Origin of the sequence: Bradyrhizobium sp. CCBAU 11386 (assembly GCF_028128955.1) — a bacterium.
Lineage (GTDB): Bacteria > Pseudomonadota > Alphaproteobacteria > Rhizobiales > Xanthobacteraceae > Bradyrhizobium.
The window spans coordinates 111542-167598 of the sequence record NZ_LBKA01000261.1 but is presented as its reverse complement, the minus strand read 5'-3'; the positions used below and the strand labels follow the sequence as shown (position 1 = coordinate 167598).

Here is a 56057-nt window from a genome sequence, read left to right as displayed (position 1 = left end):
GTCGCACTGGTCGGCCCGTCCGGATGCGGCAAATCGACCATCTTACGCCTCGTCAGCGGGCTGGTGCAGCCGACCAGCGGCGTCGTCATCGTCGGCGGCCGCGAGGTGGCTGCGCGTGCGACGCGGGTGGGCATGGCGTTCCAGAACCCGACCATGCTGCCGTGGATGACGATCGAGCGGAACATCATGCTGCCGCTGAAGATCGTCGAGCCGTTCCGCTCGAACTTCCGCAGGCTGCGCAAGACCGAATTCCGCGACAAGGCCAACGCGCTGCTGGAGCATGTGGGGCTCAGGGGATTTGGCAGCCGCTATCCCTGGCAGCTCTCCGGCGGCATGCTTCAGCGCGCCAATCTCTGCCGCGCGCTGATCCACGAGCCGCGCATGCTGCTGCTCGACGAGCCCTTCGGCGCGCTCGACCAGTTCACCCGCGAGGAGCTGTGGGCGATCCTGCAAAATCTCTGGATGACGCATAAGCCGACCGTGCTGCTGGTGACGCATGACCTGCGCGAGGCCGGCTTCCTCGCCAGCCGCATCTGCGTGATGAGCGCGCGCCCCGGCCGCATCCTCGACGACAGCCGCGTCGAATTCGCCCGGCCGCGTACCGTTGCCATGACCTTCGAGCCGGATTTCGTCGCGCTGAACCAGAAGCTGCGCGCCTTCATCGAGGATGCCCGCACCGCGGCTGAGCAGGGGACAGGCTGACGTTCGGAATCGATATCAGGCAGAAGGCGTGGTCGGCGGGGCTGATCGTGCTGTTCTTCGTCGCCTGGGAGCTGTTCTGCCTGATGACGGGCATGTCGGATTTGGTGCTGCCGCGGCCGTCGCAGGTGTTCGTGACCTTGTTCCAGCGCTTTCCGGTGCTGTGGCCGCATATCGTGCAGACGCTTGCGACGACGATGTTCGGCTTCGTGCTCGGTGTTGCGCTCGGCGTCGCCCTTGGCGCGATCATCGGCGTTTCCAAAACGGCTTATGACACCTGCTACCCGCTGCTGATCGGCTTCTCCTCGATCCCGAAGGTCGCGGTGGTGCCGATCTTCGTGCTGTGGTTCGGCTCGGGCACCGTGCCGGCGGTGCTGACTGCGCTGTCGATCTGTTTCTTCCCGATCGTGGTCAACATCGCCACGGGGCTTGCGACAACCGAGCCCGAGCTCGAGGACGTGCTGAAGGCGCTCGGCGCCAGCAAGTTCGACATCCTCTGGAACGTCGGGCTGCCCAGGACCATGCCGTTCTTCTTTGCCTCGCTGAAGGTCGCGATCTCCTACGCATTCGTCGGCGCGGTGCTGTCGGAAACCGTCGCCTCCAATCGCGGCATCGGCAACGTCATGATGACCGCGTCCTCGAATTTCAACGTGCCGCTGGTGTTCGCCGGCCTGTTCGTGCTCGCCGGTCTCGGCGTCGCGCTCTACGTCGTGTTCTCGCTGATCGAAGGGCAGGTCACCGGCTGGGCCACGCGCAAGAACGACGTGATCGCCACCTGATTTTTCAAACCGTCACGCAATGAAGCTTGAGGAGATCTCGATGTTGAGAAAAGTAACTGTCGCGCTGCTGGGATTGGCCTTGTCCACGGGCATCGCCACGGCCGAGGACACCACGATCAAGTTCACGCTGGGCTGGAAGACGCAAGGTAGCGACGCCGCGTTCTTCTACGCCAAGGACAACGGCTTCTTCAAGGAAGAGGGCCTCAACGTGGTGATCGACCAGGGCGAGGGCTCCGGCGCCACCGTCACGCGCGTCATGTCCGGTGCCTATGATGCCGGTTTCGGCGACGTCAACGCGATCATCCAGAACGCGTCGACCAAGCCGCAGGACGCGCCCGTCATGGTCTACATGATGTGGAACCAGCCGCCTTTCGCGATCGTCGCCAAGAAGACCAGCGGCATCAACACCATCAAGGATTTCGAGGGCCATACACTCGGCGGCGCGCAGGGCACGCCGACGACGCGCCTGCTGCCGGTGTTCACGCGCAAGAACGGGCTCGACGGTGAGAAGATCAAGATCTCCAATATGGCGCCGAACCTCCAGGAGCCGATGCTGATCAAGGGCGATATCGACGCCGCGCTCGTCTTCAACATCACCAGCTACTTCAACCTCGTGCTCAACCGCCAGGACCCCGACAAGGATTTTAAGTGGTTCTCGTTCGGTGAATACGGCCTCGATCTCTATTCCAACGGCGTGATGGTCTCGAAGAAGTTGCTCGCCTCCAACCCGAAGGCGGTCGCCGGCCTCGTCCGCGCCATCAACAAGGGCGCGATCGCGGTTGCCAAGGATCAGAATGCGGGCATGAAAGCCGCGCTGAACTATGACAATCTGATCGACGCCGCCGTCGAGAAGCGCCGGCTGCAATATTCCTTTGAGAAGCTGATCGTCTCGCCCGAGATGAAGGAGATCGGCATCGGCGACATCAAGGACGACCGAATGACGCGCGCCATCGGCATCGTGGTCGAGGGCTATCAGCTCGCCCGCGCACCGACGCCGGCGGAGGTTTTCTCGCGCGAATTCCTGCCGCCGCGCGCGGAGCGGGAGCTGGTGTATACTGCCAACTGATTATGGAGCGACGGTCATGGCCACGGAGGTTTCGGCAGCCAGCCTGTTCCGTGGCCCTGACCGCGGCGTCAGCGACAACGTCGTGCTGCGGCACGACGGCGGGGTCGTCACCGGCATCTCTGAAGGGGCGGAGCCCGGTCCTCGCTCCTTCGTCATTCCAGCCTTCGTCAACGCCCACGATCATGCCCGCGCCACCGCCTCGTCCTTCGGCGCGGTCGGCATGCCCCTGGAAAGCTGGATCCTGCGGACCGCGCTCGGCACGCCGGTCGATCCCTATCTGACCGCGGCTTCTGCATTGGCCCGATCGGCCAAAGCGGGCTGCGCCGCAATGATGGTGCATTACACCCGCCCGAGTGGGACGATGCCTTTGCTCGATGAAGCCAAGGCTATTGCCAGGGCTGCATCCGACGTCGGCATCCGCATCGCTTTTGCGATGGCCGTGCGCGACCGGAATCCGATCGTTTATGGCGATGCTGAACCGGTGCTTTCCGGTCTTTCGCGCGACGACCGCAAGACCATCGAGGAGCTGTTCGTCCGCGCGCCGATGTCGCCGAAGGCCTATATCGATCTGACCGATGCCATTGCAGCCGCCATCGCCGGCCCGATGGTCGATGTGCAGCTCGGCCCTGCGGGCGTGCAATGGTGCTCGAAGCCACTGCTGGAGGCGGTGGCCGAGAATTCGGCGCTGACCGGCCGCCGCATTCACATGCATCTGCTGGAGACCGTGTATCAGCGTGCCTGGGCCGACCAGAACTTTCCGGACATGGTGCGCTGGCTCCACGACATCGGCTTTCTCTCGGAGCGGCTGACGCTGGCGCACTGCATCCACGCCCGTCCCGATGAGCTGGAGATGGTCGCGGCCTCCGGCGCGCGCATCGTCACCAATTTCAGCTCGAACATGCATCTGCGCTCGGGGCTCGCGCCGATCGCCGCCGCGCACGCATGCGGCTGCGCCATCGCGGTCGGCGTCGACGGGCTGGCGCTGGACGAGGACGACGACATCCTGCGCGAGATGCGCCTGGTGCAGATGGCCCATGGCGGCCTAGGCTTCAGAGCGACATGGACGCCGGCCGAGATGTTCGCGCTCACCATCCGCAACGGGCGCCGGGCGACCGGCGCGCCGGGGAGCGGCGAACTCGTTGCGGGCAACCCCGCCGACTATGTCGTGATCGATCTCGACCGGCTCGATCGCGACCGGATCATGCCCGTCGATCCCATGGCGCTACTGTTCGCGCGCGGCAACGCATCGTTGATCAAAGAGGTCGTCGTTGCGGGCAGGACGATCGTCAGGGACGGGGTCTGCGCCGGCGTTGATCTGCCGGCCATCGAACAGGAGTTGCGGGCGATGTACCGCGCCAATGTCGGCAAGCTCGCCGGCTTCCAGCGGACCTGGCCGCCCCTGTCGGAGCGACTGGGCGGCTGGTTCGAACAGCAGCTGACCTGCCAGTAGCGCGCCCGACGCTCCCTTCGACCCGGTTGTATATAAAAGCGCGATAGCTGGTAGACGCTGCCTCTTCTGGCGGCTGACGGATGTCTGGGCTATTAGCTCCGCGATAGCGTCTCGACACGAGTCGATGACCCCCTTTTAGGAGCCCCCGATGCGTCTTCCCACCGTTCTCCTGGCCGTCACATGTCTTGCGGGCGCAGCTTCAGCCGAAGACCTGTCGGGCACGCTCCAGAAGGTCAAGGAGACCAAGAAGATCACGCTCGGCTATCAGGAGGCCTCGGTCCCGTTCAGCTATCTTGACGGAAACCAGAAGCCGGTCGGCTTTGCGATGGACATCTGCCTCAAGATCGTGGACGCCGTGAAGAAGCAGCTCAACATGCCCGACATCGCCGTCGACACTCTCGCGGTGACGTCGTCGAACCGCATCCCGCTGATGGTCAACGGCACGCTCGACCTGCATTGCTCGGCGACCACCAACAATGCCGACCGCCAGAAGCAGGTCGCCTTCACCAATACACACTTCCTCAGCGCAACGCGGTTTGCCGCCAAGAAGGCCGCAAAGATCAACACCATCGACGATCTCAAGGGCAAGGCGGTCACGGCGGTGGCCGGATCGGTCAACCTGACCCAGCTCGCCAAGGTCAACACCGAACGCAACCTCGGCATCAATGTGATGCCGGCGAAGGACCAGGCCGAGGCCTTCCTGCTGCTGGAGACAGACCGCGCCCAGGCCTACGCGCTCGATGACGTCCAGCTCGCGGTCGCGATCGCACGGTCCAAGGAGCCGGCGCTGTTCATGATCTCCGAAGAAACGTTCTCGAAGCCGGAGCCCTACGGGATCATGCTGCGGCGGGAGGACGCGCCGTTCAAGGCACTCGCCGATCGCGCCACGGCAGAGCTCTATGCGAGCCCTGAGATCGAGGTCCTCTACAAGAGGTGGCTGGAATCGCCAACGCCGCCGAACGGCCTCAACTACAACGTCCCGATGTCGGCGGCCCTGCGCAACGCCTTCAAGAAGCCGAGCTCGAGCTTCGACCCAGATGTCTATGTGGTGAACTGAGGCGAGGGCACTGATTGGATCGAGCGCGGATCTCACAACGGGGATTGAAGCGATCACGCGGCGCATGATTGCGCCCTCGCCCCTTGTGGGAGAGGGCAGCTCCGCTGGTTGATGCACATTCACTTGGGTGAGGGTCTGTCTCCGCGGAGAGAGACCCCTCATCCGGCGCCGTAGCCGAAGCTTCGCTTCGGCGTCCCCTTAAGGACGGCCGCCGAAGGCGGCCTATGCCACCTTCTCCCACATTCGCCTTCGCCAAGGCTTCGGCGGACATGAGGGGAGAAGGGAAGAGCGCACTCCACTAGCAGAAGGCAAGTGTCTCAAGCGTTCGAATATTTCTTCAGCTCGAACCGTGCGATCTGGTTTCTGTGCACCTCGTCCGGACCGTCGGCAAGACGCAGCAGACGCGCAGTGGCATAGGCTTGCGTCAAACCAAAGTCGTTCGAGGTGCCGCCGCCGCCATGGGCCTGGATCGCCCAGTCGATGATCTGGCAGGCCATGTTGGGCACGGCGACCTTGATCATCGCGATCTCGCTCTTCGCGACCTTGTTGCCGACCGTGTCCATTGCGTAGGCGGCGTTCAGCGTCAGCAGCCTTGCCTGTTCGATCATGATGCGGGCTTCCGCGATGCGCTCCTGCGTCACCGTCTGCTCGGAGACTGGCTTGCCGAAGGCGACGCGGCTGCGGACGCGGCGGCACATCTTTTCCAGCGTGCGTTCGGACAGGCCAATCAGGCGCATGCAGTGATGGATGCGGCCGGGGCCGAGGCGACCCTGCGCGATCTCGAAGCCGCGGCCTTCGCCGAGCAGCATGTTCTCCTTCGGGACCCGCACATTGGTGAAGACGACCTCGGAGGCGCGGTCGGGCACGCCGTAGAAGCCGAACACGGGGAGGGGACGCTTCACCTCGATGCCTGATGTGTCCATCGGCACCAGGATCATGGATTGTTGCTTGTGGCGGTCCGGATTGTCGGGGTCGGTCTTGCCCATGAAGATGCAGATCTTGCAGCGCGGATCGGTCGCGTTGGTGGTGTACCATTTGCGCCCGTTGATGACGTAATGGTCGCCGTCGCGTACAATCGAGCTCTCGATGTTGGTGGCGTCGGACGAGGCGACTGCAGGCTCGGTCATGGCGAAGCAGGAGCGGATTTCACCGGCGAGCAGCGGCTTCAGCCAGCGCTCCTTGTCCTCTTTCGTGCCGTAACGCTCCAGCACCTCCATGTTGCCGGTGTCGGGCGCCGAGCAGTTGAACACTTCGGGCGCAAGATGCGAACGGCCCATCACTTCGCAGAGCGGGGCATATTCGAGATTGGTGAGGCCCGCGCCGTGACCGGACTGCGGCAGGAACAGGTTCCAGAGGCCTTCCGCGCGGGCGAGCGGCTTCAATTCTTCGACGACGGGATAGACCTTCCAGGGCCCGAGCTCTTCGGCCTCGCGATAGAACCGCTCCTCATTAGGATAGATGTGCCGGTCCATGAAACTTTCGAGCTTGCGCTTGAGCTCGACGACTTTGGGCGACATCGGGTACAGCATCTTTGGTCCCCTTGAGCGATGGACGGCGCGGACGTCAGCGTGATCACGTGCCGCTTCAAGCGACGCGGTAGTCCCTGAACTTCTCGCGCAGCGCGGATTTGAGCACCTTTCCGGTGCCGGTCATCGGGAATTCGTCCAGGAACTCGACGGCGTCAGGCATCCACCAGTTCGCGAGCTTCGGGCGCATGTGGTCGAGCAGGGTCTTGCCGTCGACGGTCGCGCCCTTCTTGCGAACCACGAGGAGCAGGGGACGCTCCTGCCACTTCTCATGCGCAATCGCGACCACGGCAGCTTGCAGCACCTCGGGATGAGACAAGGCGATGTCCTCGAGCTGGATCGAGGAGATCCACTCGCCGCCGGACTTGATCACGTCCTTGGAGCGGTCGGTGAGCGTGACGTGGCCCTGCGGGTCGATCACAGCCATGTCGCCGGTGATCAGCCAGCCGTCGCGGTCGAGGCCTTCGTCGAGCTTCATATAGCCCGAGGCGACCCAGGGACCACGCGCGCGCAGGTGACCGACGGTCTTGCCGTCACGCGGCAGCTCGTTGCCGCCGTCGTCGACGATGCGCAAGGTGGTGCCGAAACAGGCGCGTCCCGAGACCTGGCGCCGATCGAATTTCTCCTTGTCGCTGAGGTGCTCGGAGCCCGGCCGCAAGCCGGGCATCGAGCAGCCGAGGGCCTCGGTCATGCCCCAGGCCTGGATGTAGTCGATGTTGTACTCGCGCTTCAGCTTCTCGACCATGGCGCGCGGCGGGGCCGAGCCTGACGACAGCGTTGCACGCAACGTGGAGAATTTGTTGCCGGTGCGGCCCAGCCAGTCGAGCAGGATCAGCCAGAAGCTCGGCACCCCCGCCGACAGCGTCACCTTCTCGCCTTCGAGCAATTCATAGAGCTTGTCGGGCTCATAGTTGCGGCCGGGCAGCACCAGCTTCGAGCCGGTATAGGGTGCGGTGAACGGCATGTTCCAGCCATTGCCGTGGAACAGCGGCGCCATCGGCATCATCACCTCGCGCACGCCTTCGATGTGTCCTGGGAGGAAGTCGAAATTGCAGCAGGTCATGGTCTGCAGGATCGCGGCGCGGTGCGAATAGATCACGCCCTTGGGATTTCCCGTCGTACCCGAGGTGTAGCAGATGGTGGAGGCGGATTTTTCGTCGAACTCCGGCCAGGTGAAACCGGCGTCGTTCTCTCGTCCCAGAAGCTCCTCGTAGCAATGGACGTTCGCAAGCTTCGTCTCCGGCATCCGCTCGCGCGAGGACATCACGACGTAAGCCTCGATCGTCTTCAATTGCGGCGCGATCGCCTCGACGATCGGCAGCGTGGCGCGGTCGATGAACAGCAGGCGATCTTCGGCGTGGTTGATGATGTAGACGAGCTGCTCGGGAAACAGCCGCGGATTGACGGTGTGCAGCACATAGCCCATGCCCGGCGCGGCGTAGAACATCTCGAAATGGCGGTGGGTATTCCAGGCCAGCGTGCCGATACGGTCGCCAGGATTCATGCCGAGACGCTTCAAGGCCAGCGCCATACGCTTGATGCGCGGATGAGCATCCGCATAGGTGTAGCGATGGATGTCGCCCTCGATCTCGCGCGCGACGATTTCCGCCTCGCCATGATAGTCGGCGGCGTACTGGATCAGGCCGCTGATCAGCAGCGGCATGTCCATCATCAATCCCTGCATCGTTTCCTCCGGATGGCCATGTCGTTGCATGGTGCTTGTGAGTTGCGCGCGAGGTTACCGGAACGTCACGCGCCGTTCACGCAAAAAACGGCAGACGCGATTGCATGCGTCACTTTTTCAGGGCTAACGTGAGGTGAGCTGCCGGCGAAGCAGCATCTGCCGTGGAGGAAATGGATGTCAGCGGAAAGACGCAAGACCGGCGCAGCTGGCACACCTACGGTCGATGTTTCCGCACTCCGCGCGCGTTATCGCGACGAGCGCGATCGCCGTCTGCGTGCCGAGGGCAAGGCGCAATATGTCGAGGTATCAGGCGATTTCGGCCGCTATCTCGACGATCCCTGGGCTGATCCCGGATTTTCGCGCGCAGCTGTCAGCGAACAGACCGAAGTGCTCATCGTCGGCGGCGGCTTTGGCGGTCTTCTCTGCGGCGCGCGTCTGCGCAAAGCCGGCGTCGACGATTTCCGCATCGTGGAAAAGGCTGCCGACTTCGGTGGCACCTGGTACTGGAATCGCTACCCCGGCGCGGCCTGCGATACCGAGAGCTACATCTATCTGCCGCTACTGGAGGAGACCGGCTACATGCCGGTGCGCAAATATGCGCGGGCGCCGGAGATCTACGAACATTCCCGCCGTATCGGCCGTCACTTCGGTCTCTACGAGCGCGCGCTGTTTCAGACCGTCATCTCGCGGATGGAATGGCAGGAGCAGGAGGCGTGCTGGCTGGTCGAGACCGATCGCGGCGATCGCATCCGCGCGCGCTTCGTCATTCTGGCCGGCGGCCCGCTGAGCCGGCCGAAGCTGCCGGGCATCCCCGGCATCGAAAGTTTTGCCGGACACAGCTTTCACACCAGCCGCTGGGACTACGCCTACACCGGCGGTACGGCTGAAGGTGGTCTCGCCGGGCTTGCCGACAAGCGCGTCGGCATCATCGGCACCGGCGCCACCGCCGTGCAATGCGTGCCGCATCTCGGCCGCTCGGCAAAGGAGCTCTATGTCTTCCAGCGCACGCCGTCCGCGATCGGCGTGCGCGACGACCGGCCGACGGATCAGAGCTGGGCGCAGAGCCTCAAGCCCGGCTGGCAACGCGAGCGCATGGACAATTTCACGGCCGTGATCTCGGGCGAGCCGTTCGAGCAGGATCTCGTCCAGGACGGCTGGACCGGCCTGCTTGGCGAGATCCTGCTGGCGCCGCGCCGCCAGCCGCAGCCGGTGACCTCGCTGGAGGAGGCGCTCAAGGTCATCGAGCAGGCCGACTACCGCAAGATGGAGGAGATCCGCGCGCGCGTCGATGCCGTGGTGAAGGACGAGGCGGCCGCGGCAGCGCTCAAACCCTGGTACAAGGCGTTCTGCAAGCGGCCATGCTTCCACGACGAATATCTCGACACTTTTAATCGATCCAACGTGCATCTCGTCGACACCAAAGGGCAGGGCGTCGAGCGCATCACGGAGAATGCCGTGATCGTCGATGGCAAGGCCTATGAACTCGACTGCCTGATCTATGCCAGCGGCTTCGAGGTCGGCACCGATTACGCCCGCCGCATGGGATTCGAGGTCTATGGCCGCGACGGCATGAGCCTGTCCGAGCGCTGGCGCGACGGCGTCAAGACGATGCACGGCTTCTATAGCCGCGGCTTCCCGAACTGCTTCCTGATCGTCACGGTGCAGGCCGGCCAGAGCGCCAACTTCCCGCACATCATCGACGAGCAGTCGCAGCACATCGCCTATGTGATCGATCAGGCGCGCAAGCGCGGCGCCAGAACGCTGGAGCCGACGGTCGCTGCCGAGAGCGCCTGGGTCGAGGAGGTCGTCAAGGCCGCGCTCGGCCGCCAGACCTATCTCGCCGAATGCACGCCCGGCTACTACAACAATGAAGGCGTGTTCGACCCGATTGCGGCAAGAAACAGCCAGTACTGGCGCGGGCCGGTGGGGTTCCTGCGGCTGCTCGACAAATGGCGTAAGGAGGGCAGCCTGGATGGATTGGAACTGACCTACGGCACGGCCGCGGCAGCGGGCGGCGCCCCGGCTCCGGTTTGAGCAGCATGATCCCGGCACCAACAGGCGCCACGCGGCTCCACCTCATCGTCGGCGATCCCATCGCGCAGGTGCGCTCGCCCGCCGGCGTGTCAGCCGCCTTCGCCGAACGGGGACACGACGGCATTCTCGTGCCCGTTCAGGTCGCCCCGGGGGATTTGCCCGACTTCCTCTCGGTGGCAACGCGGCTGAAAAACCTCGACGGCATCGTCGTGACCGTCCCGCACAAATTTGCCTGCTACCAGGCCTGCACGAGCGCGACCGATCGGGCGCACTTCCTGCGCACCGTGAACCTGATGCGCCGGCGCGCCGACGGTTCATGGCATGGTGATATGGTGGACGGAATCGGCTTCGTCGGCGCGGCGCGGGCGAAGGGGATCGATCCCGGCGGCATGCGGGCCCTTCTGGTCGGTGCCGGCGGCGCCGGCTCGGCCATTGCGCTCGCGTTGGTCGAGGCCGGCGTCCGCGAGCTCGCCATTCACGACAGCATGGCCGGGCGCCGCGACGCACTGATCGGTCGGCTCAATGGGCTCGGAAAGATACCGGTGCGAGCCGGCACCGAGGATCCCGCCGGCTTCGACTACGTCGCCAATGCGACGCCCGCCGGGATGAGGGACGGCGACCCGCTGCCGGTCGACGTCGCGCGCCTTGCGCCGTCCGCGTATTGCGGCTGCGTGATCACCAGGCCCGAAGTTTCCCCCTTCATCGCTGCGGCCCGCAAGATCGGCTGTGTCACGGGGACCGGCACGGACATGTACCAGCAGCACCAGAGCATCATGGTGGATTTCCTGCTGGGAGCCGACGGCGCGTGACTTGCGGGCGTCGAGACTTGCCGGTGTCAAGAGCTTTGCTTGGATCGATTGTATCTGTCGGGACTTGAGCGATCGCAACCGACGTAGGATCATGCGTTCGCGCGAGCCGGTCGCGCCCCAAGGAGAGGAACGAGCAATGATCAAGGGCAGGACAGTCGCGACGGCGGTGATCGGCGCGGCCGCGCTGCTGCTCTCTTTGCCTGCGGCCGAGGCGGCGCAATGCGGCAGCACGCCGGCCGGGTTCGAAGGCTGGAAGCGCGAGTTCGGTGCAGAGGCGCAGGGCAAGGGCATCGGCCCGACCGCGATCTCCGCCCTGATGCAGACGAACTACGCCAGCGCGACCATCGCGGCCGACCGCGGCCAGCGCAGCTTCTCGCTCTCGCTCGATCAGTTCCTCGCCAAGCGTGGGGCCACCACCATCGTCGCCAAGGGACGGCAGCTCAAGCAGTCGCAGGCGGCCTTGTTCGCCTCGATCCAGCAGCGCTATGGCGTCCCGCCCGGGCCGCTGATCGCGATCTGGGGCATGGAGACCGGCTTCGGCAGCCAGCGCGGCAACCAGAACATGCTGTCGTCCATCGCGACCCTTGCCTATGACTGTCGCCGCCCTGAGTTCTTCACCGACCAGCTCTATGCCGCGCTGAAGCTGATCGACCGCGGCACCCTGTCGGGAGCGACCCGCGGATCCATGCACGGCGAGGTCGGCCAGACCCAGTTCATGCCCAAGAACATCCTGGCCTATGGCACCGGCAATCTCGAGGTTGCCGCCAATGCGTTGAACTCGACCGCAAATTTCCTCAAGGCCCATGGCTGGCGTGCGGGAGCCGGTTACCAGCCGGGCGAGCCGAATTTCGCCGCGATCGAGGCCTGGAATGCGGCCGGCGTCTATCAGAAGGCGATCGCGCTGATGGGAGGGCAGATCGACGAGGGCGGGGCGGCCGCCTCGCGCTGACTCAGCAAGGTGTGATGCGCCCGCGCGAGAAAGTTGTTGCTATCGGGAACCGACGGCATGAGGTTTGCTTTGATCAGATTCAGGGCTGGGCATGAGGAGACTCAACATGGCAACCCAGATCGTGATGGACCAGACTGGCGACACACGCCACGAGTTTGATCCCGACAATGCCGAGGCGCTGGCGCGGGCCGAACAGCGCTTTCGGGAGCTGACCGGAGCCGGCTTTACCGCCGCCTTCCGAACCGGGCCCGGCGAAGTTACCCGTATCAAGTCGTTCGACCCGACCGCGCAGGAAACGCTATTCTATCCCCGCCTGGTCGGCGGTTGATCTGAGCTGCTCATGTTCGCGGCACTCAGGCTCCGTGCGCCGGCGCGTGCGCGCTTGCATGCGCTGCGCGAACTCTACCGTCGCTTCTTCGGCGAGAATACGCCGGATGCGCGCGGCCGCCGGCTTCTGGCCGAGTGGCTGACACCGGCGCAGCGCGCCCAGTTCGAGCAGCACCGGTATTTCGACGTGATCGGCTGCGATACCGGCAAGAGGTATCGCATCCACTACGGCACAGCCGCCAACGTCCACGAAATCGACGATGCCGGCATGGCAATGATGGGGTGGTGCTTCGTCCCGTCAGGCTTCCTGGTGCCCGGCGACGTGATGCTCGCGCAGAAGATTGCGCTCGAGACGGACGAAAAGTCCGCGTTGACGCTCGCCAACAGGTTTCCGCCGGCAACGCATTCGGAGCATTTTTACCGGCGGCCGTTCTAACGCCACGAGCGCAGGGCGCTCAGGAATGCGTGGTGCGATAGGCATCCAGCGCATGCGCCGCAAAGACGCCGATGCTGCAAAGGGCGAGGAGGGCGGAGATCAGTTCGATCATAGCTCGTCCTCCCGCAGCGGCCGGGCGACGAGGTTTTGGCAGCAGGAATAGTCCAGGATCAGATCGAGAAGGAATTGCATGGTGGCCGTCCCTGTATGATTTTGACAATCAGATAACCGGCCATCTGTTTCAGGCGTGTTTCGTCGCACCGGGAAAGGGGTTTCATGGGGAACCCCGGGCTGGTTTGTGCGCCGCGGACCCGCTACATCGCGCTTCCAGTTCAATCCCTTTGGCCGCGCGTCTTCGCGGGCGGTCTTGTATTGCGAGGCACAATCATGGCGCGGGTCGAGTGGTTCGACGATCTCAGCATCGGAATGCGGTTCAAATCCCCCGAAGTTCAGGTCACCGAAGCCGACATCAAGCGCTTCGCGGCCGAGTTCGATCCGCAGCCGATGCACCTCGACCACGAGGCCGCCAAGGGGACCCTGTTCAATGGGCTCGCAGCGTCAGGATGGCACACCGCCGCGATTGCCATGAACCTCGCGATCCAGACCCGCCCTTTCGGCCCGCATCCGCTGATCGGCGCAGGCGTCGACGGGCTGCGCTGGACCATTCCGGTACGGCCCAATGACCGCCTGCATCTGGTCGGCGAGGTCATGAGCCTGACGCCGTCGAAGTCGAAGCCGCAAGGCATCGCGCTGGTGAAATGGACGATGTTCAACCAGAACGGCGAGGAGGTTTACACCTTCACTCCGATCGCGATCGTGCCGCGACGGGGATAGGATAGAAGCCGCTTGCCACTGCCTAGCCCGCGGCCTGAAGCTCTTGCGGGCCGCCGGCAGAGGTGATCATCTCGGCTCCGGGGAATACGCCGGAGGCTGATATGAGACGATTCCTTCTCGTCGCCGGAATGCTCGCAGGCGCCTGGAGCGCAGCCGCCTTGAGCTCGAGGCCCGCGCTAGCGCAACAATCCAAGGTCGGTGACTGGACCATCGAGAAGCGTACGCAGGATACGCATTGCAATGCGAGCCGCGGCTACAAGGACAAGGAGGACGAGAACCGCGACTACGTCATCGTCATCACCTATTCCGAGAAGGCCATCGTGATCGTGATGATCTACGACGGCTGGGAGTGGGGCAAGGTCGGCGAGGTCCTCCGGGCCGACGTCGCCACCGATGACGCCGACATCATGAAGAAGGCGAAGTGGGAGGTGATGGACAAGACCACAGTACGCGGCGTCTTCGAATTCGACCAGTCGATCATGGATCGCCTCTCGAAGGCCAAGCGCCTCACACTCGATTTCGAGGATGATGACGACGACAGCATCGAGATGCAGGTCCCGCGCGCCGGCGAGGCGCTGGCCGCACTGAAATTCTGCGAGGAGAACCGGAAGTAGGCCGCGGAAGCCGGTCCGCAAGGCGGTCGGGCGACAGCAGCCGATCGTCGCGAGAAGGCCCGTGACTCGTCGCACACTGTCCGACCGCTGTTCGCATTAATCCTAGTCTTTGGCGAAAACGTCCAAGCCGCATCGTGCGCTTGACGTTACGCAAGGACGATGTTCGATATTCCAGCATTGCGCTCGGTATCGCGGAGACGACGGTGAAGACGCATCTGCATCGCGTCTTCGCCAAGACCGGCGTCGGCCTCGCGATGCTGGAACGCTCTCACGCGCACGCGATGGATGTGTCGTTTCCACGCGAACCGCAGGTTTGCTCCGAGAACGTCGACGCTGCCGTCTCGCAGATTCCCTACGATTGACCGGAGGACGGTCCGTGCCCGATGTCACGACACTGGTTCTGCTCAGCGTTGCCGTATTTGCCGGCGCCTTCGTTTCGGGGCTGTCGGGATTCGCATTCTCGGCCGTAGCGGGCGCCATTCTGCTCCGGGTGTTTCAGCCGCTGGAGGCGGTGCCGCTGATGATGGCGTGCAGCATCGGCGTGCAGGCAACCAATCTGTGGGCGCTTCGGCGCAGCATCCGCTGGGAGGGCAGTCTGCTGCTGATCGTCGGCGGATTGATCGGCGTTCCCATCGCGGTGTCGCTGTTGCAGTCCACCGATACGCATCTGCTCAGGCGGGGCTTCGGCATCATCGTCGCGCTCTATGCCGCCTACATGCTGCTGCGGCCGACGCTGGTGACGGCCGGCGAGGCCGTCGGCCGGCACTGGGTCGCGCTGATCGGGTTCGGGGGAGGGCTGGTCGGCGGCCTGACCGCCATGCCGGGCGCGATCCCGACGATCTGGTGCGACATGCGCGGCATGCCCAAGAGCGAGCAGCGTGGCCTGGTGCAGCCGTTCATCGCCGCGATGCAGGTCTTTGCCATCGCCCTGCTGGTTGGACACCAGGACCTGTCGTCAAAGGTCTTCGTCGACCTCGCGATCAGCCTGCCGGCGCTGTTCGCCGGCTCCGCGCTCGGTGTGATCGCCTTTCACCGCGTCAACGAGACGGTCTTTCGCAAGACCGTGCTCGTTCTGCTGCTGATATCGGGGATTTCCCTGATCTAGTGCGTGAGGCCCTGGACCGGCGCCGCGCTGGTGTCGCTGCCGTGATGCGTCAGCGGCTTCATGCCGGTGACGGTCCGGAGCAACACGTAGAACACCGGCGTCAGGAATAGGCCGAACACGGTGACGCCGATCATGCCGGAGAACACGGCAACGCCCATGGCCCGCCGCATCTCGGAGCCTGCGCCGGTCGAGAGCACCAGCGGCAAGACACCCATGATGAACGCCATCGACGTCATCAGGATCGGACGTAGCCGCAGCCGGCTCGCCTCGATCGCGGCCCGGATCGGCGTGCGCCCGGCGAATTCGAGCTCGCGCGCGAATTCGACGATCAGGATCGCGTTCTTGGCCGAGAGTCCGACCAGAACGATGAGGCCGATCTGGGTGAAGACGTTGTTGTCGCCCTTGGACATCCAGACGCCGAACATTGCCGCGAGCAGTCCCATAGGCACGATCATGATGATCGAGAGCGGCAGGGTCAGACTCTCGTAGAGCGCGGCCAGCACCAGGAACACCAGCAGGATGGCCAGCGGAAACACCCAGATGCCGGAATTGCCGGCGATGAACTCCTGATAGGTCAGGTCGGTCCATTCGAAGGCAAAACCTTGCGGCAGCACCTCCGCCGCGATCCGCGTCGCCGCTTCCTGCGCCTGGCCCGATGAAAAGCCGGGCGCCGCCGCCGCGTTGATGTCGGACGACAGGAAACCGTTGTAGCGGATCGCGCGCTCCGGCCCCGCGCTCTGGCGGATCTTGAGCAGCGCCGACAACGGCACCATGTCGCCCGAGGACGAGCGCACCTTCAACTGCCTGATGTCGTCGGCGCGAGCGCGGAACGGCGCGTCGGCCTGCACGCGGACGGAGTAGGTGCGGCCAAACTTGTTGAAGTCGTTGACGTAGTAGGAGCCGAGGTAGATCTGGAGCGTGTTGAACACCTCCGTCACGGGCACGCCGAGCTGGAGCGCCTTGGTGCGGTCGATGTCGGCGAAGAGCTGGGGTACGTTGACCTGGAAGCTCGAGAACACGCCGGCGATCTCCGGCGCTTTCTGCATCGCCGCCATGAACGCTTTCGTCGCCTCGTTCAGCGCCTCGTAGCCGAGACCGGCGCGGTCCTCGATCTGGAGCTTGAAGCCGCCGATGGTGCCGAGACCGTTAACCGGCGGCGGCGGGAACATGGCGATGAAGGCTTCCTGGATGCCGGCGTATTTCTTGTTCAGCTCGGCCGCGATGGCATTCCCGCTCAGGGCCGGACCCTTGCGCTCGTCGAACGGCTTCAGCGTCGAGAACACGATGCCGGCATTGGAGGAGTTGGTAAAGCCGGAGATCGACAGGCCCGGGAAGGCGACCGAACTCTCGACACCGGGCTGGGTCAGCGCGACGTCGCTCATCTTGCGGATCACCTCTTCGGTGCGGTCGAGCGTTGCACCGTCAGGCAGCCGTGAGAAGCCGACGAGATATTGCTTGTCCTGACCGGGGACGAAGCCGCTCGGCACCTGCTGGAACAAGAGGGCGGTGAGGCCGACCAGCACCACGTAAAGGCCCATCACCGCAGCCTTGCCGGAGATCACGTTGGTGACGGTGCCGCTGTAATTCTCGGATGAACGCGTGAAGGCGCGGTTGAAGCCACGGAAGAACCAGCCAAGGCTCTTTTCCATGATGATCGTCAGCCGATCCTTCGGCTCGTTGTGGCCCTTGAGCAGCAGCGCCGACAGCGCCGGCGACAAGGTCAGCGAGTTGACGGCGGAGATCACGGTCGAGATCGCGATCGTCAGGGCGAACTGCTTGTAGAACTGCCCGGTGAGGCCCGAGATGAAGGCGAGCGGCACGAACACCGCGATCAGCACCATCGCGATCGCGATGATCGGACCCGAAACCTCGCGCATCGCCTGATAGGTGGCGTCGCGCGGCGACAGTCCGGCCTCGATGTTGCGCTCGACGTTCTCGACCACGACGATGGCGTCGTCGACGACGATGCCGATCGCGAGCACCAGGCCGAACAGGCTGAGCGCGTTGATGGAGAAGCCGAACACGTGCATCACGGCGAAAGTGCCGACGATCGACACGGGCACCGCCAGCAGCGGAATGATCGAGGCCCGCCAGGTCTGGAGGAACAGGATCACGACCAGCACCACCAGCGCGATCGCCTCCAGCAGGGTGTGGATCACAGCCTCGATCGAGGAGCGCACGAACTGGGTGGGGTCGTAGACGATCTGGTAGGACACGCCCTCCGGCATGTTCTTCTTGATCTCGGCCATGGTGGCGCGGACGTGGTCGGAAATCTGGAGCGCATTGGAGCCGGGCGCCTGGAAGATCGGGATCGCCACCGCCTGCTTGTTGTCGAGCAGCGAGCGCAGGCCGTATTCGGACGCGCCGAGCTCGATGCGCGCGACGTCGCGCAAGCGCACCACTTCGCCGCGGGCACCGGTCTTGACGACGATGTCGGCGAACTGCTCCTCGTTCGCAAGCCGGCCTTCCGCGTTGACGGAGAGCTGGAGGTCGATGCCCTTCACGTTCGGGGAGGAGCCGACCACGCCGGCGGCGGCTTCGACGTTCTGCGCCTGGATCGATTTGACGATATCGCTCGCGGTCAACCCGTGTTCCGCCGCCTTCTGCGGGTCGACCCAGACCCGCATCGAATAGTCGCCGGCGCCATAGAGTTGGACGTCACCGACGCCGTCGATCCGCGCCAGCCGGTCCTTGACGTTGAGCACCGCGTAGTTGCGCAAATACGTCATGTCGTAGCGGCCGTTGGGCGACAGCAGATGCACCACCATGGTGAGGTCGGGCGACGACTTCTTGGTGATGATGCCGAGCTGGCGCACGACGGCCGGCAGGCGCGGCTCGGCCTGCTGCACCCGGTTCTGCACCAGCTGCGTCGCCTTGTCGGGGTCGGTGCCGAGGCGGAACGTCACCGTCAGCGTCATCGCACCGTCGGTGGTCGCCTGGCTCGACATGTAGAGCATGCCCTCGACGCCGTTGATCTGCTCCTCGATCGGGGTCGCCACCGTCTCCGCGATCACCTTCGGGTTGGCGCCGGGATAGGTCGCGCGCACGAGGACGGAGGGCGGCACCACGTCCGGGTATTCCGAGATCGGCATCGCGAACAGCGAGATCAGGCCGGCAAGGAAAATCAGGACCGACAGCACGCCGGCAAAAATCGGACGGTCGATGAAGAACTTTGAGAGATTCATGGCTTTGCCCCTGGGCAATATCCTGCGGTTCTCCGACAACTCCGTCGTCATTCCGGGGCGCGGGCAAAGCCCGCGAGCCCGGAATCCGGAGGTGAAGTGATCGGAGTTTCGTAATCTCGAGATTCCGGGCTCGCGCTATGCGCGCCCCGGAATGACAGAGAACATCAGCGTTGCACCACGTCCTGGTTGCTGTGGTTGGAAGCCTGCTGCGGCCCGCGCACACCCATCGCCGCCACCTCGGTCTTGAGGAGGGTGCCGGGCCGCACGCGCTGCAGGCCGTTGACGACGATGCGATCGCCGGGCTTCAGGCCCGCGGTGACGATGCGCAAGCCGTCGACTGCGCCGCCGAGCGTGATCGGCCGGTAGACCGCGCGGCTGTCGTCACCGACCGCCATCACGAACTTCTTGTCCTGGTCGGTGCCGATCGCGCGCTCGTCGATCATCACCAGCGTCTGCTGCTTCGGCTGGCCCATGCGCACGCGGGCGAACTGGCCGGGGATCAGGCGCCCGTCCGCGTTCTGGAACACCGCGCGGACGCGGATAGTGCCGCTCTGGCCGTTGACCTGGTTGTCGATGAGCTGGATATGGCCTTTCGCCGAAAGGCCCCCGGAGGTCGCCATCTCCACCGGGATCTGGTCGAGATTGCCGCGCTTGCCGGAAGCATCCGCGATCGAGTTCAGCGCGTGCAGCACGACCTCTTCGTCCGCATCGAACGACGCGTAGATCGGATTGACGGAAACGAGCGAGGTCAGCACCGGGGAGGCGGTGCCGGCGGCGACGAGATTGCCGACGGTGACCTCGATCTTGCCGACGCGGCCGTCCACGGGCGCGCGCACCTCGGTGTAATCGAGATTGAGCCTTGCGGTCTGGAGCGTTGCTTCGGCCGCCTTGACGTTGGCGATGGCCTCGCGATTGGCGTTGTCGCGCTGGTCGTAGTCGCGCCGCGTGACGACGGCATTGCCGACGAGCTGCGCACCACGCTCGAGCTCGCTCTGGGTGAACACCACGCGCGCCTTCGCCGCCTCGAGCTGGGCGTTGGCCTTGTCGACCTCGGCCGCGTAGGGCGCCGGATCAATCTTGAACAGGACGTCACCGGCTTTCACCAGCGCGCCTTCGGTGAAATTGGTCGACAGGATCGCACCGGCCACGCGCGGGCGAAGCTCGACGCGCTGGATGGCCTCGAGCCGGCCGGAGAAATCGTCCCACAGCACGGTCTGCCGCGGCTCGATCATCGCGACCGTGACGGAGACGGCTTGCTCGGCCGCGGCCGCCGTTGCGGTCGCTTGCGCTGCGCGAAAGTAATGGCCGGTCGCGATCGAACCGGCCACGGCGAGGGCACCCACGATGGCGACACCGCCGAGAAGGCGACGGATACGGCCAGGGCGAGAGGTATTGTGGGAGGGGGGCATTTGCGCGCTCCAGATATGTAGTGTTCACTACAGATGTGGAGCTGGATACCGCAGCGCAAGATACTTATGTACCGTTCGCTAAGAAAATTGTAGCCGCTTACCGCAAGAATTGGAAGGCGGAAGAGAAAATAAAGCGAGAACAAATAGATAGGATCATGCGTTAGGCTGAGGGACGACGCCGAATCCGAGGAGACAGAGAGATGGGCATGGGACGCCCCCGCGAGTTCGACGCCGATGTGGCGTTGGATCAGGCGATGGAAGTGTTTTGGCGCCATGGCTATGAGGGCGCCACGATTGCCCAGCTCACCGAGGCGATGGGCATCAACCCACCGAGCCTTTATGCCTGCTTCGGCAACAAGGAAGGCCTGCTGAAGGCCGCGCTCGACCGCTACACCAAATTGCGCGGCGTCTGGATGGACGAGGTAGTTGCCGCGCCGACCGCTCGCGAGGTTGCCGAGCGGATGCTGATGGGCATCGCCGACAAGCAGACTGATCCCGCCAATCCGCCCGGATGCCTGCTCGTGCAAGGCGGCATTGCCTGCGGCAGCGGCTCCGAGAACGTCCCGTTCGAACTCGCCGCCCGCCGCGCCCAGAACGAAGACCAGCTCCGCGACCGCTTCATCCGCGCCAAGGCGGAGGGCGATCTCAAGGAGACATCCGATCCCGCGGCGCTGGCGCGCTATGTCTCGGCGGTGTCAGTGGGCATGGGCGTGATGGCGTCTTCGGGTGCGGATCGCGAAGCGCTGCGACAGGTCGCGAGCGTGGCCGTGCAGGCGGTTGAGGCGCAGTCGGAGTCATAGGTGTTGATGGATCATCTTCGCGACCACCGGACTTGATAGATATTGCGCGATAGAATGTCGATCGGGGTCGTCACCGACGATGTCGGTGCTGTCCTCGACGCCACCAAAGCCGATTGATTTCTCGAGGATTGCACGCCCGAGCGTGACGAAATCGTCCTCGTGGCGGGCGTTGAACCAGTGTCCAATCGGCGGTTTTGGCATCGTCCCGCGAGGCGGGAGAATTGATTTGAACATATTTACGCCAAGCGGCGAGCCGAGTGTTACAAAAAGAGGAACATCTCGCTGCGTCGCGCCGGCTAGAACGCGATAGGAAACGACCGACCCGAGAGAATGCGCAATGACAATAACCGGATCGAGCTGATCGCCGAAGATCGCTGATGTTACCCGCTTGTCGATCTGTACCGCCAAAACCTTGTCATCGATGTAGATGACGGCTTGACGAAGAAACAAGTGCGCAATCAGCTTGCCCTTGGTTGGAAGAATTCGTTCGAGTATGGAGGCAAAGCTGATGATCCAGCCTTCATGCGGTACCCCTTGCGCTACGGCTTCTTGCGGCAAATTCAGATCGAGAGCAGCTTCAGCAAGCTCGGTGTTCGTTACGCCGGCGGCATTCGCATATTCCTGGAGCAGGCCGACGGCGAAGCCGGTCGAAATCGTGGGTGTGCCCATTTCCACAGCATCGCTCTTGGTCAAGCCGGCGAGGAGGTCAGCATAATAGGCGACCGTGATATCGGGGCGAGGTTTGGCCACAAGGCCAGCGGCCTTCCACCCGCGCTCGAGGGCTTCCCACCACGATTGCTCGATCGTTTCGGGTTTGTTTTGCTCGTTGTTGATTCCGTGGACGAATGCAATGCGCATGAATCACAACTCCCGCAGGATCTCAAGCAGACTTTCGCCGACGTCGTCGCCCTCGAACGTCGAGATTGGAGACGGCGTGAGCTTCCCCGTTAACTCCCAGCATTTTCGATGGACGTCATGTCGGCTTTTCTCGATGTGTTGCCAACCCGCGCGAAGCAGTGGTGTTATCCCCGCGACATCGATTGCAGTCTCGGGAGTTTTTTCCCACACGAAGCTTGCGGAGCGAAATCGTCGCCTGGATTTGGGAGTCTCCGCCACCGCGGGAACCTCGATACGAAAGCCACCATCGCGACGCCTCTTGAGCTCCACTTGAGCAAGCATAGCAATGTCGAAAGGCACGTCCTGATCGTGCCTCTGATAATAGTAGCACATTCTGCGAATGTTCTCTACATCGCCGACGGCATTGTAAAGGTACGCCGCGACGACCCCATATAACGGGTCCGCATGCTTCGCGTAGCGAATACCTTCTGCAAGTATGGACATGTCTTCGGCAGAAAGAGTCCCTGCTGAAAGACCCTTGAGTGCCTCCGCAGCCGTAAGCTCTGTGCCTGGGGATGGATATTCTGCGCCCCAGGCCAGAAGCTCGATACCAGCCGCATCTCCCTTGTTGATGAGCGCTGTACACCAAAGTCGGCGGTGCAAGGGAAGTGTCGTGAACAGATCTTCCATCTGGATGAGAGCGACACCGCTTCGGCTGGTCGCCGTGTACGGTCTTTCGAACAGCGCAAACGTATTCCATCTCGGGCCCGAGGGGTGACGTTCAATAAGGTCGTTGCCAATTGGTGCGCTGGTATTGAAACTTGGTGCGTGAACGTGTGGTATGTCCGTTGCGCTAGAGAGGAGTAGAGGGGCTTGCGGATAGTCCCGAACTACGGGCCCGATGAGAGGCTGCAGTTCAGCGACGTACGGGCCTTTCCATTCTGACCGAGAGTTTGCAATTCGTCGTAACTGGGCCGTGGTACGCGCCTCTTTGCGTTGGGCCTCTGTCTTCCTTGCTCGTGTTCCGGTATCGAATCGGCCGCTTGCCTCTCCAACCTTTCCAAATATGACATAGTCGTTGATCTTCGGGCGGAATCCGGCGTCACATTGTGGTACCTGCCACCTTTGGACATCAAGTGCCGCTTCGGGGACTTTGCTTTCGAGGTAGTCGGCGAGACTCTGGCTGGAAACGATCCTGCGACCTGTCTCCAAATAGGTCTGGTCAAGCGCCTCTGAATCTTCAGGTGGGGAGAGAGCGCGGATCAATACGTTGGAGAAGATGCAATAGGCAGCTTTTCCGTTCTTCGAGGGCACGGCGAAGGATTGCTCGCCATCCTGCGAGGAGAAGAAATTGTCTTTTTGAATAGGCTTAGCGTCACCTTCATAGGCATCGACGACCGAACTCGCTAGGCCCTGCACAACCAGCGGACTACGGCATGCATCGCTGAAGATCGCGATTTGCTTCGGTCCGTATGTCGCGAGTATGTCGCGAAATCCGATCCTGCTGATACGCTCGTTTGGCTGCTTGGGTCCCGCTGAGAGAACCCAATATTGGTCCTGCGCTGCGTGAATCCCGTGGCCGCAGAAATAGACGATGATGCGAGGGCGATCGAGCAGACGTTTTGGATCGACCTGGCCGGTAACAGCGCTGATCGGCGTGAGCTCGTCCTTGATTCGCGCGACCGTGACGCGCTCGTTGGCGTCGTCGATCTTGATAACCTCGTATCCCTGGCTTGCCGCCCAAGTCGAAAATAGGTCGACCGAAGTCAGGACACCGTCGAGCTGTGGCATCGTGGCGGCCTTGTGTACGCCGATGGCAACAAACAGGGGGCTTGGCATCCCGACCTCGCACACGCAGCTCCCGCACCGGTTGAAGTCGGCACGCTCTGCGTCTGTGCTTGTAGCGCGACTTGAGTTCCGGACACAATTGCTTTGCTGGAACAGGGCCGATGATGTTCGGAGCGCCAGACCTCTCGTTTCGCTCAACAGTTGCGGTGGTCGCCGGCGAAATAATTGCGAGTATCCAATGTATTATCGGAAGTTCTCTGCCCGATTGCTTAGGGGGGGTTCAACTCTGAGGGCTTGCGCCATCGACGGCGGCAGCTTCAGGTTGCGGCCCAAAGAACATGGTGAATGTGGCACATCCGATGCTTGCGTCGGGAGTGCGATCCGAGGCGAGCAAGGACCGCGGCTATCCTCGGAGGCTTCCTTAGGGACCGGTTCGGCAGGTTCCTTGACCTTGAACTCTTAAGGCCGCGATGTCGCTGAGCAGATCTTAATGGGCATCGCCGACTAGTAGACCGACCGAGCCGCGCTGGCGCGCTATGTCTCGACGGTGTCAGTGGGCATGGGCGTGATGGCGTCTTCGGGAGCGGACCGCGACGCGCTGCGGCAGGTGGCGAGCGTCGCGGTGCAGGCGGTCGAGGCGCAGTCGGCCGAGAGAACGTGATTCATTTCGCGAATGACGTTGCAGAGAGCGCCGGCGGCGGGACGAAGCCGCCGAACTCGCGTTCAATCAGTCCGGCCAGCGCAATCGTCGTGCGGTCCTCGAGATAGGGTCCGATGATCTGCACGCCGATCGGCAGGCCCGAAGGCGTGCGCTCGATCGGAACGGCCGTCGCCGGCAGTCCGCAGGTCGAAGCAGGATCCGCCCAGATGAAGCACGCATCGGAGTAGTTGTAGAGCTTTCCATCGATGTCGAGTTGCCGCGCGTCGAACGGCTCGGACTGGTCATGCGGAAAGGCCGGCACGGCGGCGGCCGGATAGATCACCGCGTCGAAGTCGCGGAAGAGCTGCTGCCATTTCTGTTGCAGTTGCAGGCGTGCCGCATCGGTCGCCAGCCATTCGCGATGGGTCATGCCCCAGCCGCGCGTGCGCTCGGCGTGCAGGCTGCGGTCGTCGGGCGCCAGTGCTGCGGCAAGTCCTTGCGCCTCTGCGAGGGCGGCCGGGGTCAGGCGCGGACTTCGCGCGGCGTTCAACAGCCTCATGTAGAGCCGCGCGGATTCGGCGAGATCTGGTAGCAACGTGCTCGACCGCGCGACCTGTGCGCCCGATCGCGCGAGCCGTTCCGCCAGCCGTCCGATCGCGGAGCGCACGGCGTCACCCGTCGGCATCAACGGATGCGTATCGATCACGAGGATCCTGAAATTCTTCAGCTGGTCGTGTCGCGGGCCCGGCAGCGCCAGGCGATAGCCGATCCCGTCCCGCGTCTCGTCGGGGCCGGCAATCACGTCGAGCGCCAGGGCGAGATCCGAGGCCGTGCGTGCCATCGGTCCGACGACAGCCAGATCGCCCTGGCCAGGGACGGGCGGGGCCGGCGGCAGGCTGTATCCGCGCAGCGGGACCAGGCCGAGGCTCGGCTTGTGTCCGAACACGCCGCAGAAATGCGAAGGGACCCGGATCGATCCGCCGATATCCGAGCCGATCGAGAGCGGACCGAAGCCCGCGGCCAGCGCCGCGCCCGATCCTCCCGAGGAGCCGCCGGGTGATCGGCCGAGATCCCACGGGTTGTTCGTCGTCCCGTGGATGTCGTTGTAGCTCTGGAAATCCCGCAGCCCGATCGGGATATTGGTCTTGCCGATGATGATGGCGCCCGCCGCCTTCAACCGCGAGACGACGAGGGCGTCTTCCGCCGGTTGAAAATCCCTGAAATGTGGAAAGCCCCATGTCGTCGGCAGGCCGGCGACGTTGAACGGTTCTTTCAAGGTCACGGGGATGCCGAGCAATGGCCGGCGCTCGCCGCGGCCAAGCGCGGCGTCGGCGGCGCGCGCGGCGTCTCTTGCGCGATCGAAATCGCGAACGATGACGGCATTGATCCGCCCGTCCAGCGCCTCGATGCGCGTGATCGTATGTTCGAGCAGCTCTAACGCAGACATCCTGCGTGCGTGCAGGGCACCCAGAAGTGCGCTGATCGAGCCGTAATCCAAGTCGGCGGCATCCGAGGCCAACCCGCGCTGCATCACGATCTCCATTGTGTGGCTGCTGATACTTCGTAGCGCAATCCGGGACATATCCCAATGCGGATGCAAGACCCGGATTACGCTGCGCTCCATCTGGGCTGCGAAGCTGCAATTCGCGAGCCGACCCAAGCATGGATCATGCAATTTTGAAAACGGGATGAGGAGGCCGCGCAGCGGTCACCAGACCTGCTTGCCGATTGGGGGACGGCACCGTCCGAAAACAGCGATGTCTTCCGAACGGTTAATGGCGTCGGCTCGACGGCGAATTTCACAATTGGCGATTATGCAATCCTGCGCCTGTCTTGCCCGACGTGTCAAACGTCCGCGCCGGCGGGGCTCGCGCCGCGCGGAGCGAAATTCCTCAATGATTTGTACTGTGCATTGGGTTGTTTTCGCGTTTTTTGTCCGAGCGTTCCGACAGAGACAGAGCAACAGCAGCCGTCAGAGTCCGTATTCAACCGGAAGTCCTAAGAATTCTTACACACAGTCCTGGCACGCTCCGCGCGTCAATATCCGCAACCTGCATCGTCGCATCTCATTGCGCGCACGAAAAGATAGGACCCGCGGGCATCGAGGGGGCGTTACCCATGACAGCACTTGCTTCTGACGCCGGTCGCGCGAAGGGTGGGATCGTGCCGATCCTGTTGTGCGTCGTGCCGTTCAGCCAGATTCCGCTCGATGCCTATACGCCCGGCCTGCCGCAGATGGTGGTGGACCTTTCCGCCGATCCGGCGTCGATGCAGAACACCGTCACCGCCTACATGCTCGGCATGAGCCTCGCGCTTGTGCCGGTCGGCATCGCCTCCGATACGCTGGGTCGCCGCAACGTCCTGCTTGCAGGGCTATCGGTGCTCATCGCTATGAGCATTGCCTGTGCGCTCGCCACCAGCGCCTCGCTGCTGCTCGCGCTGCGCTTCCTGCAAGGCGTCGGCGGCTGCACCTGCCTGGTCGTTGCCTACGCGGTCGCGGCCGATTGCTTTCGCGGCCGCGAGCTCACCGCAATCTCCGGCCTGCTTGGCGCGGCCTGGGGGCTCGCACCCGTGCTGGCGCCGGCGGCCGGCGGCTTCATCGTCGAGCTGACGTCGTGGCGCGGGGTGTTCGTCATCATCGCCATTGCCGCGGCGATCGTCGCCGCGATCGTGGTGGTGCTGCTGCCCGAAACCTTGCCGGCGGATCGCCGCGCACCGTTCGATCCGCGCCGCACCGCCGGCATCCTCCGCGAGGCGCTCGTCCGTCCGGGCTTCCTGGCCTTCGTGCTGGTCTTTGCAGCTGCCGCCAGCGCGCAACTGGCATTCGGCGTCGTCGCGCCCTTCTTCTACCAGACCGGCCTCGGTTATTCGGCGGCCATCTACGGCCTCGTCGCGCTCGGCCTTGGCGGCGTCAATCTCGCCGGTGAGCTCGGCTGCGCGCATTTCGCGCGCGTCATGCCGGCCCGCATGCTGGGCTCCGGCGCCTTCACGCTGTTTCTCGCCGGTGCTGCGGTCCTGACCGCGACCGGCATGGTCTTCGGTCTCGATTTCGAGTCCATCACGATCGGCGGTGCGCTGGTGCTCGGTGGCTGCGGCGTGTTGTGCCCGATGATGTACGGCATGGCGCTCGGCCTGTTCGAGCGTGACCACGGCCTGATCGGTGGCCTCATCAGCGCGCTCTGCTACCTCGCGGTGAGCGGTGCCATGGCGATCGCGGCGGTGCTGCCTGAAGCAACGCAGGCGCCGATCGGATGGCTTTATCTCGGCCTCTGCACTGTTGCGGGCACGCTGCTTGCGATCTCGCTGCCCGCGGCGCGCCACGCCACACAGACTTAAGGAAGGACCCAATTCATGACCACCGTCGGTATTCGCGGCACGTTCTTCGACTTCGTCGACGATCCCTGGAAGCACGTCGGCAACGAGCAGGCCGCCGCGCGCTTTCATCAGGACGGCCTCATGGTCGTCACCGACGGCGTTATCAAGGCGTTCGGTCCCTACGAGAAGATTGCCGCCGCACATCCCGGCGTGCAGGTCACCCATATCAAGGACCGCATCATCGTTCCGGGCTTCATCGACGGCCACATCCATTTGCCGCAGACCCGGGTGCTCGGCGCCTATGGCGAGCAACTGCTGCCGTGGCTGCGGAAGTCGATCTATCCCGAGGAGATCAAGTACAAGGATCGCAACTACGCGCGCGAGGGCGTGAAGCGTTTTCTCGACGCACTGCTCGCCGCCGGCACCACCACCTGCCAGGCATTTACCAGCTCCTCGCCGGTCTCGACCGAAGAGCTGTTCGAAGAAGCGAGCAGGCGCAACATGCGCGTGATCGCGGGCCTCACCGGGATCGACCGCAACGCGCCGGCCGAATTCATCGATACCCCGGAGAACTTCTATCGCGACAGCAAGCGGCTGATCGCGCAATACCACAACAAGGGGCGCAACCTCTACGCCATCACGCCGCGCTTCGCCTTCGGCGCCTCGCCCGAGCTATTGAAGGCGTGTCAGCGCCTCAAGCACGAGCACCCGGACTGCTGGGTTAATACCCACATCTCCGAGAACCCGGCCGAGTGCAGCGGCGTGCTGGTCGAGCACCCGGATTGCCAGGATTATCTCGGCGTCTACGAGAAGTTCGACCTGGTCGGTCCAAAGTTCTCCGGCGGCCATGGCGTCTATCTCTCGAACAACGAATTCCGCCGCATGTCCAAGAAGGGCGCGGCGGTGGTGTTCTGCCCGTGCTCGAACCTGTTCCTCGGCAGTGGCCTGTTCCGTCTCGGCCGCGCCACCGATCCCGAGCATCGCGTGAAGATGTCGTTCGGCACTGACGTCGGCGGCGGCAACCGCTTCTCGATGATCTCCGTGCTCGACGACGCCTACAAGGTCGGCATGTGCAACAACACGATGCTCGACGGCAGCATCGATCCATCGCGCAAGGACCTCGCGGAAGCCGAGCGCAACAAGCTATCGCCCTATCGTGGCTTCTGGTCAGTCACGCTCGGCGGCGCCGAAGGCCTCTACATCGACGACAAGCTCGGCAATTTCGAGCCCGGCAAGGAGGCCGATTTTATCGCGCTCGATCCGAACGGCGGGCAAGTCGCGCAAGCGTGGCACCAGTCGCTGATCGCCGACGGCGCCGGCCCGCGCACGATGGATGAGGCCGCGAGCATGCTGTTCGCCATCATGATGGTCGGCGACGATCGCTGCGTCGACGAGACCTGGGTGATGGGCAAGCGTCTCTACAAGAAGAGCTGAAGCGGATAGCCGCCGATGAGCGCATCTCCTGACACAGCCGGCCAGCCGGTCGCCCTCGTCATCCAGCGCCGCATCGCCGACGACGGCTTTGCCGCGTTCTCGCGGTGGAACGGCGAGGTCGGCGAGGCGCTCAAGGCGTGGCCGGGCTTCCTCAGCCAGGAGGTGGTGCCGCCGCAGCCGCCGGCGCATGTGGACTGGGTGACGATCCTGCGCTTCGCCAGCCCGGCCGCAGCACGCGCCTGGCTTCAGAGCGAGGTGCGGGCGCGGCTGATCGGACAGGTGCAGCGCTTCTTCGTCGGCTCGGAGGACGTCCATATCCTGCCGGATACCGGCGTTGAGCGCGACAGCGCGGTCTCTGCTGTGATCTCGTTCAAGGTACCAGACGGGCTCGAGGACACATTCCTCAAATGGCAGCAGCGCATCCAGGCCGCGGAGGCCGAGTTCAAGGGCTTTCTGCGCCACAAGATCGAGCGGCCGATTCCGGGCCTGCACGAGGAGTGGATCGTCATCCTGTCGTTCGACAGTGATGCCAACCTCAATGCGTGGCTCGACTCGCCCTTGCGGCAGACCCTGCTCAAGGAGGGCGCGCGCTTCAACGCCGGCATGAACGTGAAGCGGGCGAGCTATGGCTTCAATTTCTGGTTCCCGGCCGGCAAGACGCAGGCGCCGGAGCAAGGCCCGGCGCTGATCTGGAAGAGCAACCTCATCGTGCTCCTGGTGCTCTATCCGGTGGTCTATCTCTGGGGCTATCTCATCAGCCGGCCGCTGATCGACAGCCACGGCGTGCCGGTTTGGCTGTCGCTGTTCGTTGGCAATCTCGTGAGCACCCAGCTGCTCGGCTGGTGGCTGGTGCCGGCCGCCTTTAGGGCGTTGGACTGGTGGGTTGCGCCGAAGGCGGCGCTCGGTCGCCAGATCGCGGGATACGCACTGCTTGCCGCGCTCTACGCTGCGTCAATGGGCCTGTACGCGCTGCTGCTCGCATGGCATTGGGGACGGTGAGACCGTCCACCGTGCCGGCCGCTCCGGTGCTGTCGGGAAGAGCGGCGGTCTCAGGACACTGACGCGCATGTTCGCCCTGACATTTCTCGGGACCTCGGCCAGCGTTCCGTCTGCGGAACGCAACCATCCCGCCCTCCTGGTGGAGGCGGCGGGCAAGCGCATCCTGGTCGATTGCGGCGAAGGCACGCAGCGCCAGCTGCTGCGCAGCGGCGCCGGCTTCCGGCGGCTCGATCGCATCCTGCTGACGCACGCTCATCTCGATCACGTGCTCGGCATCCCCGGTCTCTTCTCGACGCTGGGCTTGCGGCAGAACTCCGACGTGATGACCATTCATGGCGGCCCGGGCACACTCGACATCGTCATCCGGATGCTGGCGGGCCTGTGGGGCGCGGGCAGGGCGCCGATCCCCATGGCGTTCGCGCCGCTCACCGAGGGCCAGGTCATCGATGCCGGCGACTTCACGATCGACTGCTTTCCAGTCCGCCATCGCGACACCGACAGCTTTGGTTTCTCCTTCCAGAGCCCCGCACGCCGCCATCTTCTGTCCGATCGTCTCACGACCCTTGGTGTCCCCGACGGTCCCTTGCGCGGCGAATTGGCTCAAGGCCGACCGGTCGTGATCGAAGGTGGCCGGACGATTGATCCGGAGGACGTGCTGGGGCCGCCGAGCGGCGGCAGGAAGCTCGTCGTGATCGGCGACACGGAGACCACCGAGGGGCTGTCGCAATACGTCGCTGACGGCGACATGCTGGTGATCGAGGCGACGTTCGTCGATCGCGACGCGCCGACCGCGCGGGACTACGGCCACCTCACCGCAGCAGAAGCAGCCGCCTTTGCGGCCGCGAACAATGTCGGGCAGCTCGTGCTGACCCATATGTCGGGACGTTACGAGGACGAAGAGATCCTGGCCGAGGCGGCAAGGATCTTCCCGAACAGCCGGATCGCAGCCGACTTCGATCACATCGTCGTCTAGTCGCAGCTCTCAGCCAGACAATCCCGACTTGATCGCGATGTCCTGCACCTGGCGCGTCACCTGCATGAGCCGCGGCAGCGCCTGGTCGCGAAAGGCCGGCATGTCCATGCGCATTGCGTCGATGGTGACGCTCAATCCCCCGATCACAACACCCTGGGCGTCGAAGATCGGCGTCGCCAGCGTACGCAAGCCATAGGCGTTTTCGCCGTCGGAGACGGCATGGCCTTTCTTCTTCACCAGATCGAGCCGGGCGAGCAGGGCATCGAGATCGGTCAGCGTTCGCTCCGACAGCTTGACGCGCGGGCGCGCTTCCAGTCGCTCGATCTGCTCGTCCCGCGCCAGATGCGCCAGCATGACATGGCCGAGCGCGGCGCTGTAGGCGGGAATGCGCGAACCCGGCCGCCGATCCATCTTGTGGCGGTCGAGGCCGGCGCCGACGCGCGCGAGGTAGATCACGTCGCCGCCGTCGAGAATGCCGAGCGAGGCCGCATCGCCCACCTCAGGCACGAGGTCGCGCAGCAGCGGCTCGACGATGGCTCGCAGCGATCCGTGCGACAGCACGGTGTAGCCGAGGTCGAGACAGGCGAGCCCGAGGCGGAAGCGGCGGCTCTGCGGAACCGGCTGGAGATAGCCGAGCTCGATCAGGGTCTGGATCAGCCGGAACGCGGTCCCGCGATCGAGATCGGCGCGTGCGGCAACTTCACTCAGGGTGAGCTCGAAGGCCTCGCTGGTGAAACTCCTGAGCACCGCGAACGCCTTGCCGACGGAAGCGACGTAATTCTTGGGATTGTTCTTTGGATCCTTCTTGGGATTTTGCGGCGCTGTTTCCGTTTTCCGCTTTGCGGCCTTTTTTTCGGCCTTGGCCATGCTTGAATGCCCTGCCATGACAGCCGTCGCCCTTGACGCGGCGGCAGCCGGATCCTACCAACATGTCAGATCATAACAAATGTTCGCATTCCGAACAATATCGATTTGACGATCGGAGGAAGTTTGTCGACATCATCGCTGCACCCTCATGGCGTGTTCTCCGCCGCGCTGACGCCGCTCGACGCCGAGCTCGCCCCCGATCATGCGCGCTTCGTCGCGCATTGCCGCTATCTCCTGGATGAAGGCTGCGACGGCATCGCGCTGCTGGGCACCACGGGCGAGGCGAACTCTTTCTCGGCCGCCGAGCGCACCGCGCTGCTCGAAGCCGTGGTGGCCGCCGGCATCGCGCCGCAGCGGCTTCTTCCCGGCACCGGCGTTGCCGCGCTCAGCGAGACCATCGCGCTGACGCGTCACGCGCTCTCGGTCGGCGTCGACACCGTCGTCATGCTGCCGCCGTTCTACTACAAGGGCGTCAGCGACGACGGCATCTTTGCCTCCTATAGCGAAGTCGTGCAGCGCATCGGCGATGCCAGGCTCAAGGTCGTGCTCTATCACATCCCGCAGATGTCGGCGCAGCCGATCTCGCATGCCTTGATCGAGCGGCTGCGTGCCGCCTATCCGGCGACCTTCACCGGCATCAAGGATTCCTCCGGCGACTTCGCCAACATGACCGCGATGGTCGAGCGCTTCCCCGGCTTTTCGGTCCTGGTCGGGGCCGATCCGTTGCTCCTGCCGTTGCTGCGCAAGGGCGGCGCGGGCTGCATCACCGCCACTTCCAATCTCGTCGCGCGCGATCTCGCCTATGTCTACAAGCACTTTCGCGACAGCGACGACGATGCGGCGCTCAAGGCGGCGCAGGCGCGCATCGTGAAGGCGCGCGAGCTGGTCTCGCGGTTCCCGCAGATGGCCTCGCTGAAGGCGCTGGTGGCCGAGCGTACCGGTCACTCCGGATGGCAGCGGCTGCGGCCGCCGCTGGAATCGCTGCCGCCGGCTCAGGTGAAAGAGCTGCTCGCGGATGCTGCTGCATTCGCTGCCGCCACCGTCTAGACTTGGCGCGGGCGACGAGGCGATCCGATGTCCGATTCTTTCCAGGATGCGTTGGCCGGGCTGGCTGATATCGTCGGCGACAAGCAGGTCATCGCGTCCGGGCCCGACCAGGAGCCCTATGTGGTGGACTGGCGCGGGCGCTATCACGGCCGCGCCGTCGCGGTGGTGAAGCCCGGCTCGACCGCCGAGGTCGCCTCCGTCGTCAAATTCTGCGCGGCAAGGCGGCTCGCGATCGTGCCGCAGGGCGGCAACACCGGCATGTGCGGGGCGGCGACGCCGGACGACCGCGCGGGCAATGTCGTGATCCGGCTCGACCGCATGCGGGCGGTGCGCGACGTCAGCCCGCTCGCCAACACGATCACCGTGGAGGCCGGCTGCATCCTCGCCGAGGTGCAGGCTGCGGCGCAGGACGTCGATCGCTATTTTCCCCTGAGCCTCGGTGCCGAAGGCTCCTGCCAGATCGGCGGCAACATCTCGACCAATGCCGGCGGCACCGCCGTGCTGCGCTACGGGCCGACGCGCGATCTCGTGCTCGGCCTAGAGGTCGTGCTGCCCGACGGGCGCGTCTTCAATGGCCTGCGCGCGCTGCGCAAGGACAACACGGGTTACGCGCTCAAGCAGCTCTTCATCGGCGCCGAAGGAACGCTTGGCATCGTCACCGCGGCGGTGCTGAAACTGTTCGCGCCGCCGCGCAGCTCGGCTTTGGCGTTATTGAAGTTGCTGGGTGTCGAGCAGGCGCTCGAGATCATGCAGCGCCTGCGCGGTGCTGTCGGTGATCGGCTCGGCAGCCTCGAGATCATGTCGCGGTCGCAGATCGAGGCGATCGCGAAGACCGTGCCGCATGTCACGATCCCCTTCGAGCTGACGACGCCGTGGTATCTGATCGTCGAGCTGACCGACACGCTCGCGGGCATGGACCTGAACGAGCCGCTGGCCGCGGTGCTTGCAGAGGCGATGGAGGCGGGGTTCGCTGAGGACGCCGTACTGGCCTCCAGCCTGGCGCAGGCGAAGGCCATCTGGGCGGTCCGGCACAGCGTGTCCGAAGGCAACAAGCGCAGCGGTTACGTGGTGTCGCATGACAGCGTCGTGCCGCTGGAGCGCCAGGCGGCCTTCGTCGACAATGTCGAGGCCCGGATCAAGGCCGCCGTGCCGCATGCGAATGTGGTCATGCACGGCCATATCGGCGACGGCAACATCCATGTCGTGGCCTTGATCGATCGCGTGCATTGCCAGGATCCGGACGCGACGGCCAAGCTGGTGGCCGAGATCAACGAGATCGTCGACGACGAGACCGCGGCGCAAGGCGGGGCCATCAGCGCCGAGCACGGCATCGGGATCACCAATCGCGGCCGGCTCGCCCGCGTCGCCGATCCCCTCGACATCGAGCTGATGCGCGACATCAAGCAATTGCTCGACCCGGATGGCCTGATGAATCCGGGCAAGATTTTTGCCGCGGGAGGCGTGCGGCGATGACGAGCGTCCGCCTGCTTGCCGACGACCTCACCGGTGCGCTCGACACCGCGGCGGAGTTCGTCGGCCTGTGCGGACCGTTCGACGTCACCTGGCCGGAAGCGCCCGCGGCGCAAGGGTCCCGGAGCCTCGCGATCGACAGCGGCACGCGGGAGCGCTCCAGGGCCGAGAGCGTCGAGATCGTCGGGCGGCTGGCGCCGCAGCTCCGCGGGGCGACGATCGGCTACAAGAAGGTCGATAGTCTCCTGCGTGGGGCGTGGGCGGCAGAGCTCGGCGCCTGCCTGCGCGGCGGCCATTGGGCATCTTGCGTGGTCGCACCCGCCTTCGACTATCAGGGGCGCCGTACCGTCGATGGCCAGCAATTCGCGCGCACGGTGCAGGGCGAGTGGCATCGCGTCGGCGACAATCTCCTCGCCCAATTGCAGCTTGAGGGCATCGAGGCGCGGCATGGGCAGGCTGATACGCTGGCGCAGGCCGGCGTTCAGGTCTTCGATGCCGAGAGCGACATCGATCTCGATCGTGTCGTGGAGATGGGACGGCACATGCCGGGGCCCGTGCTGTGGTGCGGAAGCGGCGGATTGGCCGGGGCGCTCGCCCGGAGCCACCGTGCCGATGCGCCGAGCCAGTTGAAGCTGCCGGTGCTGGGGCTGTTCGGCTCCGACCAGCCCGCCACGGCGTCGCAGCTCGCCGCATGCGGCGAGGCGACCATCGCGCTTGCGGAAGGCGAGGGCGCGGCGCGTGTCCAGCGCAAGCTCGCCGGTGACGAAATCGCATTGGTCAAATTCTCTCTCGCCGAAGGCCTGACGCGCGCCGAGGCGGCACGGCGGATCGCGCGCGAAATGACAGCGCTGATCGCGGCGCTCGAACCGCCCGGCACATTGATCGTTGCCGGCGGCGAAACCCTGAAGGCCGCATGCGTTGCCCTTGGCGCGCATGCGCTCCAGGTGACCGGACGTATCGTTCCGGGATTGCCGCGCTCGATCCTGCAAGGCGGTCGCTGGGGCGGCGTTGACGTCGTCTCGAAGTCCGGCGCATTCGGTCCCAGCGAGCTGTGGCGCGACCTGCTCCGGGACAATCATTTGCTCAGAATGGAGAGTCCGACATGACCTCTCGTCATCTTGCCATCACCATGGGCGATCCGGCCGGGATCGGGCCGGAGATCATCGTCAAGGCCTGCGTCGGGCTGAAGGACCGGATCGCGACGGGCGATCTGCGCCTGCTGGTCATCGGCAGCGGTGCGGCGCTGGACGGCGCGAAGGCCGCGCTCGGCACCGACGTTGCGATCCCGCAGGTGTCGGCCGACGATCGCGAATGGCCCAACCTCTGCTACCTGCAGGCCGATGTCGAGGGCGATCCGATCAAGCCGGGCGTACTCAGCGCCGATGGCGGCCGCTTCGCCTACAAGGCGATCGAGCAGGGCGTGCGTCTGACGCAGGCGGGCCGGACCGCGGCCATCGTCACGGCCCCCCTCAACAAGGAAGCCCTCAACAAGGCCGGCTATCATTTCCCCGGCCATACCGAGATGCTGGCCCATCTGACCGGCGTGCGCGGCTCGGTGATGCTGCTCGCCCACGGCAACATGCGCGTCAGCCATGTCTCCACCCATGTCGCGCTGGAAGACGTGCCGAAGCGTCTGACGCCGGAGCGGTTGCGCCTGGTGATCGACCTCACCAACGATGCGCTGCGCCGGCTCGGCATTGCCAAACCGAAGATCGCGATCGCCGCGCTCAACCCGCATGCGGGCGAGGGCGGCCTGTTCGGCCGGCAGGATATCGACGTCTCAGCGCCGACGATCGCCAAGGCGGTTGCCGACGGCCTCGACGTCGTCGGCCCCGTGCCCGGCGACACCATCTTCGTCAAGCTGCGCGCCGGCCAGTTCGATGCGGCGGTCGCGATGTATCACGACCAGGGGCACATTCCCGTCAAGCTGCTCGGCTTTCAGGTCGACCCCGCGACCGGCCGCTGGCAGGAGCTCTCCGGCGTCAATATCACGCTGGGCCTGCCGATCATCCGTACCTCCGTCGATCATGGCACCGCCTTCGACATCGCCGGCAAGGGCATCGCCAACGAGCACAGCCTGATCGAGGCCATCGACTATGCCGAACGGCTGGCCGCTGGCGCCTCCGCATCCAAATCATGAGATCGACCGCACGATGACCAACGCTTTCACGCCCATCGAAATCCAACGTCCCACCATCCTGGAATTCGGCAACGGCACGATCACGGCTGCGGCGCGCTTTGCCGAGCGGATCGGCGCCAAGCGGCCGCTGGTGATTTCCGATCCGTTCAATGCGCGCCGCATCGACATGCTGGCGCTGCCGGGTGCGGTGAAGGTGTTCGGCGACGTCAAGCCCGAGCCGGACCTGCCCAATCTCGAGAAGGCGGTGGCGATGGCGCGCGAGGCCAAGCCCGATCTCGTCGTCGGCTTCGGCGGCGGCAGCGCGATGGATCTCGCCAAGCTGGTCGCGGTGCTCTGCACGAGCGACGTGGCCTTTGCCGACATCGTCGGGCCGGAGAAGGTGGCCGGCCGCAGCGTGGTGCTGATGCAGATCCCGACCACGTCGGGCACCGGCAGCGAGGCCGGCACCCGTGCGCTCGTCACCGATCCCGTCAGCCAGAACAAGCAGGCGGTGCAGAGCCGCTTCATGCTTGCCGACATCGCCATCGTCGATCCGGACCTGACGATGACCGTGCCGAAGGAGGTCACTGCGGCCACCGGCGCCGATGCGCTCGCGCATTGCGTCGAGGCCTATACCAGCCGCAAGGCGCATCCGACGATCGATCTCTACGCGCTCGAGGGTGCACGGCTGGTCGGGCGCTATCTCAAGCGCGCGGTGGCCGACGGCGGCGACCGCGAGGCGCGCGCCGGTCTTGCCCTGGCTTCGCTCTATGGCGGCTATTGCCTTGGGCCGGTGAACACCACCGCCGGCCACGCGGTGGCCTATCCGCTTGGCACGCGCCATCATATTGCGCACGGGCTCGCCTGCGCGGTGATCTTCCCGCACACGCTGGCCTTCAACATGCCGGCGGTCGAGGCGAAGACGGTCGCGGTGCTCCGGGCGCTCGGACTGCCGGAGCAGGGCGATGCGAAACGCGCGTTCGACGCAACTTACGAGTTCTGCAGGAATCTCGGTATCGAGATGCGGCTGTCCGCGCTCGGCGTGCCCAGGAATGATCTCGGCGTGATGGCCGACGAGGCGCACGCCATTCGCCGCCTGCTGGACAACAACCCGCGCGATCTCGGCCGGGATGCGATCCTGAACATGTACGAGGTCGCGTTCTAGCTATTTCTGCCGCGCAGCCAATCAACAACACAGTGAAAACAGAGGAAACTTCGATGAGATCGATGTGGCTTGCTCTTGCCTCGGTCATGCTGCTGGCGACGTCGCCGGCGAAGGCGCAGGACGGCTATCCGTCCAAGCAGGTGACGGTGATCGTTCCCTTCGCCGCCGGCGGCACAGCTGACATCTTCGCGCGCATGGTCTCCAACCATTTGCAGGTCAAGCTCGGCAAGCCCTTCGTGGTCGAGAATGTCGGCGGCGCCGGCTCGATCCTCGGCGTGACGCGGCTGGCGAAATCGGCGCCTGATGGTATCACGCTCGGCCTTGCCAGCACCTCGGCGCTCGCGATCAACCCCTCGCTCTATGGGTCGAAGCTCAGCTACCAGCCGGACAGGGATCTGGTGCCGGTTGCCCAGATCAGCATTGTACCCAACGTTCTCGTCGTGAACCCCAACAAGATCAAGGCGCGCACCGTGCCGGAGCTGATCGCCTATCTGAAGGCGAATCCGGACAAGGTCTCGTTCGGCTCGGCCGGCGTCGGCACCTCGCAGCATCTCGCCGGCGAGCTGTTTCAGCAGATGACCGGCACCAGGATGGTGCACGTGCCTTACAAGGGCTCCAGCCAGATGCTGACGGATTTGCTCAGCGGCCAGATCGATCTTGCCTTCGACAACGTGCCGCTGCTGCTGCCGCAGGTTAAGACCGGCCAGCTCGCGATGCTTGCGACCGCAACGCCCAAGCGTGCCGCGTTCGATCCGGAAGTCCCGGCCGTCGCCGAATTCCTGCCCGGCTTCGAGGCGGTCGCCTGGCACGGCTTCTTGGTCCCTGCGGGCACGCCGAAGCCGATCGTCGAAAAACTCTCCGCCGAGATTCGCGCCTTCATGCAGCAGCCGGAGGCGGTGCAGAAGATGGCCGAGCTCGGCGCGGCCGCCGTGGCGGTGGATTCGGAGCCATTCAGGGCCTACATCGCCTCCGAGACCGAGCGCTGGAAGAAGGTGATCGAGGCCGCGAACATCAAGCTGGAGTAGGTGGGGACTCTCAAAGAGCCGATTACCCTGTCGGCTCCTTGTAGCTGCATGTGACGCCGACGGAACCGTCCTTCTCGTGCCTGAGCTCCGGGCTCGAGACGGTCACGGTACGATTGGGATCCGCAAAAACCTCACGCATATGGATCATTCGCGCGCTGTCATCCAACGTCAGCAAACGGCCCGGCGCGAGTGGCCCATCGGATGCTGCCCGCGCCATGCAGTATCTGAAATCCAGCGAGCCATAAGCCGGAATCGCGGATAGTTTCCGGCTGGGCGGATCTGTCGGCCGCTCCACGATCCATTCCACCGACGATCCGAGCGGCCGGATCACGCCCGGCGGCCGGGCGAGAAATGAGCGAAACTCGCCGGTGCTCTGGTTCTTGATGAAGAAGAGAACGTCTCCGCTGACCTGGACCGCGAGACCAGCGAGGATCTCGTCGCCGACATTGATCGGGAGGTTGTCGATCACCGTGATCGCTTGTAGCGGGCCAGGCACTGTATTCGCTGAAGAGTTGCGCCACCACTCCCACCACGCAAAGTGCTCCGGTTTGTGATTGAGCCAGTGGGCGGTGCCGATCTGGGGCAAGGAAATGTTCGGTAAGCCGCCTTCGTGGCCGTCAAGGCCCACCCACACTAGCGCCCTTGGATCGTTCGAGGGCGTGAAAAGGGCAGGGATGGACGGGTGACTCACATTTGGCACGTTCCATCCGCCCGTTGCGAAGACGACCCGCTCGGGTGGAAGCGAGTGGATGAGCGCGCCCGACCAGTTCAACAGCGATTCGACCGGGCCTCCCTGGGCAGACGGTTCGATGCTGCTGAACGTTGGTCGCCTCGCCGTGAACGGCGAGGAAATCAGCCGTCGCCAGAATTCGTACAGGCGCGCCTCGGTCTTGGCATCGGGCTTCTGCGGAATGCCGTAGAGATCCAACTGATCCGGCGTCGCGCCAAGGAGATTGAAGCCGTCCGGCACCTCCTCGTAGAAGCCGTAGCTGTCACTCTTGGGCATTTTTCTCTCCCGCGGCGACACCGGAGTTCTCCCACTCGAGTTTGGCGTTCTCGACGAGCTTTGCGAATTTCGGCAGGTAGTTGCGATCCAGGAGAATCGTACTTGTTATTGCTCCTGCCAGTGTCACGCCTGCTGCGGTGTCCGACGGATAGTGAAGGCCGGCGATTTCGCGATTCTTCGCAATCCGGTCCGCAAGGAATACGAGCGACTTTCCGATCGTGGTTCTGTCAGGATCTGCCGGGGGAGGAGCCGCAGCGCCGAGCCGCTTTGGCATGACTTCGGTGAGGAGTGTCGCGAAGACATGGGCCTGGGTGGCGTGGCCGCTTGGAAACGACGCGTGCCCAGCATGCTCGATCGGCGGCATCAGCGCGGGGGCCAGTTGCGCGGGGCGTGCACGATTGAAATGAGCCTTGTAGTGCATCGTGATCAGCGCCGTGAGTGCGTCGGCGACGATCAGCATGCGCGAAGTCGCCGGATGCGTCGTCGCCGTCGCGGACACGAGGTGCAGGAACTTGCTGATGAACTCGTCAGCCTCGGTCAAGATCTCGTCGATTGCGTCGCGACGTTCGGCGAAGGCCATCTCCTTCAACGCGTCGAGGTCCGCCTGCAGACCGTCGGCCCATGGAGTCATTCCCGCGCCGAGGAGTGAAAATCCGCCGAGCCGGTCGAGCCAATCTGCTCGACGGGCAAGGTCGGACATCACGACCCATGCGTACCAGCGGGTCGACCAGAGCGTGCCAAAGCTGGCCGCCTTGAACCGGGCTCCGTCGATTCCGAGCATCTTTGCGAACTGTTGATCGTTACGGTCGGCGTAGATGGCGCCGCCAGGCCCGCCGGCACCGCCGTAGCCCCCATATCCGCCATAGCCGCCGTAGCCACCATAACCGCCATAACCGCCATAACCCCCGTATCCGCCTGCCATTTGCGCCTCCTCTGTTAAGATTTCCCGATGCCGCCGTCAGGGCTGCCGCGCCGGAGCGTCGATACCAGCCGTGAGAGCGCTGCCTCGATGCGCGCCAGGGTCGGCTTCGGCCATGGCGACGTCGCGATCCACGTCAGGTCGAGCTCGCCGGCCGCCATCATCGGCCGTGCAAAGTCCTGCGCATCGTCGAAGCGCTCGCGTTCGACGAGGGCTGCGACGAGAACGCGCAGGTTCGCCTGGTCGTTGGGCAGCACCCGCGCGACCCGCGTCGCGTGATCGACGGCCGCGTTGAGATCATTCATGGCGAAATGGGCCTGAGCCGAGATCATCTCCGCGAACCAGGCATGCCTGTCTCGCGGCGACAGCCGCAGATTGATCGCCGCATCGGCGAGCGCGTCCTCATACCGCTCGCAGCGGACATTCACCGCGGCACGGTATGCGAATGCGAGCGCCAGGTTCGGAGTGAGCTCGATCGCACGATCAAGCTGCTTGAGTGCGCCGACGTGATCGTGCTTGCACTGCGACAGCGTGTAGCCGCCGACGGCATTGGCGAGCGGATCGGCCGAATTGCGCTCCAGCGCCCGCTCGGCGAGCGCGCGCGCTGTGTCCAACTCGCCCGGCGAATTCGCAGACCACCCGCGCGCCACGCGCTGCATGTGCCAGATGGCGCTATAGGACAGCGGCGGCGCCCAATTGGGGGTGAGGACATGAGCCCGTTCGAAATTGGTCCGAGCCGTCACGAAGGTCGTGTAGTCTGGACTGAACATCTGATCGTAGCCAACCAGCACTAGCTGATAGGCGTCGAGATCGTCAGGCCTCTTTTGCATTGCGCGATGAAGCTCCCGATCACGGACTTGCGGTGCGAGCGAACGGATCACCTCGACGGCGATGCGATCCTGCAGGTCGAAGACGTCGGCTGCGGTTCCGCTGAGACGGTCGACGCGAACCACTTCGACCGTCTCGGCGGCAACGAGTTCGGTGGATATCCGGATCTGGTCGCCGGCGCGCTGAATGCTTCCATGAAGCAGATATTGCGCATTGAGATCGCGGCCGATTGCGCGCAGATCCGGTGTCTGCGACATCGGGATCATCGTCGAGCCGCGAGAGATGACGAACAGCTCCTTCAGGCTCGACAGGGCCTGGACGACGCTGTCGACGATGCCGATCGTGAATTGAGGCTCGAGAGATGGCGTCAGTGCGCGAAAGGGGAGAACGGCGACCGACGGTCGGCTGACGGCGAGTCCGGCCAGACCGACCGCGGCCGCCGCTACGGAGGACGGAGCCGGCCGTACGACGATTTCGGGCTGCTGCTGCCGCAGGCCGGAAATCAAGTCCTGTGTGAGCTTGTGCGGCTCGATGTCGTAGGTGTCTTCGAGCTGGCGCCAGAGCCGCGCGTAGACCGCGAGCGCGGCGCCGATACTTCCAGTCGCGAGGTGGCTCTTGATTAGAACGCGAACGGCGCGCTCGTTCTCGGAATCCAATCGGCAGATCGCCTTTGCTGCGGCCTCCGCGGTGGCCGTGACGACCGTGTCGGCCTCGTCAGGCAGCAGCCGCGTCAATGCGTCGATCAGCCGTTCGTGAATCAGCGGTCGCGTCTCCGCAAGCCATTCCGAAAATGCGGGATCGACGCCTTCCAGGTCGTCGAGGATATCGTCGGTCAGGCGTTCGCGCGCGAGCAGGAGCGGATGGACAATGCCGCGCTCGGCATCAGAGACGATGTCCATCACGTCACACGCCACGTGTTCGATATCGAGCGCCACGTGCATCTGGTCGGCATGGAAATACGTCCAGCCGAGCGTCTTCAGCTCGCGCTGGATCTGACTCAGCGATTGACGCAGCGAACCCTTTGCGAGCGGGTCTTCCTTCTCGCTCCAGAGCAACCCGACCAGTTTGGCCCTGGGTAACTGGCGTGCCGAGGAGAGCATCATGTAGCCGAGAAGCGCTTGAGCCTTTCGGCCGAGCCCGACCTCTTTTCCGTCCACGGATGCTGAAAATGCTCCGATGACTTTCAGTGTCAGGCGACGGGTCTCGCCCTCGCCAACCACCTTATCGCCGTCGACTCCCGACATCTCGTCCCATCCCCCGCCGACGTCGTCGACAGTGCACGAAGGCAGGTCCCGGGAGGCTAGACTTGGCGGAGTGCAGACGATCGGTTCGCGCGGTCCGCGAAGCCAATAATAGGTGAGCTCAGGAATGCAGCCCGCCGGATCTGATATAATTGATGAATGATACATCTTGGGTTGTCAGATGGTCAAGGGTTGCTGAGCGATCGAAATGCGACCTGCGGGCGGAATGAAACGACGCCTCACTTCGAGCCGATGGGCGTGAAACGATCGTGAATGTGAGATTCCGTCGCCTGCGCCGCCCACGTGCGCCGGTCAGGAACGGGTACGCCGACGTGTATCGATCGCCGAACTCGCCGTTTCCGCGGCTGGATGCCCGCGCGCTTGACGACAGTCCTCGGACCGACGGGTCCAAATGCCTCGGGGCATTGGGGGAGGGCCGGGAGAGGGCCTTCCGACCGGCACCGGCGCTGTCTGTATTGGGGTATGCCGACACTGCGCAGTAATCAGGCAAGCACGGGCCTGGTCGGGCGAACTGCCCGGCGGGGTCGCGCAGGGGGCGAGCCCCGCCGTCGCCGCCGCGTTTCGAGCGGGCATCGCATTTCACGGGCCATTCACGATCAGCTTCGCAACGTCGGTCTACGCTTCGTCCACTGCCGGAAGATCGCAGAACTTGGCAAGGGAGAGGGTACGATGACTGTCCTGCTAAGACACACCTTCAAGGCCTGGATTGACCGCGCGCCGGGTGCGCCGCCCAAGCTGATCATGATCGGTGACGTGCGGGTGCCGGGCAATGGCTGGCAGGCCCGGCTGACCAAGCGCTCGCCGCAGGGCATCAACCCGAAGATCCTGATCCTCGACGTGAAAGCGCAGGAGCCGGGCGATGAAGCGCCGGAAGAGATCACCACGATCCCGCTCCGCTACGAGGAGAGCCCGCCGCAGGACGAATACGGCCAGGTGATGATCGCGAACGGCAAGGGCGAGATCGTCGTCCGCATCGGCGGCCTTGAGCAAGTGGCCCGCAGCTGAGGCTCCCGGACAGGGCGTGAGCGTGGCGCGCTTCTGGTTGCTCCGGCGAGCCGTGCCGACATGGCCGCCCCCCGAGCGGCAAACGCTTCAATCGTTGATCAGGCCGGTCGATCGCATCAGCGAGCCTGACATGTCGCCATTCGAGCTGTCGAGATGGGTAATTGCCGGCGAACGCGATGCCGGCTCGCGAGCCTCGAACCGCGCTGTGCTTGAAGCATCGTTGATGGCGGGGATGAAGCGTTGACGGTCGATTCACGCTCGGCTCACCCCTCGAGGTCAGCATCGATGTGAAGGCTCGCGCTCCAATAGCCGGTGATTGCTGACGTGCCGAGTTGACCGTCGCCGCGGCCCGAGCTCGGTTGAGAGATGGCTCCGCTACGGCGAGCCGGACCAGCGTGGCCTGAAACAGGAGTACTCGCCATGATGCTCGATAGCGCTGGAAAATGGATCATCGCGTTTGCCTTCGGCGCCGTCATGGTCGGGATGTATTCGTGGTCTCGCTTCGACGAACCGAGTTGCGACAGCCAGTCGGAGTACTTCTCCCGCTACAAGCCCCGGTTCTCCACCTCCTACGGCCGGTATGCCCGTGCCAAGTGGGCCTATGTCGGCGCGATGATCGTCATGTACATGGCTTTTTCGCTCGTGCCGGAGCTCTTCAACAAGGTTGCCAACATCGGTGTGGGTGGCGATCCGTCAAAGACGATCGACGGGCTGCCGCTGGCGGTTGCCCTGGCGCTGGTCACGCTCCAGAACGTGCCGGGCCTCAAGGAGCTGGAGAGGCGAATTCGCGGCTTCCTGCATTCTGTCGCGCGCATCCCCGACTGCGTCCGTCGAACCGTTGCGCAAATGCGCAGTTCGCAGTTCACTTTCGAGCCAGGCGTTTACCAGTGCCAGACCAAGAAGCTCGTGGGGCAGCCCGGAGCGGGGAACGCGCTGACCGGCGACCTCAACAAGCTGAGGGAAGACGACGAGATTCTCCACATTTGGTACTGCGTCGGAGGCGTGCTCGCCGCTCTGTCGGAACGAAGGCGGGACGGCGTCGGGATCGATCCGATCTTCTTTGCTTACTACAGGGATGAGCTCGACAGCATCGCTGCAAAGCATATCGCGCTCGTCGAACTCGTGCGCGAGCACGTCGGCGAGTGCCTGAAAGGCAACAGCCCCACCGACCCCGGAACGCTCAGCGAAGTTCGCGATCTCCGCGATCGGCTGTACACGTTCGTCGCGTGCGGCGTTCATTCCACTGTCAAGAACGAGGCTGACAGCCTGGATGTCGTGACGAGGCTCGGCTTCTCCTTCTCTGAGGAGTCTCGCAAGGGGGCGAAGAGCGTCGTCGGGCCACTTGCCGGCCTGTCGTTCATCTCGGTTGCGATGTTGTCGATCTTGACCGGCTATTCAGCCCAGGCATTCAGCGAACTCGTCGAGCACAAGGTCGACCGTGCCTGGCTCGAAGGACTTCGCATCCCGACGGGCACTCTTGGACTTTATGCATGGACGTGGCTGGCGGCATTGTTCTATTTCATGGCGATTTTTGGTGCGCTTGCGGTTCGTAATGCGAGAATTACACGCCGCGAATGGTTCGATCTCAATGATCTGAACCGTGAAAGACCTTTGCTTCGCTATGTCACGCCGATCATGGTGGGGACCATTCTCGGCAGTTTTACGATGTCGATCATCGCGGTCATAACCGCCAAGCCTGGCACGGCGGGAGAAGAGATCGTTTGGTCGCTTCCGTGGTTTCCGCTCGCAACGGTCATGGCCGCCATCGTCGTCGTGCTGAGCGACGGACGGCTTACCGAAGACGGATTTTGGCGTAGCACGGCGGTCCGAGCCGTGCTGGGAGCGCTGATCATGACCTTGATCGGCTTTCTGACCAGCCGGTTGAGTATCCCCTTGAGGCTCGCCGCGTTTGCGCAAGACAAGAAAATGGACCTCACCGACGATGTGTATTGGACCGGTATCTACACGAGCGCTTTCATCGCAGCCCAGATCGGTTTGCTGGCATTTGTCCTGTGTGTCATCGCGCAGGTCGCGGAGCGCTATATCACGCGCGGTCGGCTGCCCGCCGCTGCAGGAAAGCTTGTCGAACTGATCACGCGGCAAGGTCGTCCCGAGTTCTCCATCGTCCTGGATGAGGGCGGCGAAGCGTCCCTGTTTGCTGCGAACAGGGCGGAGCAGAACATTACGGCCTCGGGCTGCCGGGGCCGATGGCAACTCTTTCCTGAAGGCATGGCTGTGAGATGGAGCGCGAGCTCCGGGGAATGTTATTGCAAGGTTGGAGAGTTCGGCCTGATCCGCCGGTGCGGTGACGCCGTCATCTACGAAGGCTATCTCGGCCAGTTCTTTGCCAAGAAGAAGCCGGTCTTCGACGCCCGGGTCGATGAACGCAGCAATGACAATCGCATGCCTTCGAAGCGGCGGCGCGAAGGACGGGCCCCCGCAGGCGTGCAGCCGGGCCTGAAGACTGCCGTCGCCGTGGGATCTGCAGCCGAGGAGATGCGAACATGACTCTGCAAGGTCGATATTTCGTGCCGGTTTGTCTCTATCCCCACACCAAATATCGCACAGAGGCCGGCGTGACGGCACTCTTTGCGAAATACATCGCGCCGTCTCGCGAGTACCTGATCATCGTCGCCGACCGGCTCCTGGTGCTCGATCGCCTGATCACGGGGCGCTACTTCACCGTCAATTCGGCGATCAGCAAGGCGCGAAGGGAGGCCGAGCAGGTCTCCAGCCTCATCGAGCGGATTGCCCGCAAGGTCGGCGCCGGCGCGAGTGGCCGCGTTGTCTATTGGGACGAAGTCGGGGAGACGGCTGAATTCGGCGAATTCGCAGCGCAGTTGCGGCAGGCGGTGTCGGCAGACGCGTTTCTTGCCCGGGCCATCGAGGAGTTCATCGATCGTCGGGTCAAGCGGTTTGGCGCGGGCAGCGAACCCGACCGGGAGCGTGAGCACGAGCGGGATTATCTCCTGTCGGAAGTCTGCATGAGTGTCTACTGCACGGAGGTGCTGGGGTTCTGCAACGAGGTGTGGGAGCGTCCGCCGGCGCCCGAAATTCCCGACCCGCTGAAATTGCTCTATGCGCACCGCCCCGAGCTGGTCACCCGGGTTACGGGCAGGCCGGTCGTTCGCAAGCTTCATTTCCTCTATCCGGAAGCCGATCGGTCCGCCGATCAGATCGACAACGCGGCCCCGGCGTAGAGCCGGGCCGATCCGTTTGGCGGTCAACAGCCCCGTGCACCGCCGCGCTTGCCAGCCCGAAGCCGAGCGGGTAGAACGCAGCCACGCCTGAGCCGTGATTTGCGCCAAACGCGCTTCCGGCCACAGTCGGACAAATCATCAAGTCATTGAATTTGTTCGACTATTCCGTTGGGGAATGGTGTAACGGTAGCCTATCGATTTTCGGGCTAACTTGTTGATTTTCATAGGGCGGTTTTGCAATGGCCCCGCATTTCGATCCGGCTATTTCCCGGCACTTCTGCTGAGTTTGCAAAACACTTGAGCACCTAGCAGTGAGGCGCCGGCGCGGGAGTCAGCGCTCGCGTCCATCACCATTCTTGAGCCGTTGACGCAACACAGCACGACGCCGCCGCTTCAGCCCTTCGATGATGCTGGCCGGTCTGGCCCATCAGCAGCCGACGACGGACGAACGATGTAAACTTCCCAAATGCTGGTAGGGCCTATGATGCCCGAAAAGCTGCGATGGGTTGTAATTGTAATGCGTTCCGCGGTGGCTGCGTTGGATGCCATCCACGAACGGCACGTAGGCACCCGCGGATCACTTGGATCGCATACCCCTATGAAGCCCTTTCGCTTCGCCTCTTCCAGAGAGGCCAAGCCCGAACTCCACGTCTCACCAGGGGTATACGGTGCTGGATGGTCGACGCTATAAAAGGCCATATGCTGACCGATCTCTGTCGTTGCAGCTACAACAGCCCATCGCGTTGAGAACCTTGAGTGCCACTCGTTGGTCAGTCGATCTGCTAAAACGGACCGGGATCCCATCACTGCGCTGTTTGATTGCTGACTGCGAACTTCGTAGACGACGATCGAAGGAGCGGCAGCGAGCGTGAGCAACGTCAAAACGAGCCACATGGCGGCGAGCCGGAACAGCGCTAGTCTCTTCAAATTTACAAACGGCACCAAGACCAATGGAACCAAGAAGAAGAGCGGAATGCCCCAATCGGTTTTCATGTAGATGACAAAAGCGAAGGCGCCGAGCGGTGGCCCTAGCGCAACGGCCGCTTGAATCACCCATATATTCAACGCTTGAGCCTTGTTCATGCGATTGCCGCGCTCAGCCGAGGTTAGCGCCTCTCGCATGGAAGTCACAGGATTTCGTGGATCGATTAGCGCAAGTGCGCTCAATCCGATCGGTAAAGCAAGTAGCGCGATAGTGTGAGCGAGGTAAGAGGCTATCGGGTTCAGGGTTTCCGATCTGCTTGCCAGAGCATAGACGTCGCCCGCATAGACCAACGGAGCAAAATCGACTTCCCGCAGCCACCACACATGGGGCAGCATCAGGATAATCATCGCAACAAGCGCGATCCAGGGCGCGGGAGACAGAAAAAACTTCATTCGGTGGGGATGAAGCAGTGCCGCGATCCCGATCGCGCCGATCACAGTTAGCGTCCAATACTTGGTCATTAGCGCCAGCGCGCCGGCAATCCCGAGCCAGATGCCTGACTGCCAGCTTCGCTTCTCGAAGGCATTGAGATAGGCGAGCACGACGAGAGGCAACGTGACGAGCTGCAATATGTCCGGGTTGTACTTGAAGCCTTTGAAATTGAAGATCGGGTACAGTGCGAGCGTCAGGACCGTGAACAACGCGCGGCTGCGGTCCACGACCCGCAAGGCAATCAGCCAGCAGATCACCAGCCCACAGCCAACAGTCGCCATCGCCAGCGCGTAAGTGGACCAATCAGCAGCGGGAAACAGCAAGAACCAGAGACCCGCAATCCAACCAGAAAGCGGCGGATGCTTACCGTAGCCCAGCTCGAATTTTTGGCCCCATGCATAGCCCTCGGCAACATCCATATGAATGTCCTGAGCCTCTTTCAGGACCATCAGGATCAATGTCCAGAGGATGACGTGAAGGGTAACCAACACGACGACCAACAGACGATCGTCGCAGGATGAAAGAAACCTCGCCAACCGTGAAGTAATGTTCGGGGATATGGGCTTAACTGACACGGCTTACCGGGCGCAGCGCGGAGGCCTGCCGAATTTGGATTTAGATGAGTGGGTGTGCCGAATTGTAAACAAGTGAGAATCTCTCGCAAGTAGAATTTTCTGAACATTTCTGAGTGATGGCAATTTACGTCTCTGGTTTCGGGATGGTAGGTCCTCCTGCAACTGGGGGTTAGTGATGTTTCCGGCCTATGTTATACACAGTAATTTATTGCCTGAACGTGAGGGCCATATTCGCGAGCAAATGGCGCGAGCTGGCCTATCTTTTGAATGGGTCCTCGACTTCGAACCGTCGGAAATATCCCGCGCCATTGACGAACAATTCTTCTCCGCCTCTGCTGATCTCTCTCCAGGTCAAAAGTCGTGCGCGCTGAAGCATATTGTCGCCATGCAGAGGATCGTCGACCGGCGACAGGATGCTGCCTTTATAATCGAGGACGACGCGCAATTCCGCCCCGACTTCCATTCACTGCTGGATTTGGTCATCAAGGACGTCGAGAAATGGCCCCGCCCTCGAGTGCTTCATTTGGGGGCGGCCACCAACTTCTATGTGCCAGCGTCACAGTTGATCGAAGGGCAGCATGTCTTCGAAGGTACGCGCGTTCGCAATATGGAGATGTATGTCCTGGGTTGGGTGGAGGCGAAAGCGCGGCTTGATTGGATTTACAGAAACCGCCTAGATTGCCCTATCGACATCGCCTTAAACAAAGCCGATCCGGAACTCGGCATACCATTCTTGTGGTCTGAGCCGCCCTTAGCAGAACAGGGAAGTCTGAACGGTACGTTTGCCAGTTCCTTAACGCGAAAGAGGAGAAGCCTCCTGCAGTTGAAGGCCCAATTTTGGGTTCAACGGTTCCTGCGAGCGAAAGTGAAGCGTTGGCTTAGAATTACATGATAGAGCGCAGAGAGTCCGTGCCGAACCGATATCGTGGCCTCCTAGATTTCTTTTTAGGTGAAGAGCCATTTCATCCATGTGCAAGTGCCGAACGTGCCACTCGATGCATGATCGTTGCATTTTTCATTGGTCCCCCGCTATTCGTGCTCGTCGAGCTATCGCCCACCGCATGGGCCGCCGCGTTAACGATTACCCTCCTGGTCAACAATCCGCGGTTATTGCTCGCTAGTCGAAGTGTCGTTCTGTCCTATCTCAGCCTCGCCCTTCTCAGCTTGGCAGCGTTGGCAGCTTTGAGCGCGCTTTGGTCTCAGGAGCCCGCACGAAGCCTAAAGGCTTCTATTCAGTTTGCTGCTTTCGTCTTGATGGGTGGAGCGGCTGCTGCTCAGTTGGCTTTGGTCTCGACGCGCCAGCGGGATCGGATTTGGAATGCTTTGCTCACGGGCGCTGCCGCTGCGATAATTGCTCTTGCTGCTATCGAGATCGCGGCGTGGGCCACCGAGGCAAGCACCGCTCGCGTTAGATCTTTTCACAAGACGACATTCTATGGTTTGTGTTTCGCTTCCATTCTTCTTTTTCCGAGCAAGGACTACCTAGGTATCCGCAGGGCGATGGTTTTGTTCTTCTATGCGATCCCGACGCTGCTGCTTGGTCGGACCAGCGGTGTGAATATTATGATAGTTATGGCCGTCCCGCTGTTATTCTTGACGCGCAAGGGGTTGAGATCGGTGATCGGCGCATTCTGTCTGGTGTATGTCGTCGCTGCTTTGGCTGCACCATTCGTTGTTGAACGAGTCTACCAGTCTGTCGATGGCTCGAAAATCGCTACTCTCCCTCAAGTCTCCAGCTACATGGCTCGATTGGAGCTTTGGAACGACCTTGCTCCGAGAATTAGGGAATCAGTTTGGCTGGGCCACGGCGCCGACACGACCAGAGCTAACACGGTCACCTTTGGTCCAATGAAGTACTACGACTTGCCGGATATTCCGAGCGCTCATAATATGATCTTCGACATTTGGTTCGAGTTAGGACTCGCAGGGATCGTTGTGCTACTTCTTGCAATTGTGACAGCGTCGCTGATGACCATGCGCTTACAAGCCGGTCCGATCTTGGTCACCTCCATCATCTTTCTCGGTACGATAATAGAGTTCTCTGTGGATCATCGAATATGGTTGTCGTGGGTTCAAGGGACACTCATTTTAACGATCGCCGCATCCGTACTGGCATCGCTCCGCACCACTCCCAATTGGTCCGCCAAGTAGAGCTCCCACGACGCTAGATTAATACGGGCCGACGGTCGCGGCGTGTTCGGTGGCCGGAGTCGATCTGGCGGATTGGCTGGTCCATAGTGGTCTCGCATTGGATTGGCCGCGCTGCGAGATGTAGGGCGGCGGGTAGGCAGGCTGGGATCTCGTAGCAATGCGATTATCGACATCGCGTCGCTGAATAGTCCTGTCGGTCATCGCTGCTACGATCTTAGCGCTTGAGGAACCGCCCTAAGGATCAAGCTTGCGTGCGGATATGGCAAAGGCGTCTGCGGCCTTAGCTCTATCGGCTCTTGGCTATATGTTCGGCGCAGCGGGAAAGAGTCAGTTAATCAGGGCGATTAGATCGCCTAGGTCACTCGGTGCCCACCACCCGCAGCCGCTGCTGCCCGTCGGCCCCAGCCTTCATCTGGTCCCGGAAGCGCATGTAGTGCTCGACGTTCTGCCTGGACATGCCGATGTCGTTGGCGATCTGGTCGACGTCGTAACCGGCCTCAGCGCGGGCGAGGATGCCGGTGCCGCGCAGACCGTGAATGGTCGGGTGGTCGGCATCGTCCGGATCGATGTCCCACTCGTATTTCCTGACCTGGCCGGCGACCCATTGCTTCCAGCGCTTGCAGAGCGCGCGGCCGTGCTCGGTGTCCTCCAGCCAGCGATTCCAGCGCGCGCGCAGGCCGTCGCCGGTGTAGGGCGCGCCCTTCGGCGAGTAGAGATAGAGATCCTCGCGGAAGCGATCGATCGGCCTGAGCCAGCGCGGGTTGGAAAAGCGCACCGGCGTCTCGGCCCAGCGGTCGAGCTCGAGCGCATCGGAGGTGGCGAGCGGGATGTGAAACGCGCGCCGGCGCTTGCGCGTCTTCTTCGGCCGGCACCAGATGCCGTTGCGCTCGCGGTGCTCCGGCCCCATGCGAATCATGTCGCTGCCGCGCTGGCAGGTCATGATGCCGAGCCGCAGCATGCGCACGAGGTCGGCCGGAGCGTGCGCCTGGACGTGCGCGATCGCGAAGGCTGGCCAGGGCACATGTCCGCGATCGGGAATTTCGAAGTCGCGGACCTTGTCGAACGGGTTAGCCTCAGCAAGCGCGAGCGGAATAGCCCAATCCCAGATCGTACGGCCGACCGACAGCATCTGGTTGGCCATGACAGGCGTTTCTTTCATCGCATCGCGCGCGGTTTGCACCACCAGCGGCACCAACTCGCCGACGGCGACGAGGCCCCACGTCTCCACGAATTCGAAACGCCGCATGTGGACGTCGTAATTGCTCTGCGTACCCTCGGAGAGCCGCTTGAACTCGTCGCTGGCGCGATAGAGGGCGATCAGCGCGCCGACAGAACCAGGCGGCAAATCCGCCGGCGTCGCGTCGCGCCGGCGCTTTACTTCGCGCCAGAACGCATCGGGCTGGTTGTCGGCGTTCGGCAACTTGATGCGCTCGCCTTCGCGCTGGGTGCCGCGGCCGGGATTCCAGTAATAGTAGGTGTAGACCTTGCCGTTCGACTTGCGAACGATGGTTTTTTCGACGCCTTCAGGCAGCGTCACGCCGGCCACCCGATTTCTTGCCAAAGTTCGCCGCTCCCTTCAGGGCGGCGTCGAGGCCGACGACCGTCCGGCCGGAGAGCTTACGGTCAACGTCGTCCCAGCGCCAGCGCGGCGTGCCGGTCGGAAAGGCCGTGCAGGCCGCGGGCAGGGTGCCATCCTTCACCCATTGGTCCCATGTGTCGGGCGAGATCTGTAGCTCCGCAGCGCCGGTCTCCCGGCTGACATAGGCCGGCGTCCTGTCACCGCGCAGCAGGTTCTCGGCCTTGCGGATGGTCACGTAAGCTCCTCCGGCCGGGGACATGCGGTTAGCTGCTCGGCAGCAGTTTTACGCCCTCTTGACGTATACGACGTGGCGTCGTATATGAGGCCAATTGCAACATTCGGAGCTTCAGAATGACTTCGAAGCAGTTTCACGACGCCGTCATCAAGCTTTGGGGATCGGTCTATGCGAGCGCTGATCCCTTGGGGATTAGCCTTCGCCAGGCGCAGCGCTATGACGCTGGCACAGAAGTGGCCGCTCCAGTCGCGAACCAACTTAAAATCCTGCTCGACCACGTCCGCGGATTGAAGGATGAACGCAAGCGGCTGATTGATCAGCTTGCTTTCTTTGATCGGCCAGGCGCTCGCATAGGAGATCAGAATGGCGATCACACTCAGGCGTGGAAAACCATTCTTCGCGATCGGATCGCCGAACTTGAGGATCTTCTGCGCAATCATCCCGCCGGATTTGTGCCTCAGATATGAACCTTCAGTGTTTGTCCGCGGTTGCGGGGTTTGACCGCGAGCGCCGTTCGGGAGGTGTAGTGTCATCGTTCTTCCCGCCGTTAACAGCCAGCTAGCTGCCGGCACGCCTCGCCCTGCCATGCGCCGCAGACCATGCAGGCGCCGTCGAGGTCGATCTCGCCGGTCTCGCACCGCCGCGGCGGGGTCTCGTCATCGCGCGTCGCGCGCTCGATCGAATGGACGCAATCGAGCATCCGCGCGACGATCGCCTCGCAATGGCCGAGGTCCAAACTTTTGACGCCGCGGGCATTGAGGTCGCGCCAGAGCGCGCCGGCCATGATGATGCTGACGCTCATGCCGGCTCTCCTGTCTCCTGCGGCACCAGCTGCAGGTAGAGCCCGCCAATGATCTCCGCGCGGCCGCTGGCGATCAGGCTATCGGCGACGCCGTCACTGATCCGCCGCGTACCGAACCGCCAGCCGCCGCGGGCGCGCCGCTCGAGGGGCTGGATATCGAGCAGGCGCAAGACGAGTTGGTGGTGCTGGCCCGCCGCGCGGCGGCATTGTGGCCGCGCGGGGCGGGGCGGCCGGGCGAGCGCGGCGCAGCGCCGCGAGCAGAATTTCTGGCTGTCTCGATGCGGCAGGAAGGCGGCGCCGCAGCCGCAGGTTCGCATCGCGGCCATCAGACCGCCGCCCCGTTCTGCCGTGCATAGGCGAGGCTGCGGGCTGCGTCGGTGTGCTCGAACACCTGCGACTTGCGCCAGCCCATGCGCATCAAATCGGGCAGGGCGGCACCTTCGCTGCGGGTGGTCAGGACGATGAAATCATCGGCGAGCTGGGCAATCGCGGCGGCGCCCTCGAGACCGGCGCGGGCCGCCGGCAGGGCAGGCGGCGCGATCAGTGCGGCAACGCGCTCGCGCTCGATCTGGACGGCCTCGGCGGCCGCAGCTGCGTCCTGGCGAGCCTTTCGGTCGGCCAGCAGCGCGTCGAGTGTGGCCTGGCGGTTGAGGCGCTTGCCGCGCAGTACCGGCTCGGTGCGCGGGCATCCCTTGGCGCGGACGTCGGCGAAGCGGCCTTCGGCGCGGACGTGGAAAAAGCCGTGCAGCTTCAGCTGCTGGTCGAAGGCGGTGGCGGTCAGGTCGTTTGGACGCGGCACGGCGGCGGTCTCCCGTGAAGTTTTCACGAGAAACATATCGTCGGAAATTTCCGATCGTCAACTAGGAAAGTCGGAAGTCTCCGACTCCTGGCGCTAAAGGTCCAAAATCGTCCGTTTCACCCGGCCAATCACCTCGAGGTCGCGCGGCTTGAAAAATACCGGTTTGTTGAGGGGGTTGGTCGAAAACGGGGCGAGGTGCGGATTGGTGCCGCCTTGCCACATCTTATAGGTCGTCTCGCCCTTAACCGAAAAGACATAGCAGCGGCCGTTGACCAGGGAACGCTCCGCCTTGTTGACAACAATGATCGACCCCTCCGGCGAGTAGCGGTCCATTGAATCGCCGTCCACCGTGAGCGCAAAGAACTCGCCCCGGCCGAGATCGGCAAATGCCAACAGCGGCACATCCTCGATCGGAATCTGGCTGGCTGGACTTCGTAAGCGTCCGGCGGTTACCCGGTCCAGAAGGGGAACCATCGCCAGTTTTGGTGCTCCCGGACTGGTGCGTCGAGGGGGCGGCCCGACCAGATCGGCAACCGTCCACTGGAGGGCGGCGGCGACCAGCGGCTGCTTTGAGGCACTGAAGGACTGCTTTTTCCCCTCCAGAAAGTCCCGGATGAAATTCCGTTCCAGGCCCGGAATGGCCTTTGCCGCCTCGATCGGGCTGAGGTCCAGCTCGGAGAGGCGCGCCTTAATCCGTTGTCGGAGTTCATTTTTCTCCATGGCGGATTTATCCGACGCGTCTTGTCCAAAGGCGAATGGGATGTTTCCGACGCACTGATATCGACGAATCGGAAATTTCCGACTATCCGTCGAATCATGGAGCAGGAGCTGATTCGCCACTTGAGGGCCGTAGCCGACGCCTTTCGCGTCAAGCGGCCTCTTGCGTTCGGAACGCTCGGTCGACTTGCCGCGGGCGATTGGCGCTTCTTCGTTCATCTCGGCTCCAAGACGTTCACGGCCCGCAAGTACGACCAGGTGATCGGGTGGTTCTCGATCAATTGGCCGGCTGGCGCGGTTTGGCCTGAGGACGTGGCCCGGCCGGAGGTGGTCGAGCCATGAACGGATGCCGGTTCCGAGACTCGAGGTCGAGCGCGGGCCGCGCTGAAACGGCCGGTTTTCATCACTGTGGAACATCACACAAGGCGCGCGGATCGGCCTGTGGATGCGTGTGGAAAACGCGCGCCGGCACTGCATTTCAAGGGGTTTTTAGAAGGGGCGGGGACATGGCGGATATCGCTGCGCGTATCGCAGATCCTGACGATCTGCGCTTTCTAATCATGCTAGCGGCCGTGCTGATCGTCGGCGTGCTGGCCGTTGTTGCCGGCGCGCTGATGCTGCCGCGGGACGCCGATGGCGGGTTCGGTTTTCGCTGGGCGAGGCGGCAATGAGGATCGCGCGCGCCATCCTGTTCGGGCTCGACCGCCGCGTGATCATCGGCGCCGTGCGCGTCGTCATCACCGACGCCGCGCCGAAAATCATCCTGCTCGGCGCCGACACGTTCCTGCCGATGCCCGTTCCGCCTGGTTGGGAGGCCAGGGCCGTCCTCGCCTACGGCCAGGAGCTGCCTTTCCGCGCCGACGAGGGCCGCCTCGAGGCGCTGGGGATGCTGTGATGATGCCGGCGCCGGTCAACATCGTCGGGGCGCGCGCGGTCGATTTCGAGCAGGGGCTGCCCGACCTGACGCCGACGCCTTGGCGCCGGATCTGGCTGTCGTCGCGCGAGCCGGTCTGGACGCTGGTTGATGCCGTTGATTTCGATTGGCTGATGCAGTGGCAGTGGAACGTTTGGCACGGCGGCCGCGGCAAGGAATGTTTCCTCTACGCCAAGCGCAACGTCG

Annotated in this window: 52 protein-coding genes and 1 pseudogene (2 of these 53 running past the window's edge); 35 read left to right on the top strand and 18 right to left on the bottom strand. The window is 63.6% G+C overall.

What is annotated here, in order from left to right; genetic code table 11:
* The 5 genes from XI09_RS44370 to XI09_RS44350 all read left to right on the top strand — a co-directional run.
* On the top strand, positions 1-702 hold the 3' portion of the coding sequence (locus XI09_RS44370; protein ID WP_271572598.1) for an ABC transporter ATP-binding protein. 144 nt of this gene lie to the left of the window's left edge; 702 of the gene's 846 nt are visible here — the last part of the coding sequence; its start codon lies off the left edge, out of view; it ends in the stop codon at positions 700-702.
* Positions 703-785: 83 nt separating this feature from the next.
* Positions 786-1478: an ABC transporter permease gene (locus XI09_RS44365; RefSeq protein ID WP_442869669.1), complete on the top strand. Its 693-nt coding sequence runs from the start codon at positions 786-788 to the stop codon at positions 1476-1478.
* A 40-nt stretch (positions 1479-1518) separates the two neighbouring features.
* Complete coding sequence (locus XI09_RS44360; protein ID WP_271572597.1) at positions 1519-2544, top strand: ABC transporter substrate-binding protein; 1026 nt, start codon at positions 1519-1521, stop codon at positions 2542-2544.
* Positions 2545-2560: 16 nt separating this feature from the next.
* The gene (locus XI09_RS44355; protein WP_271572596.1) at positions 2561-3994 is read left to right on the top strand and encodes an amidohydrolase family protein; all 1434 of its coding nucleotides are present in this window, start codon (positions 2561-2563) and stop codon (positions 3992-3994) included.
* 148 nt (positions 3995-4142) lie between these two features.
* Complete coding sequence (locus XI09_RS44350) at positions 4143-5051, top strand: amino acid ABC transporter substrate-binding protein (protein WP_271572595.1); 909 nt, start codon at positions 4143-4145, stop codon at positions 5049-5051.
* Positions 5052-5368: 317 nt separating this feature from the next.
* On the opposite strand, the gene XI09_RS44345 is transcribed toward XI09_RS44350, so the two are convergent.
* Together XI09_RS44345 and XI09_RS44340 are read right to left on the bottom strand one after the other, a co-directional pair.
* Positions 5369-6580, bottom strand: a complete 1212-nt coding sequence (locus tag XI09_RS44345; protein ID WP_271572594.1) for an acyl-CoA dehydrogenase family protein — start codon at positions 6578-6580, stop codon at positions 5369-5371.
* A 55-nt stretch (positions 6581-6635) separates the two neighbouring features.
* A complete protein-coding gene (locus XI09_RS44340) occupies positions 6636-8261 on the bottom strand; it encodes a long-chain fatty acid--CoA ligase (protein ID WP_271572593.1) in 1626 nt (541 codons plus the stop codon).
* A 174-nt stretch (positions 8262-8435) separates the two neighbouring features.
* On the opposite strand from XI09_RS44340, the gene XI09_RS44335 reads away from it, so the two are divergent.
* The 9 genes from XI09_RS44335 to XI09_RS44295 all read left to right on the top strand — a co-directional run bounded on the left by XI09_RS44335 (position 8436) and on the right by XI09_RS44295 (position 15369).
* Positions 8436-10295, top strand: coding sequence for a flavin-containing monooxygenase (locus tag XI09_RS44335; protein ID WP_271572592.1), 1860 nt, complete (start codon positions 8436-8438; stop codon positions 10293-10295).
* 5 nt (positions 10296-10300) lie between these two features.
* Positions 10301-11104, top strand: coding sequence for a shikimate dehydrogenase family protein (locus tag XI09_RS44330; RefSeq protein ID WP_271572591.1), 804 nt, complete (start codon positions 10301-10303; stop codon positions 11102-11104).
* 136 nt (positions 11105-11240) lie between these two features.
* Positions 11241-12053, top strand: a complete 813-nt coding sequence (locus tag XI09_RS44325) for a lytic murein transglycosylase (protein ID WP_271572590.1) — start codon at positions 11241-11243, stop codon at positions 12051-12053.
* Positions 12054-12159: 106 nt separating this feature from the next.
* Entirely contained in the window at positions 12160-12381 is a 222-nt protein-coding gene (locus XI09_RS44320) for a hypothetical protein (protein WP_027543198.1), read from the top strand.
* Between the two features lie 12 nt (positions 12382-12393).
* Entirely contained in the window at positions 12394-12816 is a 423-nt protein-coding gene (locus tag XI09_RS44315; RefSeq protein WP_271572589.1) for a hypothetical protein, read from the top strand.
* A gap of 387 nt (positions 12817-13203) precedes the next feature.
* On the top strand, positions 13204-13650 hold the full coding sequence (locus tag XI09_RS44310; RefSeq protein ID WP_271572588.1) for a MaoC family dehydratase: 447 nt from the start codon (positions 13204-13206) through the stop codon (positions 13648-13650).
* A gap of 101 nt (positions 13651-13751) precedes the next feature.
* Positions 13752-14264: a hypothetical protein gene (locus XI09_RS44305; RefSeq protein WP_271572587.1), complete on the top strand. Its 513-nt coding sequence runs from the start codon at positions 13752-13754 to the stop codon at positions 14262-14264.
* Positions 14265-14398: 134 nt separating this feature from the next.
* Positions 14399-14626, top strand: coding sequence for a hypothetical protein (locus tag XI09_RS44300; protein ID WP_271572823.1), 228 nt, complete (start codon positions 14399-14401; stop codon positions 14624-14626).
* Positions 14627-14640: 14 nt separating this feature from the next.
* Positions 14641-15369: a sulfite exporter TauE/SafE family protein gene (locus XI09_RS44295; protein WP_271572586.1), complete on the top strand. Its 729-nt coding sequence runs from the start codon at positions 14641-14643 to the stop codon at positions 15367-15369.
* On the opposite strand, the gene XI09_RS44290 is transcribed toward XI09_RS44295, so the two are convergent.
* On the bottom strand, positions 15366-18554 hold the full coding sequence (locus tag XI09_RS44290; protein WP_271572585.1) for an efflux RND transporter permease subunit: 3189 nt from the start codon (positions 18552-18554) through the stop codon (positions 15366-15368). The genes XI09_RS44295 and XI09_RS44290 overlap by 4 nt on opposite strands.
* A 164-nt stretch (positions 18555-18718) precedes the next feature.
* The gene (locus tag XI09_RS44285) at positions 18719-19963 is read right to left on the bottom strand and encodes an efflux RND transporter periplasmic adaptor subunit (RefSeq protein WP_271572584.1); all 1245 of its coding nucleotides are present in this window, start codon (positions 19961-19963) and stop codon (positions 18719-18721) included.
* Between the two features lie 200 nt (positions 19964-20163).
* Here XI09_RS44285 and XI09_RS44280 point away from each other — a divergent pair, with 200 nt between their 5' ends.
* Positions 20164-20763, top strand: a complete 600-nt coding sequence (locus XI09_RS44280; RefSeq protein ID WP_271572583.1) for a TetR/AcrR family transcriptional regulator — start codon at positions 20164-20166, stop codon at positions 20761-20763.
* Here XI09_RS44280 and XI09_RS44275 read toward each other — a convergent pair.
* Positions 20758-21621: a hypothetical protein gene (locus XI09_RS44275; protein WP_271572582.1), complete on the bottom strand. Its 864-nt coding sequence runs from the start codon at positions 21619-21621 to the stop codon at positions 20758-20760. The two genes, XI09_RS44280 and XI09_RS44275, sit on opposite strands and share 6 nt — an antisense overlap.
* 3 nt (positions 21622-21624) lie before the next feature.
* On the bottom strand, positions 21625-23439 hold the full coding sequence (locus XI09_RS44270; RefSeq protein WP_271572581.1) for a caspase family protein: 1815 nt from the start codon (positions 23437-23439) through the stop codon (positions 21625-21627).
* Positions 23440-23899: 460 nt separating this feature from the next.
* On the opposite strand from XI09_RS44270, the pseudogene XI09_RS44265 reads away from it, so the two are divergent.
* Positions 23900-24049: pseudogene (locus XI09_RS44265) on the top strand (TetR/AcrR family transcriptional regulator); the annotation flags it as partial.
* Between the two features lies 1 nt (position 24050).
* Here XI09_RS44265 and XI09_RS44260 read toward each other — a convergent pair.
* Complete coding sequence (locus tag XI09_RS44260) at positions 24051-25559, bottom strand: amidase (RefSeq protein WP_442869662.1); 1509 nt, start codon at positions 25557-25559, stop codon at positions 24051-24053.
* 587 nt (positions 25560-26146) lie between these two features.
* On the opposite strand from XI09_RS44260, the gene XI09_RS44255 reads away from it, so the two are divergent.
* The 4 genes from XI09_RS44255 to rnz all read left to right on the top strand — a co-directional run bounded on the left by XI09_RS44255 (position 26147) and on the right by rnz (position 30749).
* Positions 26147-27364 (top strand): multidrug effflux MFS transporter, encoded by a 1218-nt coding sequence (locus tag XI09_RS44255; protein ID WP_271572579.1) that lies wholly within the window; start codon positions 26147-26149, stop codon positions 27362-27364.
* Positions 27365-27379: 15 nt separating this feature from the next.
* A complete protein-coding gene (gene guaD, locus XI09_RS44250; RefSeq protein WP_271572578.1) occupies positions 27380-28777 on the top strand; it encodes a guanine deaminase in 1398 nt (465 codons plus the stop codon).
* 15 nt (positions 28778-28792) lie between these two features.
* A complete protein-coding gene (locus tag XI09_RS44245) occupies positions 28793-29776 on the top strand; it encodes an antibiotic biosynthesis monooxygenase (RefSeq protein ID WP_271572577.1) in 984 nt (327 codons plus the stop codon).
* Positions 29777-29843: 67 nt separating this feature from the next.
* Complete coding sequence (gene rnz, locus XI09_RS44240) at positions 29844-30749, top strand: ribonuclease Z (RefSeq protein WP_271572576.1); 906 nt, start codon at positions 29844-29846, stop codon at positions 30747-30749.
* Positions 30750-30758: 9 nt separating this feature from the next.
* Here the strand turns inward: rnz and XI09_RS44235 are convergent, their stop codons facing one another.
* Complete coding sequence (locus XI09_RS44235) at positions 30759-31634, bottom strand: IclR family transcriptional regulator (RefSeq protein ID WP_271572575.1); 876 nt, start codon at positions 31632-31634, stop codon at positions 30759-30761.
* Between the two features lie 105 nt (positions 31635-31739).
* Here XI09_RS44235 and XI09_RS44230 point away from each other — a divergent pair, with 105 nt between their 5' ends.
* Genes XI09_RS44230 through XI09_RS44205 form a run of 6 tightly spaced genes read left to right on the top strand, consistent with a single transcriptional unit; the run spans position 31740 to position 38442 of the window.
* Positions 31740-32663: a dihydrodipicolinate synthase family protein gene (locus tag XI09_RS44230; RefSeq protein WP_271572574.1), complete on the top strand. Its 924-nt coding sequence runs from the start codon at positions 31740-31742 to the stop codon at positions 32661-32663.
* Positions 32664-32690: 27 nt separating this feature from the next.
* Positions 32691-34136 (top strand): FAD-binding oxidoreductase, encoded by a 1446-nt coding sequence (locus XI09_RS44225; protein ID WP_271572573.1) that lies wholly within the window; start codon positions 32691-32693, stop codon positions 34134-34136.
* A complete protein-coding gene (locus tag XI09_RS44220) occupies positions 34133-35239 on the top strand; it encodes a four-carbon acid sugar kinase family protein (protein ID WP_271572572.1) in 1107 nt (368 codons plus the stop codon). The genes XI09_RS44225 and XI09_RS44220 overlap by 4 nt, the downstream gene beginning before the upstream one ends.
* A complete protein-coding gene (pdxA, locus tag XI09_RS44215) occupies positions 35236-36273 on the top strand; it encodes a 4-hydroxythreonine-4-phosphate dehydrogenase PdxA (RefSeq protein ID WP_271572571.1) in 1038 nt (345 codons plus the stop codon). The genes XI09_RS44220 and pdxA overlap by 4 nt, the downstream gene beginning before the upstream one ends.
* A 13-nt stretch (positions 36274-36286) precedes the next feature.
* Positions 36287-37417, top strand: a complete 1131-nt coding sequence (locus tag XI09_RS44210; RefSeq protein ID WP_271572570.1) for an iron-containing alcohol dehydrogenase — start codon at positions 36287-36289, stop codon at positions 37415-37417.
* A gap of 53 nt (positions 37418-37470) precedes the next feature.
* Positions 37471-38442, top strand: a complete 972-nt coding sequence (locus XI09_RS44205) for a Bug family tripartite tricarboxylate transporter substrate binding protein (protein WP_271572569.1) — start codon at positions 37471-37473, stop codon at positions 38440-38442.
* A gap of 22 nt (positions 38443-38464) precedes the next feature.
* On the opposite strand, the gene XI09_RS44200 is transcribed toward XI09_RS44205, so the two are convergent.
* The 3 genes from XI09_RS44200 to XI09_RS44190 are packed head-to-tail and all read right to left on the bottom strand — an operon-like array spanning position 38465 to position 42439.
* Positions 38465-39448 (bottom strand): G1 family glutamic endopeptidase, encoded by a 984-nt coding sequence (locus tag XI09_RS44200; protein ID WP_271572568.1) that lies wholly within the window; start codon positions 39446-39448, stop codon positions 38465-38467.
* Positions 39435-40370 carry a phosphatase PAP2 family protein gene (locus XI09_RS44195; protein WP_271572567.1) on the bottom strand — a complete coding sequence of 312 codons (936 nt, stop codon included), beginning with the start codon at positions 40368-40370 and terminating at the stop codon, positions 39435-39437. Before XI09_RS44195 ends, XI09_RS44200 begins: the two co-directional genes overlap by 14 nt.
* A gap of 14 nt (positions 40371-40384) precedes the next feature.
* On the bottom strand, positions 40385-42439 hold the full coding sequence (locus XI09_RS44190; protein WP_271572566.1) for a BTAD domain-containing putative transcriptional regulator: 2055 nt from the start codon (positions 42437-42439) through the stop codon (positions 40385-40387).
* 687 nt (positions 42440-43126) lie between these two features.
* Between XI09_RS44190 and XI09_RS44185 the strand changes: the two genes are divergently transcribed.
* The 3 genes from XI09_RS44185 (at position 43127) to XI09_RS44175 (ending at position 46662) form a co-directional block, all read left to right on the top strand.
* Entirely contained in the window at positions 43127-43462 is a 336-nt protein-coding gene (locus XI09_RS44185; RefSeq protein ID WP_271572565.1) for a hypothetical protein, read from the top strand.
* A gap of 420 nt (positions 43463-43882) precedes the next feature.
* Positions 43883-45970: a hypothetical protein gene (locus tag XI09_RS44180; protein ID WP_271572564.1), complete on the top strand. Its 2088-nt coding sequence runs from the start codon at positions 43883-43885 to the stop codon at positions 45968-45970.
* Positions 45967-46662: a hypothetical protein gene (locus tag XI09_RS44175; protein WP_271572563.1), complete on the top strand. Its 696-nt coding sequence runs from the start codon at positions 45967-45969 to the stop codon at positions 46660-46662. Before XI09_RS44180 ends, XI09_RS44175 begins: the two co-directional genes overlap by 4 nt.
* Before the next feature lie 393 nt (positions 46663-47055).
* Here the strand turns inward: XI09_RS44175 and XI09_RS44170 are convergent, their stop codons facing one another.
* Entirely contained in the window at positions 47056-48570 is a 1515-nt protein-coding gene (locus tag XI09_RS44170; RefSeq protein WP_271572804.1) for a glycosyltransferase family 39 protein, read from the bottom strand.
* A gap of 259 nt (positions 48571-48829) precedes the next feature.
* Here XI09_RS44170 and XI09_RS44165 point away from each other — a divergent pair, with 259 nt between their 5' ends.
* The gene (locus tag XI09_RS44165) at positions 48830-49546 is read left to right on the top strand and encodes a glycosyltransferase family 25 protein (RefSeq protein WP_271572562.1); all 717 of its coding nucleotides are present in this window, start codon (positions 48830-48832) and stop codon (positions 49544-49546) included.
* 107 nt (positions 49547-49653) lie between these two features.
* Positions 49654-50805 carry an O-antigen ligase family protein gene (locus XI09_RS44160; RefSeq protein WP_271572561.1) on the top strand — a complete coding sequence of 384 codons (1152 nt, stop codon included), beginning with the start codon at positions 49654-49656 and terminating at the stop codon, positions 50803-50805.
* Positions 50806-51163: 358 nt separating this feature from the next.
* On the opposite strand, the gene XI09_RS44155 is transcribed toward XI09_RS44160, so the two are convergent.
* Both XI09_RS44155 and XI09_RS44150 read right to left on the bottom strand, forming a co-directional pair.
* Entirely contained in the window at positions 51164-52342 is a 1179-nt protein-coding gene (locus XI09_RS44155) for a hypothetical protein (RefSeq protein ID WP_271572560.1), read from the bottom strand.
* Positions 52329-52619 (bottom strand): helix-turn-helix transcriptional regulator, encoded by a 291-nt coding sequence (locus XI09_RS44150; RefSeq protein WP_271572559.1) that lies wholly within the window; start codon positions 52617-52619, stop codon positions 52329-52331. The genes XI09_RS44155 and XI09_RS44150 overlap by 14 nt, the downstream gene beginning before the upstream one ends.
* A gap of 116 nt (positions 52620-52735) precedes the next feature.
* Between XI09_RS44150 and XI09_RS44145 the strand changes: the two genes are divergently transcribed.
* Positions 52736-53086, top strand: a complete 351-nt coding sequence (locus XI09_RS44145) for a hypothetical protein (RefSeq protein WP_271572558.1) — start codon at positions 52736-52738, stop codon at positions 53084-53086.
* A gap of 80 nt (positions 53087-53166) precedes the next feature.
* Here XI09_RS44145 and XI09_RS44140 read toward each other — a convergent pair whose 3' ends face one another.
* The 4 genes from XI09_RS44140 to XI09_RS44125 all read right to left on the bottom strand — a co-directional run bounded on the left by XI09_RS44140 (position 53167) and on the right by XI09_RS44125 (position 55156).
* Positions 53167-53421, bottom strand: a complete 255-nt coding sequence (locus XI09_RS44140; protein ID WP_271572557.1) for a hypothetical protein — start codon at positions 53419-53421, stop codon at positions 53167-53169.
* Positions 53418-53747, bottom strand: a complete 330-nt coding sequence (locus tag XI09_RS44135; protein ID WP_271572556.1) for a hypothetical protein — start codon at positions 53745-53747, stop codon at positions 53418-53420. Before XI09_RS44135 ends, XI09_RS44140 begins: the two co-directional genes overlap by 4 nt.
* The gene (locus XI09_RS44130; protein ID WP_271572555.1) at positions 53747-54220 is read right to left on the bottom strand and encodes a phospholipase; all 474 of its coding nucleotides are present in this window, start codon (positions 54218-54220) and stop codon (positions 53747-53749) included. Before XI09_RS44130 ends, XI09_RS44135 begins: the two co-directional genes overlap by 1 nt.
* Positions 54221-54313: 93 nt before the next feature.
* Entirely contained in the window at positions 54314-55156 is an 843-nt protein-coding gene (locus XI09_RS44125) for a S24 family peptidase (RefSeq protein WP_271572554.1), read from the bottom strand.
* 287 nt (positions 55157-55443) lie between these two features.
* On the opposite strand from XI09_RS44125, the gene XI09_RS44120 reads away from it, so the two are divergent.
* The 3 genes in view from XI09_RS44120 to XI09_RS44110 are tightly spaced (each overlapping or abutting the next) and all read left to right on the top strand, a layout consistent with a single transcriptional unit that may run on beyond the window.
* A complete protein-coding gene (locus tag XI09_RS44120; protein WP_271572553.1) occupies positions 55444-55608 on the top strand; it encodes a hypothetical protein in 165 nt (54 codons plus the stop codon).
* A complete protein-coding gene (locus XI09_RS44115; RefSeq protein ID WP_271572552.1) occupies positions 55605-55832 on the top strand; it encodes a hypothetical protein in 228 nt (75 codons plus the stop codon). The genes XI09_RS44120 and XI09_RS44115 overlap by 4 nt, the downstream gene beginning before the upstream one ends.
* Positions 55832-56057, top strand: the 5' portion of a protein-coding gene (locus tag XI09_RS44110; RefSeq protein WP_271572551.1) for an HNH endonuclease. The gene runs 266 nt beyond the window's last position; 226 of the gene's 492 nt are visible here — the first part of the coding sequence; the start codon lies at positions 55832-55834; the stop codon falls past the right edge of the window. The genes XI09_RS44115 and XI09_RS44110 overlap by 1 nt, the downstream gene beginning before the upstream one ends.

Excerpts from the sequence above, each read along its gene's own strand:
- XI09_RS44165 (WP_271572562.1), top strand. The coding sequence starts at position 48,830 with ATGTTTCCGGCCTATGTTATACACAGTAATTTATTGCCTGAACGTGAG.
- guaD (WP_271572578.1), top strand. The coding sequence starts at position 27,380 with ATGACCACCGTCGGTATTCGCGGCACGTTCTTCGACTTCGTCGACGAT.
- XI09_RS44365 (WP_442869669.1), top strand. The coding sequence starts at position 786 with ATGACGGGCATGTCGGATTTGGTGCTGCCGCGGCCGTCGCAGGTGTTC.
- XI09_RS44350 (WP_271572595.1), top strand. The coding sequence starts at position 4,143 with ATGCGTCTTCCCACCGTTCTCCTGGCCGTCACATGTCTTGCGGGCGCA.
- rnz (WP_271572576.1), top strand. The coding sequence starts at position 29,844 with ATGTTCGCCCTGACATTTCTCGGGACCTCGGCCAGCGTTCCGTCTGCG.
- XI09_RS44280 (WP_271572583.1), top strand. The coding sequence starts at position 20,164 with ATGGGCATGGGACGCCCCCGCGAGTTCGACGCCGATGTGGCGTTGGAT.
- XI09_RS44325 (WP_271572590.1), top strand. The coding sequence starts at position 11,241 with ATGATCAAGGGCAGGACAGTCGCGACGGCGGTGATCGGCGCGGCCGCG.
- XI09_RS44340 (WP_271572593.1), bottom strand. The coding sequence starts at position 8,261 with ATGCAGGGATTGATGATGGACATGCCGCTGCTGATCAGCGGCCTGATC.
- XI09_RS44210 (WP_271572570.1), top strand. The coding sequence starts at position 36,287 with ATGACCAACGCTTTCACGCCCATCGAAATCCAACGTCCCACCATCCTG.
- XI09_RS44290 (WP_271572585.1), bottom strand. The coding sequence starts at position 18,554 with ATGAATCTCTCAAAGTTCTTCATCGACCGTCCGATTTTTGCCGGCGTG.
- XI09_RS44235 (WP_271572575.1), bottom strand. The coding sequence starts at position 31,634 with ATGGCAGGGCATTCAAGCATGGCCAAGGCCGAAAAAAAGGCCGCAAAG.
- XI09_RS44310 (WP_271572588.1), top strand. The coding sequence starts at position 13,204 with ATGGCGCGGGTCGAGTGGTTCGACGATCTCAGCATCGGAATGCGGTTC.
- XI09_RS44360 (WP_271572597.1), top strand. The coding sequence starts at position 1,519 with ATGTTGAGAAAAGTAACTGTCGCGCTGCTGGGATTGGCCTTGTCCACG.
- XI09_RS44160 (WP_271572561.1), top strand. The coding sequence starts at position 49,654 with ATGATCGTTGCATTTTTCATTGGTCCCCCGCTATTCGTGCTCGTCGAG.
- XI09_RS44120 (WP_271572553.1), top strand. The coding sequence starts at position 55,444 with ATGGCGGATATCGCTGCGCGTATCGCAGATCCTGACGATCTGCGCTTT.
- XI09_RS44245 (WP_271572577.1), top strand. The coding sequence starts at position 28,793 with ATGAGCGCATCTCCTGACACAGCCGGCCAGCCGGTCGCCCTCGTCATC.
- XI09_RS44225 (WP_271572573.1), top strand. The coding sequence starts at position 32,691 with ATGTCCGATTCTTTCCAGGATGCGTTGGCCGGGCTGGCTGATATCGTC.
- XI09_RS44330 (WP_271572591.1), top strand. The coding sequence starts at position 10,301 with ATGATCCCGGCACCAACAGGCGCCACGCGGCTCCACCTCATCGTCGGC.
- XI09_RS44180 (WP_271572564.1), top strand. The coding sequence starts at position 43,883 with ATGATGCTCGATAGCGCTGGAAAATGGATCATCGCGTTTGCCTTCGGC.
- XI09_RS44190 (WP_271572566.1), bottom strand. The coding sequence starts at position 42,439 with ATGTCGGGAGTCGACGGCGATAAGGTGGTTGGCGAGGGCGAGACCCGT.
- XI09_RS44335 (WP_271572592.1), top strand. The coding sequence starts at position 8,436 with ATGTCAGCGGAAAGACGCAAGACCGGCGCAGCTGGCACACCTACGGTC.
- XI09_RS44115 (WP_271572552.1), top strand. The coding sequence starts at position 55,605 with ATGAGGATCGCGCGCGCCATCCTGTTCGGGCTCGACCGCCGCGTGATC.
- XI09_RS44260 (WP_442869662.1), bottom strand. The coding sequence starts at position 25,559 with ATGCAGCGCGGGTTGGCCTCGGATGCCGCCGACTTGGATTACGGCTCG.
- XI09_RS44205 (WP_271572569.1), top strand. The coding sequence starts at position 37,471 with ATGAGATCGATGTGGCTTGCTCTTGCCTCGGTCATGCTGCTGGCGACG.
- XI09_RS44145 (WP_271572558.1), top strand. The coding sequence starts at position 52,736 with ATGACTTCGAAGCAGTTTCACGACGCCGTCATCAAGCTTTGGGGATCG.
- XI09_RS44275 (WP_271572582.1), bottom strand. The coding sequence starts at position 21,621 with ATGCGCATTGCATTCGTCCACGGAATCAACAACGAGCAAAACAAACCC.
- XI09_RS44255 (WP_271572579.1), top strand. The coding sequence starts at position 26,147 with ATGACAGCACTTGCTTCTGACGCCGGTCGCGCGAAGGGTGGGATCGTG.
- XI09_RS44140 (WP_271572557.1), bottom strand. The coding sequence starts at position 53,421 with ATGAGCGTCAGCATCATCATGGCCGGCGCGCTCTGGCGCGACCTCAAT.
- XI09_RS44220 (WP_271572572.1), top strand. The coding sequence starts at position 34,133 with ATGACGAGCGTCCGCCTGCTTGCCGACGACCTCACCGGTGCGCTCGAC.
- XI09_RS44195 (WP_271572567.1), bottom strand. The coding sequence starts at position 40,370 with ATGGCAGGCGGATACGGGGGTTATGGCGGTTATGGCGGTTATGGTGGC.
- XI09_RS44355 (WP_271572596.1), top strand. The coding sequence starts at position 2,561 with ATGGCCACGGAGGTTTCGGCAGCCAGCCTGTTCCGTGGCCCTGACCGC.
- XI09_RS44185 (WP_271572565.1), top strand. The coding sequence starts at position 43,127 with ATGACTGTCCTGCTAAGACACACCTTCAAGGCCTGGATTGACCGCGCG.
- XI09_RS44135 (WP_271572556.1), bottom strand. The coding sequence starts at position 53,747 with ATGGCCGCGATGCGAACCTGCGGCTGCGGCGCCGCCTTCCTGCCGCAT.
- XI09_RS44270 (WP_271572581.1), bottom strand. The coding sequence starts at position 23,439 with ATGCCAAGCCCCCTGTTTGTTGCCATCGGCGTACACAAGGCCGCCACG.
- XI09_RS44345 (WP_271572594.1), bottom strand. The coding sequence starts at position 6,580 with ATGCTGTACCCGATGTCGCCCAAAGTCGTCGAGCTCAAGCGCAAGCTC.
- pdxA (WP_271572571.1), top strand. The coding sequence starts at position 35,236 with ATGACCTCTCGTCATCTTGCCATCACCATGGGCGATCCGGCCGGGATC.
- XI09_RS44315 (WP_271572589.1), top strand. The coding sequence starts at position 12,394 with ATGTTCGCGGCACTCAGGCTCCGTGCGCCGGCGCGTGCGCGCTTGCAT.
- XI09_RS44305 (WP_271572587.1), top strand. The coding sequence starts at position 13,752 with ATGAGACGATTCCTTCTCGTCGCCGGAATGCTCGCAGGCGCCTGGAGC.
- XI09_RS44285 (WP_271572584.1), bottom strand. The coding sequence starts at position 19,963 with ATGCCCCCCTCCCACAATACCTCTCGCCCTGGCCGTATCCGTCGCCTT.
- XI09_RS44125 (WP_271572554.1), bottom strand. The coding sequence starts at position 55,156 with ATGAACGAAGAAGCGCCAATCGCCCGCGGCAAGTCGACCGAGCGTTCC.
- XI09_RS44175 (WP_271572563.1), top strand. The coding sequence starts at position 45,967 with ATGACTCTGCAAGGTCGATATTTCGTGCCGGTTTGTCTCTATCCCCAC.
- XI09_RS44200 (WP_271572568.1), bottom strand. The coding sequence starts at position 39,448 with ATGCCCAAGAGTGACAGCTACGGCTTCTACGAGGAGGTGCCGGACGGC.
- XI09_RS44320 (WP_027543198.1), top strand. The coding sequence starts at position 12,160 with ATGGCAACCCAGATCGTGATGGACCAGACTGGCGACACACGCCACGAG.